The organism is Dactylosporangium roseum (assembly GCF_025264685.1).
GTDB lineage: Bacteria > Actinomycetota > Actinomycetes > Mycobacteriales > Micromonosporaceae > Dactylosporangium > Dactylosporangium roseum.
Genome location: NZ_CP073721.1, coordinates 1,874,363 through 1,930,758 on the forward strand (window position 1 = coordinate 1,874,363; position 56,396 = coordinate 1,930,758).

The following is a 56,396-nucleotide window of genomic DNA, read 5'->3' on the forward strand; positions in this document are numbered from 1 at the left end:
CGCGCGATTCAGTCGTGCGCGATCGAACCGTGGGTCTCCTCACCGGGGAGCTCGGGATCCACGCGCGGAACCGCGGAACGGGCCGGAGGCCGCCGGGTGCGGCGCCGGCCCACCCACGGCATACTCACCCGGTGCGCAGGGATTTCGTGGCACCGTTCGCGCTGTGGTCCGCTGCCACCGCCCCGGTCCTGCTGATCGGCGGCTGGACCGCCGCCGCGGCCCTGCAACCCACCGGCACCGGCGAGACCGGGCGGTACGACTCCCTCCACGACACGATCAGCGCTCTCGCCGGGCAGGGTGCCGCGTACCGCTGGGTGATGACGGTCGCGCTGCTCGGCGTCGGGCTCTGCCACTGCGTCACCGCCCGCGGCCTGCGCCCGCTCGCCACCGCGGCCCGGGTCATGCTGGGCGCCGGGGGCGTCGCCACGATGCTGGTCGCCGCGTTGCCCGTGCCGTCGACCGGCGAGTCGGGAGCCCACCAGACCGCCGCCACGTTCGCCTTCGCCTGCCTCGCCCTGTGGCCGGCGCTGTGGCGCCGTCCCGGCGGCGGCCCGGTCCAGCCGTCGGCGCCGGTCATGCTCGGCGGCGCGCTCCTGCTCGTCGTCCTCGTGTTCGGCTTCGCGATCGCGCTCGGCACCGGAACCCTGGTCGGCCTGGCCGAGCGCATCGCGTCCGGTGCCGAGGTCACCTGGCCGCTCGTCACCGTGCTCCTGCTGCGCCGCCACGCCGGCCAGCCCGCCGTCATTCCCTGACGGCGGCGCGTGTGTCCCGCACCGCCCGGCCCCGGCGATGACCCAGGGGCTAGGGTCGATCGGTGACGACCACCAGTTGGCGGCACCTGCCGCCACCCGCCCGGGCCATCGCGACCGCCGCCACCGCCGCCGTCGACGCGACCCGTGAGCGCGACAAGGACGCGTTCGAGGCGGCCGCCGAGCAACTCGGCGCGCTCGACGCGGAGCAGGTCGGCCTGGTCCTCGGCATAGTGGTCCGGAGTCTGCTGGAAGACCTCCACCCGGACGGCCTCGACGGTGACGACATCCGCGCCGCGCTCGAGCGGGCGGTCCGCTCCGCCGGCGAGTGGCAGGACGTCGACCCGCAGGTCATGGTCGTGCTGCTGGTCGGCGCGCTCGGCGTCCACGAGCAGGGTGACGACGATCAGCGCCCGTCGCCGTGGGCCCTGGCCAGGCACGCGCCGCTGCTCGTCGCGGAGCTGCTGGGCGCCCGCTCCTTCGCCACCTACCTCGGCAACGCCTTCACCGAGATCGAGCGCTCCCAGATCCACGACATCTAGGACGTCCGGCCCTAGCGCCTGAACCCCTCGCGGAACCGCCGGAAGAACCCGCCCTCCCGCGGCAACGGCGGACCGGCCGGCGGCGCCGCCGTCCGCTGCCGGGCGATCGGCCGGTCGTAGTCGGTCCGCGCGATCGCGTCGACGATCTGCGCCTCCGTGAAGTGTTCCGACCCCTCGATCATCGGCACGAAGCCGACCAGCATGCCGTCGCGCATCACCTGCGCCTCCAACCCCGCAGTGCCGTCGGTGTCCCACACCGCGACGCGGCCGTCGAACAGCGTCACCCGTACGCCGAACTGGGACAGCCCGGCCCTGGCCAGCTCCAGGTGGGCGGGCACGCCACGCTCGCGCAGCGCATCGACCACTCTGCGCGCCTCGTTCTCGTCCATGGGGGAAAGCTAGCTCGGATCCCTGTGAGCCGGCTGTCACCGCCCTGTCCGCAACCTACGCTCGGGATTGTGGCTCTCCGCGCCTGGCCGGTCGCTCGGCTGCTGTTGAGGTGGCCGATCGTGGTCCCGCTGGCGGCCACCGTGGTCCTCCTGGCGACGTGGGGCCGCAAGCCGCGCGGCATGGTGCTCACCCTCGTCGCCGTCGTGCTGGTCGCCGCGGTCGTGGCCGCCGTGCACCACGCGGAGGTGGTGGCGCACCGGGTCGGCGAGCCGTTCGGCACGCTGATCCTCGCGGTCGCGGTCACCGTGATCGAGGTCGGCCTGATCCTGATGCTCATGACGACGCCGGGCCGCCCGGCGGACACCCTCGCCCGCGACACGGTCTACTCCGCGTTCATGATCGTGTGCAACGGGGTGCTCGGCCTGTGTCTGCACGGCCGGGCCACCCTGCTCCAGGGCACCGTCCATCTGGTCATCTTCGGCGCGTTCGTCTTCCTGGCCTTCAGCCCTTGACAGGTCCGTGGCGAGGCTCGGGCGTTCGCGGCGCCGCCGCCCTCCCGGCGCGGACCCGCTCGGCTCGGGGGTCACCTCCGGGAAGCGAGACGGCGGGGCCGGCGCCGACCGGCGCCGGCCCCGCCGCGGGGAGGAGGCGAGTGCGCTACTTGGAAGGCTCGGGAAGATCGCAATTGATCTTGGGGTTGACTCCGACGTAGTTCAGCGGACCGGCGATGATCGTGACGACGATCGTTCCGGCCTTCGCGCAGTTGGTTTCTTCGCTGTTGAAGTATCCGCGCTGGCCGGCCGCGATGACCCCGATGATCAGCCAGATGACGAGGATGACCCCGCCGATCGAGGACCCTCTGCCCACAGCTTGCCTCCTTCGTCCGCTCGGTCTGCACTGCCCGGCCGGCCCCGGTTCGGCCGACATCGAATCGACGGTTGGATACCCCGGAGCCCGCAACGGGCAAACGTGGCACCCGCCTCCCGCTGACGTCACGGGACCGCCGACGGTGGCGAGTGACGCGGATCGCTTTTGCTGTCGGCTTGGCAGCAAAGGGGGAGTGCGGCGGGGCCCCGACCCCATACCGTTCCTGATCGTTACAGCACACCGAACACCCGAATGCGATTGGGGCACCACCGATATGAGCGACGAATACTCCGGCTTCACCGCGGACGTCGACGGCGACGGCGTCGAGGACCCGGCCGAGATCTACACCCTCGACGACGGCAGCAACGTGATCGTCGCCGACACCGACGGTGACGGCGAGGCCGACTACGCCGCGCTGGACTCCGACGGCGACGGCCGGTACGAGCTGGCCTACGACGCGAACACTGGCGAGACGATCGACCTGACGTCCGACGAACTCGCCGGCTACGGCGCCGACTACGACGGCTCCGGCGGCAACCTCGACGGCGACGTCGTGACCGCCGACCCCACCACGACCGGCGACAGCGGCTCCTACTACGACGCGGCCGCGGTCTCCGACATGTTGGCCATGCAGCACGAAACCTCGATGGCCGTCATCGACAACATCTAGGCCGGTATACATGATGCGCGGCATCCGGCGAGGGTGCCGCGCATCGCTGTCCGCACCGAGGGATCCGGCCACGTGTCATCGCTCAGCCCGCTGCTCGTCGTCGACCTCGTCGGCATCGCCGTCTTCGCCGCCTCCGGTGCGGTCGCCGGCGTGGCCAAGCGACTGGACCTCTTCGGCGTCATCTTCGTCGGCTTCACCGCGGCCCTCGGCGGCGGCATCCTCCGCGACCTCTTCGTCAACGTGCAGCCGTTCGCGTTCGTCGACTGGCGATATGCCGCGGTGGCGGTGGTCACGGCCGCCGCGACGTTCTGGCTCCACCCGGCGGTGAGCAAGCTGCGCCGGACCGTCCTCGTGCTCGACGCGGCCGGCCTGGGCCTGTTCGTGGTGACCGGCACGCTGAAGGCGCTCGACGCCGGCGTTCCGGCGTTCGGCGCCTGCATCATCGGCATGATTACCGGCATCGGTGGCGGCCTGGTCCGTGACCTGCTGACCGGCGAGATCCCGACGGTGCTGCGCCGTGAGATCTACGCGGTCGCGGGCCTGTGCGGCTGCGCCTCCGTCGCGACGCTCGACGCGCTGGAGGTCCAGCGACCGCTGAACATCACGCTGGCCGCCACGTTGACCTTCGTCCTGCGTATGGTCGCCATCCGGCGCAACTGGTCCGCCCCGACGGCCTCGTGACGGTCGCCGTCCGGGCGGACCCGCACGACCGAATCCCGGACGATCCTGACATGAGGTGGCAGGAATACGTGCCAGGATGCGGGCATGACTGGATTCGCTAGCCTCATCATGGTCAACATCGACTGCGCCGAACCGCCCGCCCTCGCCGCCTTCTACAGCGAGGTCCTCGGCTGGGACGTCACGCACAGCGAGGACGAATACGCGATGATCAGCGACGGTGGCACGTCGATCGGCTTCGGCCAGTTGCCCGGCTACACCGCGCCGACCTGGCCGGAGGGCCCGACGCCGAAGCAGTTCCACCTCGACTTCTACGTCGACGACCTGGCCGACGCCGAGGAGCGGGCGCTGAAGCTAGGCGCCACCAAGCCCGGCCACCAGCCCGGCGGCGACCGCTACGTCGTGTTGCTCGACCCGGCGGGCCACCCGTTCTGCGCCTGCCTGCGCGGCTGACGAACGCCACTTCAAGGCCGCGAAGCGCAGCCCGACGGGCCTGGTCACCCCGGACAAGACCGGCGATTCGGGCGCGGGCGCGCAGATATCGCCGCCGAGGTGTGCCGGTCGGCGCGCAATCCGCCGCCAGGCCGCTCGACCTCATGATCATGGGAAAGATGCGGCTGCCCCGCTAGCCACATCTTTCCCATGATCTGGAGCCGCACCCGGAACGCGCCGTCCCGGGTCCGGCGATGACGACCAGCAATGCCCCGAAGCGCCGCATCCGGCGATGGTAGTCCCGGGGTCCGGACCGGGCCCGGCGCGATCAATCCTGCGGCCGGCTCAGGCCGCGTTCCCGGTCGACGGCGCGGTTCCACGAACGCGCCGCTGCGCGATTCCGGCCTCACGCCGCCCGGCGTGACACGGGCCCGCACCGGCGTCAGACGGCGGGGCGGGCCACTACGTTTGGCGCATGACCACACGACCGCCGCTGGCCGAGCAGCTCGACATGCGACCGCACCCCGAGGGCGGCTGGTTCCGCGAGACGTGGCGCTCGCCGGTGAGGTTCTCGCCGGAGGGGTACGACGGCCCGCGCAGCGCGGCCACCGCGATCTATTTCCTGCTGCATCCGGGCGAGGAGTCCGCGTGGCACGTGGTGCGCTCCGACGAGCTGTGGTTCTGGCACTCCGGCGGCCCGCTGGAGCTGCGCCTCGGCGGCTCCGGCGACGTGCCCGGCGAGGGGCCGGCGGCGATTCTCGGCGCCGACGTGGCCGCCGGCCAGCGCCCGCAGGTGCTGATCCCCGCGGGCGTGTGGCAGGCGGCCACCCCGATCGGCACCGAGCCGGTGCTCGTGAGCTGCGTCGTCGCGCCCGGCTTCGACTTCGCCGACTTCCGGCTGGCCCACTAGCCCCCTCAGCCGTTGATCTTGCAGTTGTGGTGCCTAACAAACCGGGCATTCAGGGCGTGTCTCGGCACCACAACTGCAAGATCGGCGAGGGTTTTGGGGGCGGGGCGGTCGAGGGGTCAGTTGATGATCCGGCGGGCGTATCGAAAGTCGTAGATCGGCGAGACCTTGACCCCGCCGCGCTCGGTCGACGCGTGCACGATGCGCCCGCCGCCGATGTAGATCCCGACGTGCCCGCTCGACGGGAACACGAGGTCGCCCGGGCGCAGTTCGCCCCGGCCCACCGGTCTTCCCCGGCCGGCGAGCCCGCCCGTGGTGCGGGGCAGGCTGACGCCGATCCGCCGGTACGCGGCGACGACGAGCCCCGAGCAGTCGAACCGGTCCGGTCCGGCCGACCCGAAGGTGTACCCCTTGCCGACCTGTGCCATCGCGAACCCGACGACCGTCCCGTCCCCGCCACCGGCCGGCTGGACAGGCCGGGCCGTCGTGGTGCGGACGCGGAGCCGGTTCGCCGGCGCCGCGCCGCGCGGCTTCGACCTGGTCGCCTTGCGCCGCACGGTGCTCTTGCCCGCACCGCCCGTCCGCGGCGCGGCCGTGCGCTCGGTGACCTTGCGCTGCGGCCCCGGTGCCCGATCCGGAACCTGCGCGGCCGGCGGTGCCGGGTGCAGCCGTCGCTCGACGGGCCTGAGCTCGACGAGCCGGTCGGCCCGGGCCGGCTCCTGGGCTGCCCCGACGAACACGTACGGGGTCCGGGTGACGACAACGCCCGCGGCGGACGGGCTGTCGAGTGTCCCGGCGACGGCAGCGGCGCACGCGATGGTGCAGACGGTGGTCGCGGCCGCGAGATTGCGGCGCACGACATGACCGCGTAACGGATGTGTGGACAGTGGGACTCCCCGCTCGGCCCGGGGCTCACCTGCGCATTCCGGCCGGCCCGCACGAATGGTGAGGCGCGCCGCGCGACCGCCCGTCGAAGCACTCCACGGGCGACCTCCGGAAACCCGGGCAATGATGGTTGCCGAGTGCCAGATTTGCACATTTTCCCGACAGCAAAGGCATTTTCGGCAAACTGCCATTGGCGGGTGCGGCTTTCTGCGGTACCACCGGAAAAAGCGCCCGTCGATCAGGCCCGCGGTTCGGCCTCGGAGACGTCGGCGACGGTGGCCGTCAGCACCTCGATCGCGGCGTCGGCGACCACGGCGAGCGCGACGCCGTGCCGCCCGCCACCCAGCGTGATCTCCCGCCCCCGGAGCCGCTCGTCGGCGATGACCGGCCAGGCGGTCGTCGACCCGAACGGCGTGATCGTGCCCCGCTCGTAGCCGGTCGCCGCGTCCGGCATCGAGACCCGGTTGACCCCGAGGAGCGCCCGCAGCTTCGGCCAGGAGATGACCCGGTCGCCCGGCACCAACACGAACCGGAACGAGTCGTCCGTCAGCCGCACCACGATCGGGGCCGACCGCGACCGGATCCGGCCTGAAGCCCCTCCGTGTCCCGGCGGCGGTCAGGGGACCAGCGGGCGGACCTCCCGCGCGACGAAGCGCATGAAGTGCTCCGGGTCCGGGTCGTCCGCGGTCGGTTGCAGGACCACGGTGTCGGCCCCGGCCTCCGCCCAGCGGCGCACCGCGTCGGCGACGGTCCGCGCGTCACCGGCGACGGCCACGTCGGCCGGATCCACACCGCGCTCGGCGTAGCCCCACCGCACGTGCTCGGCCGCCACGCGCTCCGCGGCGCCGGGACCGGTCGCCGCGTGCAGGTAGACGACGACCGGGTGCGGGCCGGTCCGCCCCGCCGCCCGGCGCCCCTCGTCGATCAGGCGCCGTGCGGCCCGTACCGCCCCGATGTCCGTGCCGCCGGTCAGGATGGTCCCGTCGGAGACCTCACCCGACAGCCGCAGGGTCCGCGGGCCGGTGGCGCCGGTGAGCACCGCCGCGCCCGTGGTCGGCGGCCAGTCCAGCGCCACGCCGTCCAGCCGTACGTACCGCCCCTCGACGGTGACCCGCTCGCCGCGCAACAGGGCCCGCAGCGCCGACGCGTGCTCGCGCAGCAGCGTCAGCGGCGACTCCGCGCGGGCGCCGACCTGGCCCATCCAGCTCTGCACACCGTGGCCGACGCCGACGATCGCCCGGTCCGGGAACAGCCGGAACAGCGTGGCCAGCTCCATCGCGGTGACGGCCACGTTGCGCAGCGGCACCGGCAGCAGGCCGACCCCGACCCGCAGCCGCGACGACCACGCCAGCGCCGCGGCGGCGGTGGCGATTCCGCTCTCCAGGAAGCAGTCCTCCCACAGCCACAACTCCTCCAGCCCGGCCTCGTCGGCGGCCCGGACGACGGACCGCAGTCGTTCCGGCGGGAGCTGGGGCAGGAACACGGCGCCGAGAGTCGTCATGCCCGCCAGTCTGGCACGGTCGAGCATCGTCGGGAGCCGCCGTCGGCGGCTCCCGACCGCGCCTGTGCGTCCACGCGCACGACGGTGCGGATCGTCTCCGCAGTGCTCTGCGGACCGTCGCCTTCGATCGAGGAATGCTTATTCGTAGATGACCGCTCCGGCGGACCGTCAGCCGGCACCCGCGCCTTCGACCGATGCGATTCGGGCGCCGTGCGCACGCCGTCCCGGTGCGGTCCCGGTACGCCGGCCGTGGTACGGCAGCCGGCCGGATACCGCCGGGGGAGCAGGCCCGGTGTCGCCGCCGATCCGACGTGACGACGCCGCCGACGGCCGACGCTGGCGGCATGACAACAGTCCGCACCGCAACCGTCCCCGGCCGTCGGATCGATCGCGCCCGGCGGCATGAGCTGCGGCTGCTCGCCGCCAGCCGGCCCGGCTTCCCGGCACTGCTCACCCTCGGGCGGTTCGCCCGGCCGATGTGGCGGGTGCCAGGGCTCGGCTGGGTGGTCGCCGACCCCGGCACCATGCGCCGCGTCCTCGCCGACCGGGACCATTTCACGATCGTCGGCGAGGGTGTCGTCGGGCACCTCTGGGCGCGGGTGCTCGGCGACTGGGTGTACGACCTCTTCGACGGCCCCGGCCACCAGGCCCTGCGCGCGACGACCCGGGACCTGTTCACCGAGGAGCGGGCGGCGGCGCTCGTGGCCCGCGCCGCCGGGCCGCGGCTGCGGCGCTGCACCGCCGAGCTCGCCGCCGGCGCGACCGTCGACGTCGCCGAGCTGAGCCGCGAGGTGGTCGGCCGGGTCGTCGCCGACCTGCTCGGCCTGCCCGGCACCGGTCCGGACGCCGCGTACCGCGAGATCTTCGACGCCGGCCTCGCCCTGGCCGCGCTGGCGGCCCGCAGCACCGCCTCGCCGCACGTACCGCCGCGGACCGTCGCCGCCGGAAAGGCGATCGTCGCCCGGATGACCGCCCAGGTCGCGGCCGGGTGGCGCACCGCGCCCGGCGGCACGCTGCTCGGCCGGTGCCGCGAACTCGGGCTGGGCCTGCGCGAGACCGAGGGCCTGGCGGCGCTGCTGACCGTGGCGGGGACGCAGACCACGGCCTCGGCGATGGCCCGGACCGTGGCACTGCTGCACGACACCGGCGAGCAGGACCGGCTGCGCGCCGAGCCGGACCTGTTGCCCGTCGCGGTGCGCGAGGGCCTGCGGATCGCCTCCCCGATACCGGTGATCACCCGGTCGGTCACCACCGACGTGGAGGTCGCCGGTCGGCGGCTCCGGGTCGGCCACCGGGTGCTGCTGCTGACCGCCACGGCGAACCACGCGCGCGGCGGGTTCGACCTCGACAACCTGCCCTTCCCGGAGCTGCGCCACCTCTGGTTCGGCGCCGGTCGCCACTTCTGCCTCGGCGCCCCGGTCGGCCGTGCCGAGGTGTCCGCCCTGCTGGACGCCCTGCTGGCGACCGGTCGCCCGTGGCACGTCCGCCGGCGGCGGTACGGCCACCGCGTCCTCATCCCGGCCTACGCCAGTCTGCGCGTCGCCCTTGCCGGTCGCGCCCGAGATCATGTGGAACGGTGACCGCGACGTCTCGTCGAAGTCGGGACGTCGTTCGGCCCGGCCCCGTACCGACGGAGCTGCGCCGCGCGCGTGACCAGGTCTCGCGTCACTGCCGCGGCATCGCCGGCGACCAGCGCACCGGGGGAGCTCCGGCCGCCACCAGTGCCGCGTTGATCTGGCTGAACGGTCGGCTGCCGCGGAAGCCGGCCGGGTTCATCGGGCTGGGATGCCCGGCGCGCAGCACCACGTGTCGGTTGTTCGTCACCAGCGGCGCCTTCGCCTTCGCCGCCGCGCCCCACAGCACGAACACGACGCGGTCCGCCTTCGCGTTCAGCGCCCGGATCGTGGCGTCGGTGATGTTCTCCCAACCGCGTCCCTGATGCGAGTTCGGGGTGCCGGCGCGGACGGTCAGCACCGCGTTGAGCAGCATCACTCCCTGCCGGCACCATGCGGTCAGGTCACCCGACGGCGGCGGGTCCACCCCCAGGTCCTCGCGCATCTCCTCGTACACGTTGCGCAGCGACGGCGGGACCGGAACGCCCGGCGGCACGCTGAAGCTCAGTCCATGGGCCTGTCCCGGCCGGACGTATGGATCCTGGCCGAGGATGAGGACCCGGGTCGCCGCGAGCGGGGACAACCGGTAGGCGGCGTAGATGTCCTGCTTCCGCGGATACACCGTGGCGGACCGGTACTGCTCGACAACGAACGAGGACAGCGCCGCCACGACAGCGGGGTCGACGTACGGGGCGACCGCCTCGCGCCAGTCCTCGGGCAGGAAGTCCAGGAGATACACGGGCTTCGTCGATACGGGCATGGCCCGCAATCTATCGCCCGTCTACCGCCCATGGTCGGCCTGGCAGGCTACCAGCCGCGGGCGCGCCACTGCGGGATTGACGGGCGCTCCGCGCCGAGCGTCGAGTCCTTCCCGTGTCCCGGGTGGATCACCGTCGAGTCCGGCAGGCGGCCGAAGACCTTCTCCTCCAGGTCGTCCATCAAGGAGTTGAAGTCGGTCGGGTTCGTCGTCCGCCCGGGACCCCCGGGGAACAGGGCGTCGCCGGTGAAGAGGTGGCCGCCGTCCGGCTCGTGGTACAGCGCGATCGAGCCCGGCGTGTGCCCCACGAGATGGATCACCGACAGCCGGTACGGACCCACCGGCACCACGTCACCCTCGGCCAGGGTGTCCGTCACCACCGGGATCTCCGGGGCGTCCGCGGCGTGGGCCAGTGACGCGGCGCCCGTGGCCGACACGATCTCGGACAGGGCCTGCCAGTGATCGGCGTGCCGGTGCGTGGTGACCACCGCCGAGATGCCATCCGGGCCGATCAGCGACAGCAGCCGCGACGGCTCGTTCGCGGCGTCGATGAGCACGCCCTCGCCGGTCGATCGGCAGCGCAGCAGGTACGCGTTGTTGTCCATCGGCCCGACCGAGAGCTTCGTGATCGAAAGGTCCGACGTCATTTCCATGCCTCCAGGGACGGGAGTTCGCCGCTCAGCCCACCGGCTCAGACTATCTTTGCCGGACCCCTACGGCCGGGGGCAGGTCACCGACGGCCCAGTGCAGCTCGTCCTCCCAGTCGGCCACGCTCAGGTCGACGGTCTCGAACGAGAGCCGGGCGCCGATCGGCTTGCCGAGGTAGCCCGCGAAGAGGTCGTGGACGACGACGAGCCGCTGGCCGACCGCGGCGGCCGCCGGGTCCGGGCCCGCGGCGCGGCGGACCTCCAGCCTCCCGTAGACGCCCATGTCGGCGTCGGTGCCGCGATCCTCCATGATCACGTCGAGGATCTCGTCCTCGGCACCCACATGGAAGCCGTAGGAGGTGCCGCCGAACGTCAGCCAGAACCGCATCAGCGAGTCGTCCTGGCCGGGCGAGACGTGCCACTGGACGTCTGCCCGGTCGAGGCGGTGGCCGACGGCGCCGGCCAGCACATGCGAGGGGAGCACGCACCCGACCATAGTCGCGATATTCGGTTTCGCGGCAAGGACGCGCTGCCTACCGTGGATTTCCGAACGCTCGTACGGACAAGGAAGCAGATGACTATCGACCTGTCGGCTCTCGGCTGGGACGACACCTTCGCCGCGGCCTACGCGCGACACGACCTGCCCGGTCAGCGGCCGGCGCGGGTGAGCCGCGTGGACCGGGGCATCTGCACGGCGCTGGCAGCCGACGGTCCGGTGCGGGCGAGCCTGGCGGGCGGCCTGCTGGCCCGTGCCGCCCGGGACGCGGCGGCCCTGCCGTGCGCGGGGGACTGGCTGGTCGTGCGCGACTGGCCCGACGGCCGCCTGACGGCCGAGGCGGTCCTGCCCCGGCGCACCGCGATCGTCCGCGCGGTGGCCGGCGAGGAGTCGTTCGGCCAGTTGCTCGCCGCCAACGTCGACGCCGTGGCCGTGGTCGAGCCGGTCGACCCGTCGCCCGACCTGGGCCGTGTCGAGCGCCTGCTGGCCCTCGCCTGGGAGTCCGGTGCCAAACCACTGCTCGTGCTGACCAAGGCCGACCTCGCCGCCGATCCGCTCGCGCTGGCGGAGCAGATGCCGGGGCGGGAGTCCGGGGTGGAGGTCCACGCCGTGAGCGCCCGCACCGGGATGGGCCTCGACGCCTTGCGCCCGCTCGTCGTGCCCGGCCGCACGCTCGGCCTGCTGGGTCAGTCCGGCGCCGGGAAGTCGAGCCTGGTCAACGCTCTCGCCGGCGCGCCGGTGATGCACACGCAGACGCTGCGCGCCGACGGTCGAGGGCGGCATACGACCACATATCGGGCGCTGATTCCCATGCCGGGCGGCGGCGCGGTGCTCGACACGCCCGGCATCCGGCTCGTCGGCATGTTCGACACGGCCGGCGGGCTCGATCGGGCGTTCGCCGATGTGACCGAGCTCGCGGCGCTCTGCCGGTTCCAGGACTGCAACCACGCGGGCGAGCCGGGCTGCGCGGTCCGGGAGGCGGTCGAGGACGGCACGCTGAGCCCGCGACGCTTCGCCCATTGGCGGAAACTGCAGAAAGAGCAGATGCTTGCATCGGTACGGCGAATGAAGCGCGAAAGCCGCGAACGTCGCCGGTCGGCCCGGCCCTAGGTGTGGCGCCCGGCGAGAGTCCCTCGTCCGGGCGCGGAAAAATGTCATACCCCCTGGCTAGAGTTGTCGGCTGGCACCGTGACGGTGTTCGAACCGGACAAATCACTGCCAAGGGGAAGCATGTCCGACCGCTTGATCATCCGTGGCGCACGCGAGCACAACCTTCGCGACGTCAGTCTTGACCTGCCGCGCGACGCGATGATCGTGTTCACCGGTCTGTCCGGCTCCGGCAAGTCGAGCCTGGCGTTCGACACGATCTTCGCGGAGGGGCAGCGGCGTTACGTCGAGTCGCTGTCCTCCTACGCGCGACAGTTCCTCGGCCAGATGGACAAGCCCGACGTCGACTTCATCGAGGGCCTGTCCCCGGCGGTCTCCATCGACCAGAAGTCGACCTCGCGCAACCCGCGATCGACGGTCGGCACCATCACCGAGGTGTACGACTATCTCCGACTGCTCTACGCGCGCGTCGGTGAGCCGCACTGCCCGGTCTGTGGTGAGGCGATCACCAAGCAGACCCCGCAGCAGATCGTCGACCGGGTCCTCGCCATGGCCGAGGGCACCCGGTTCCAGGTGCTCGCGCCGGTCGTCCGCGGGCGCAAGGGGGAGTACGTCGACCTGTTCAGCGAGCTGCAGTCCAAGGGCTACGCGCGCGCCCGGATCGACGGCGTCGTCCACCCGTTGACCGACCCGCCGAAGCTCAAGAAGCAGGAGAAGCACACGATCGAGGTGGTCGTCGACCGGCTCGCCGTGAAGCCCAGCGCCAAGCAGCGGCTCACCGACTCCGTCGAGACCGCCCTCAAGCTCGCCGCCGGCATCGTCATCCTGGAGTTCGTCGACCTGCCCGAGGACGACGAGCACCGCGAGCGGCTGTTCTCCGAGCACCTGGCCTGCCCCAACGAGCACCCGCTGTCGATCGAGGACCTCGAGCCGCGCTCGTTCTCCTTCAACGCGCCCTACGGCGCCTGCCCCGACTGCACCGGCATCGGCACCAAGAAGGAGGTCGACCCGGAGCTGATCGTCCCCGACCCGGAGCGCACGCTGCGTGAGGGAGCGATCGCGCCGTGGGCATCGGGCCACACGCTCGACTACTTCCTCCGCCTGCTCGAGGCGCTCGGCGACGACGAGGGGTTCAACCTCGACACCCCGTGGCGCGCGATCTCCTCCCGCGGGCAGAAGGCGATCCTCCACGGCTCCGAGGACCAGGTCCACGTCCGGTACCGCAACAAGTACGGCCGCGAGCGCTCCTACTACACCGGCTTCGAGGGCGTGGTGCAGTGGATCGAGCGGCGCCACGCCGACACGGAGAGCGACTGGTCCCGGGACAAGTACGAGGGGTACATGCGCGACGTGCCGTGCGCCACGTGCGGCGGCAGCCGGCTCAAGCCGGAGATCCTCGCGGTCACGATCGCCGGGCACAGCATCGCCGACATCTGCGCCCTGTCCGTCGGCGACTGCGCCGAGCTGCTCGGCGCGATGACCCTCACCGACCGGCAGAAGATGATCGCCGAGCGGGTGCTCAAGGAGATCAACGCCCGGCTGCGCTTCCTCGTCGACGTCGGCCTCGACTACCTCTCGCTCGACCGCGCCGCCGGCACCCTGTCCGGTGGCGAGGCGCAGCGCATCCGCCTCGCCACGCAGATCGGCTCCGGCCTGGTCGGCGTGCTCTACGTGCTCGACGAGCCGAGCATCGGCCTGCACCAGCGGGACAACCATCGGCTGATCGAGACGCTCACCAGGCTCAAGCGCCTGGGCAACACGCTCATCGTGGTCGAGCACGACGAGGACACCATCCGCACCGCGGACTGGATCGTCGACATCGGGCCGGGCGCGGGCGAGCACGGCGGCCGGGTCGTGCACAGCGGGCCGTACGAGGAGCTCCTGCAGGCCGAGGAGTCGGTCACCGGCGCCTACCTCGCGGGCCGCAAGAGCATCCCGACGCCGCAGATCCGCCGGCCCCGCACGCCCGGCCGCGAGCTGGTCGTCATCGGCGCCCGCGAGCACAACCTGCGCAACCTGACCGTGTCCTTCCCGCTCGGCCAGTTCGTAGCGGTCACCGGCGTGTCCGGCTCCGGCAAGTCGACGCTGGTCAACGACATCCTTCATGCGGTGCTGGCGAACACCGTCAACGGCGCGCGCCTCGTCCCCGGCCGGCACACCCGGATCTCCGGGCTCGACAACGTCGACAAGGTCGTCGGCGTCGACCAGTCGCCCATCGGGCGCACGCCGCGGTCCAACCCGGCCACCTACACGGGTGTGTTCGACAACATCCGCAAGCTGTTCGCGGAGACGACCGAGGCGAAGGTCCGCGGCTACGGTCCCGGCAGGTTCTCGTTCAACGTCAAGGGCGGCCGCTGCGAGGCGTGCGCCGGCGACGGCACGATCAAGATCGAGATGAACTTCCTGCCCGACGTCTACGTGCCGTGCGAGGTCTGCAAGGGCGCGCGGTACAACCGGGAGACGCTCGAGGTGCACTACAAGGGCCGGACGATCGCCGAGATCCTCGACATGCCGATCGAGGAGGCCGCGTCGTTCTTCGAGGCGATCCCGGCGATCCACCGTCACCTGAAGACCCTCAACGACGTCGGCCTCGGTTACGTCCGGCTCGGCCAGCCGGCCCCGACGCTCTCCGGCGGCGAGGCCCAGCGCGTGAAGCTTGCGTCGGAGCTGCAGAAGCGCTCGACGGGCCGCACGGTCTACGTGCTCGACGAGCCGACGACCGGCCTGCACTTCGAGGACATCCGCAAGTTGCTGCTGGTCCTGCAGAGCCTGGTCGACAAGGGCAACACGGTGATCGTCATCGAGCACAACCTCGACGTGATCAAGGCCGCCGACTGGGTCATCGACATGGGCCCGGAGGGCGGTCACAAGGGCGGCTCGGTCGTCGCCGCCGGCACGCCGGAAGAGGTGGCCGAGCTGGAGGAGAGCCACACGGGTAAGTTCCTGCGCCCGGTCCTCGGCCTGGCAGGCCCGGCGACCGGCGCCGACCCGTCCGCCCGTGACCGAGCCGCCAAGGCCAACGGCGCCGCCAAGCCGAACGGTGCGAGCAAAGCACCGGTCGCGTCTCGCGCCAACGGCACGGGCGCGGCCCCGAAGAAGGCGGCCGCCACCCGAGCGACGACCGCCGCCAAAGGCTCCGCCGACAAGCCCACCACCTCCGAAGCCGCACCGAAGACACCGTCGAGATCCACGACCACGAAGTCGGCCGCCACCAAGTCGACGGCCCGCAAGGCCCCGGCGAAGAAGGCCACAACAAAGGGCTGACCCGCCCGCGCGCGACGGCCGCGCTGGTTGACCTTGGAAGATTGTGGTCGCCATGGCAGCCGCAACCTTCCAAGGTCAACTTCGGGCTCCATGCGCGGGACGCCACGGCCGTGGCGGGAGTGCGCTGCTACCGTGGGCCGCTGGCGAGGCCGACCCTGGAGGAACACGTGCCTGTCGAGGACGTCTTCAACCCGTGCGCCGCTCGGCGGACGCTTCTGCTCGGTGCCGGGGCGCTGGGTGTCACCGTGCTCGCCGGATGCGGCGGTGACGAGCCTGCCGCGCCCGTCGCGAACGGTGGTGCGAGCAGTGCGCCGGCGCCGGCCGGTACCTCTGCCGCGGCGAATCCCTTCGACAACACCGGCGCCGCCACCGAGCCGGGTGCGGCCGCCCCGCCCGCCGGGGCGCTCGTGGCGGTGCGGGAGGTGCCGGTCGGCGGCGGCCTCATCGTCAAGGACACCGTGCTCGTCGTGCAGCCGAAGCAGGGCACGATCAAGGCGTTCAGGGCGCTCTGCCCGCACCAGGGCGTCATCGTCGAGCCGCCCAGCGCCGGCAACCCGATCATCATGTGCCCCGGGCACAACTCGCAGTTCAAGGCCGCCGACGGCAGCCTCGTGCGCGGGCCGGCCACGCGTGGGCTCAGCGCCGTGCCGGTGAAGGTCCAGGCGGGATACGTGGTCGAGGTCTGAGGTCCGCCACGGCGAGTGACGAAAGATCACGCGTGGATAACGGATTTCCAGACTTTGTTGAGCATTGAACCGTACCGTCCATGGTCGACGTGTTTCCTGGCGTAGCCAGCGGGCCAACGATCATTGGAGGAGCTTGTGAGTGACACGACCCGCCGTGCGGTGCTCGCCGGAGCGGCCGGCGTCACGGCCGTGACGGTTCTCGCCGCGTGTGGAGACGATGCCGGCGACACCGGGAGCACCGGCAGCGGCAACACCGGTAGTACCGGCGGTGCCGCGGCCGGAGGCCCCCTGGCGAGCAAGGCCGACATCCCCGTGGGGGGAGGGAAGATCTTCACGGACGGCGGTGGCGTGGTCGTCACCCAGCCGGCCTCCGGCCAGTTCAAGGCCTTCAGTGCGATCTGCACGCATAAGCAGTGCGTGGTGTCGGAAGTGAAGGACGGCAGCATCCACTGCAAGTGTCACGGCAGCGCGTTCTCCGCCGCCGACGGCTCGGTGACCAACGGCCCGGCGACCAAGGGCCTGCCCGAGAAGCAGTTGAAGGTCGACGGCGACAACATCTCCCTGGCCTGAGGCAACGTGCGAGGGCCGGCCGAGAGGGGGCGGTCGGCCCGGCCCGGCGCGGATTTTCGTCGTACCCCCCGGATAGGCTCGAAACGTGCCTGACCCGTCCACCTACCGTCCCGCGCCGGGGACCATCCCCGACACCCCCGGGGTCTACCGTTTCTACGATCCGTCCGGCCGGGTCATCTATGTGGGCAAGGCGAAGAGCCTGCGGCAGCGGCTCAGCTCCTATTTCGCCGACGTGTGGACGCTGCACTCGCGCACGCAGCAGATGGTCACCACCGCGTCCCGGGTCGACTGGGTCACCGTCGGCACCGAGGTCGAGGCGCTCCAGCTCGAGTTCAACTGGATCAAGGCCTACGATCCGCGGTTCAACGTCCGCTACCGTGACGACAAGAGTTATCCCTATCTGGCGGTGACGCTCGACGAGGCGTATCCGCGACTCCAGGTGATGCGCGGGGCGAAGCGCAAGGGCGTGCGCTATTTCGGTCCCTACGCGCACGCGTGGGCCATCCGCGAGACGCTGGACCTGCTGCTGCGCGTGTTCCCGGCGCGCACCTGCTCGTCGGGGGTGTTCAAGCGGGCCGGTCAGATCGGCCGCCCCTGCCTGCTGGGCTACATCGGCAAGTGTTCCGCGCCGTGCGTCGACCGGGTCAGCGAGGCCGAGCACCGGCAGATCGTCGAGGACTTCTGCGACTTCATGGCCGGCAAGACCGACACCATGGTCAAGAAGCTGGAGCGGGAGATGTATGCCGCCTCCGACGAGCTCGACTTCGAGCGTGCCGCCCGGATCCGCGACGACCTGGGCGCACTGCGGCGGGCCGTGGAGAAGCAGGCCGTGGTGCTCGGTGACGGCACCGACGCCGACGTGGTGGCGTTCGCCGACGATCCGCTCGAGGCGGCGGTGCAGGTGTTCCACGTGCGTGGCGGGCGGGTCCGCGGCCAGCGCGGCTGGATCGTGGAGAAGACCGAGGACCTGTCCGCGGGCGACCTGGTGCACCACTTCTGCAGCCAGATCTACGGCAGCGAGGCCGGTGCCGAGGCCGCCGACCTGCCGAAGGAGCTGCTGGTCCCGGAGTTGCCCGCCGACGTCGACGCGCTCACCGACTGGTTGTCCAAGCTGCGCGGCAGCCGGGTCACGATCCGCGTCCCGCAGCGCGGGGACAAGAAGGCCCTTGCCGAGACGGTCGCGCGCAACGCCCAGCAGTCGTTGCAGCAGCACAAGCTGCGCCGGGCCGGTGATCTGAGCACCCGCAGCAAGGCGTTGGAGGAGGTCGCGGAGGCGCTCGGCATGCAGACCGCGCCGCTGCGCATCGAGTGTTACGACGTATCCCAGATTCAGGGCACCGACGTCGTCGCCAGCATGGTCGTGTTCGAGGACGGACTGGCTCGAAAGAGTGAATACCGGCGGTTCGCGATCAACGGCGCGACCGACGACGTGTCGGCGATCTCCGAGGTGCTGCGCCGGCGGTTCGCGCGGTATCTCGACTCGAAGGTCGAGCTCGACGAGCTGTCCGGCGAGGAGGACGTGTCCCGGCCGGGCATCGACCCGACCACCGGCCGGCCGCGCAAGTTCGCCTACCCGCCGCAGTTGGTCGTCGTCGACGGCGGCCAGCCGCAGGTCAACGTCGCCGCGCAGGTGCTGCTCGACCTCGGCGTCGACGACATCGCGATCTGCGGCCTCGCCAAGCGGCTCGAAGAGGTGTGGCTGCCCGACGACGACTTCCCGGTGATCCTTCCGCGCGCCTCCGAGGGGTTGTATCTGCTGCAGCGCGTCCGTGACGAGGCGCACCGCTTCGCGATCACGTATCACCGGCAGAAGCGGTCGAAGCGCATGACGGCGTCCACGTTGGACGCTGTTCCGGGACTCGGCGAGATCCGTCGCAAGGCGCTGCTGCGCCACTTCGGTTCACTCAAAAGGCTGAAGGCGGCGAGTGTCGAGGAGGTCGCGGAGGTCCACGGCATCGGCCGCCGGACCGCCGAGTCGATCCTCAGGACGCTGAACGGCGAGGCCGCGCCGCCGGAGCCGGGCGCGAAGGGTGAAGCTGCGCAAACCGACCGAGCGGCCAGGCCCGCGGGCGGCACGACATAAACTCATGCACGTGGTGAGCGAAGAGGGTGCGCCGGTCGCGCCCGACCGGACGACGACCGACCTGGTCATCGTGACGGGCGTGTCCGGCGGCGGGCGCAGCACGGTGGCCCGCGCCCTGGAGAACGTCGGGTATTACGTCGTCGACAACCTGCCGCAGGCGCTGCTGCTCGACATGGCCGAGCTGGCCTATGCGGCACGCGGCGCCGCCCGGCGCACGGCGATGGTCCTCGACGTGCGCAGCCATGCGTTCTCGACCGACCTGCCGGGTGCCGTCAAGGCGCTGCGCGAGCGGGGCTTCAACCCGCGGATGGTCTTCGTCGACGCCGACGACGAGGTGCTGATCCGCCGGTTCGAGAGCGTGCGCCGCTCCCACCCGTTGCAGGGTGCCGGCCGTCTCTCCGACGGCATCGCCGCCGAGCGCAAGCTCCTCCAGGAGGCGCGCGAGCAGGCCGACGTGCTCATCGACACGAGCCATCTCAACGTCAACCAGTTGCGCGGCCGCATCGAGGAGATGTTCGGCGAGGAGGACACCACCCAGATCCGGGTCACGGTGCTCTCGTTCGGGTTCAAGTATGGGTTGCCCCCCGACGCCGACTTCGTCCTGGACGCGAGGTTCCTTCCGAATCCGTACTGGGTGCCCGAGCTGCGGGAGCACACCGGCAAGGAGACCGAGGTCAGCCGATACGTGCTGGGCCAGCGCGGCGCGGTGACCTTCGTCGAGACCTACGCGCGGCTGATCAACGCCACCGCGCCGGGCTTCGAGCGCGAGGGCAAGCGATACCTCACCATCGCCGTCGGCTGCACCGGCGGCAAGCACCGCAGCGTCGCGATCGCCGAGGAACTGGCCCGCCGGCTGCGCGAGATGCGTCTGGCGGCGTCGCCCCAGCACCGCGACCTGGGGCGCGAATGACCGACGAGGCACCGGCAGCACCGCAGGCCCAGACCCCGCCACGCACGGTGACGGGCGAGCCCGTCACCGTGCCCACCGAAGCCGCCGCACCGCCGGCCGCGGCGGCCGGCGGCCCAGGCACCTCCGGGCCGGGTGTGGCCACGGCCACGGAGCCCGGCGACGTGCGCACCGCCGGACCGGACGGGACGGCCTCGCCGATCGCCACGCAACGGCTGGGCAACGCCACCGAGCTGGGCGCCGAGGCGTCCGCCGCCGCGAGCCGGTCGCTCATCGGGCGGGCGGACGGCGCTCCCGTGCGGGTCGTCGCCTTCGGGGGCGGGCACGGGCTCTCCGTGACGCTCCGCGCCCTCCGCGGCATCCAGCGGGAACGGCCCCTCGACATCACCGCGGTCGTCACCGTGGCCGACGACGGCGGCTCCAGCGGTCGCCTCCGGGCCACCCGCGACATCCTGCCCCCGGGCGACCTGCGCCAGGCCCTCGCCGCGCTCGCCGACGAGGCCGCCCTGGCCGAGCTGTTCCAGCACCGGTTCGACGGCGACGACGACATCGCCGGGCATCCGGTCGGCAATCTTGTCCTCTGCGCGCTGATGGAGCTGGCCCAGGACCCGGTCTCCGCCCTCGACCGGGCCGCCGCCATGCTGCGCTGCCACGGGCGGGTCCTGCCGATGTCACGCCAGCCGCTGCATATCGAGGCCGATCTGTCGGAGGGTGGTGAGGTCGTCACCGTGCGTGGCCAGCACCAGGTCGCGATCTCCACCAAGACCATCGACCGGGTCCGGCTCACGCCCGCCGCGCCGGCGGCCTGCGCCGAGGCGGTGCACGCGACGCTGCGGGCCGACTGGCTGCTGTTCGGCCCCGGCTCCTGGTTCACCAGTGTGATCCCGCACCTGCTCGTGCCGGCGTTGGCCGACGCGATCCGGGAGAGCGCCGCAAAACGCCTGGTCACGCTCAACCTGGCGGCCGACAGCGAGACCGCCGGGCTCACGCTTCCAGAGCACCTGGCCGCGTTGCGTCGTTACCTACCCGGGTTACAGGTCGATGTAGTTCTTGCTGACGGGAAAGCCGTAGGCGACCCCGAACCGGTCCATCGTGCGGCAGAATCGCTTGGTGCACGTCTGGTAGTGGCGCCGGTGGCCGTCGTGGATGGATCTCCACAGCACGATCCGCAGGCGCTCGCGGCAGCTCTGGAGCCGCTGATCCGTAAGGAATTCGAAAACCGCGAGGTGACGACAGAATGGCGATGACCGCTGCGGTCAAGGACGAGCTCAGCCGGGTTGACGTGGCAAAACCCTGCTGCCGGCGCGCCGAGATGGCCGCGCTGCTCCGGTTCGCCGGCGGACTGCACATCGTCTCGGGCCGGGTGGTCGTCGAGGCCGAGCTCGACACCAACGCCGCGGCCCGCCGGCTCAGGCGGGAAGTGTCAGAGGTCTACGGGTACCAGAGCGAGATCCACGTCCTCGCGTCCGGCGGCCTGCGCAAGGCCAGCCACTTCATCGTCCGCGTGGTCAAGGACGGCGAGGCCCTCGCCCGGCAGACCGGCCTCCTCGACGTCCGGGGCCGCCCGGTCCGGGGGCTCCCGCCGCACGTCGTCTCCGCCAACATGTGCTGTGCCGTCGCCGCCTGGCGAGGTGCCTTCCTCGCTCACGGCTCCCTGACCGAGCCCGGCCGAAGCTGCGCCCTGGAGATCACCTGCCCCGGCCCGGAGGCCGCGCTCGCGCTGGTCGGCGCCGCCCGCCGCATCGGGATCACCGCCAAGGCCCGCGAGGTCCGCGGCGTCGACCGGGTCGTGGTCAAGGACGGCGACGCGATCGCCGCGCTGCTCACCCGCATCGGCGCCCACCAGAGCGTCCTCACCTGGGAGGAGCGCCGCGTCCGCCGCGAGGTCCGGGCCACCGCCAACCGGCTGGCCAACTTCGACGACGCCAACCTGCGCCGCTCCGCCCGCGCGGCGGTCGCCGCCGCCGCCCGGGTGGCCCGGGCCATGGAGATCCTCGCCGACACCGCCCCCGATCACCTCTTCAGCGCCGGCACGCTGCGGCTGGAGCACCGGCAGGCGTCGCTGGAGGAGCTCGGCGCGCTCGCCGACCCGCCGCTGACCAAGGACGCGATCGCCGGCCGGATCCGCCGTCTGCTCGCGCTCGCCGACAAGCGGGCCCGCGACCTCGGCATTCCGGACACCGAGTCGGCGGTCACCCCCGAAATGCTCGTAGGCTGAAACGTGGCCTCCGACACCCCGCCGGGATCGTGACCAGTCCGAGACGATAGGGTTTGAGAGTTCGGCGATGAGGCCGACTCGGGTCGCTCCTCGCTGTTCGATCGCCGCCGCGACACGCGGCCGGGCCCAGGCGTCACAAGCAGGGTCCGGACCGGCGGGACCAGGGTGGGCGAACCAATAACACTCATCTGGCGCCCGGCATCGGCAAAGGCCGGGACGCGACAAGGCGAGGAGATGTGTCGAAGTGACCATCCGGGTTGGCATCAACGGCTTCGGCCGGATCGGCCGCAACTTCTTCCGTGCGGCCTTGGCCAAGGGCGCTGACATCGAGGTCGTCGGCGTGAACGACCTCACCGACAACGCCACGCTGGCACACCTGTTGAAGTACGACAGCATCCTCGGCCGCCTGCCGTACGAGGTGAAGGCGACCTCCGACGAGATCACCCTCAACGGCAAGACGTTCAAGGCGCTGGCCGAGCGCGACCCGTCGAAGCTGCCGTGGGGCGACCTCGGCGCCGACGTCGTGATCGAGTCGACCGGCATCTTCACCGACGCCGAGAAGGCCAAGGTTCACGTCGAGTCGGGTGCGAAGAAGGTCATCATCTCGGCGCCGGCCAAGAACGAGGACATCACCGTCGTTCTGGGCGTCAACGGGGACAAGTACGACGCGGCGAAGCACACGATCATCTCGAACGCGTCCTGCACCACCAACTGCCTCGCGCCGATGGCCAAGGTCATCAACGACACCTTCGGCATCGAGCAGGGTCTGATGACCACGATTCACGCGTACACCCAGGACCAGAACCTCCAGGACGGCCCGCACAAGGACCTGCGTCGCGCCCGCGCCGCCGCCCTCAACGTCGTGCCGACCTCGACCGGTGCGGCCAAGGCCATCGGCCTGGTCCTGCCGGAGCTGAAGGGCAAGCTCGACGGCTTCGCGATGCGTGTGCCGATCCCGACCGGCTCGGCCACCGACCTGACGGTCAACCTGTCCCGTGAGGCCACCGCCGACGAGATCAACGCCGCGGTCAAGGCCGCCGCGGACGGGCCGCTCAAGGGCATCCTCACCTACACCGAGGACCCGATCGTCTCGACCGACATCGTGACCGACCCGGCGTCGTGCATCTTCGACGCGGGCCTGACCAAGGTCATCGGCAAGCAGGCCAAGGTCGTCGGGTGGTACGACAACGAGTGGGGCTACTCGAACCGCCTCGTCGACCTCGTCACCCTGGTCGGCACCGGCCTGTGAAGACGCTCGACGACCTCCTAAGGTCAAGCGCCGCGGGCCGGCGCGTGCTCCTGCGCGCCGACCTCAACGTCCCGCTCGACGGAGACAAGATCACCGACGACGGGCGTATCCGGGCGGTCCTGCCGACCCTCAACGCGCTGCGTGAGGGCGGTGCCCGGGTCGTCGTGGTGTCGCACCTGGGCCGCCCGAAGGGTGCGCCCGACCCGAAGTACAGCCTGCGGCCGGTCGCCGGTCGCCTCTCGGAGCTGCTGGGGGCTCCGGTCGCGTTCGCCACCGACACGGTCGGCGAGTCGGCGGGGGCGACCGTGGCCGGGCTCGGCGACGGTGCCGTGGCGCTGCTGGAAAACCTGCGGTTCAACAAGGGCGAGACCAGCAAGGACGAGGCCGAGCGCGCCGCGTTCGCCGCGCAGCTCGCGGAGTTCGCCGACGTCTACGTCGATGACGCCTTCGGCGCCGTGCACCGCAAGCACGCCAGCGTCTACGACGTGGCCCGCCTGCTCCCGCACTACAGCGGCTGGCTCGTGCGGCGCGAGCTCGAGGTGCTCTCGAAGCTGACGGGCGACCCGGATCGGCCCTATGTCGTCGTGCTCGGCGGCTCCAAGGTCTCCGACAAGCTGGCCGTCATCGAGGCCCTGCTGCCGAAGGTCGACAAGCTGCTCATCGGCGGCGGCATGTGCTTCACGTTCCTCAAGGCCCAGGGGCACGAGGTCGGCAAGAGCCTCCTGCAGGACGAGATGATCGACACCTGCAAGGCCCTGCTGGAGCAGGCCGGCGACAAGATCGTCCTTCCGGTCGACGTGGTCACCGCGCCCGAGTTCAGCGCCGAGGCACCCACCGAAACGGTTGAAATCGGGCAAATCGGAGCCGGGGGCATGGGCCTCGACATCGGTCCCGAGTCCGTTGCGCTCTTCACCCGGGTCCTGGAGCCGGCGAAGACCGTCTTCTGGAACGGGCCGATGGGCGTCTTCGAGCTGGCGCCCTTCGCGGCGGGCACCCGTGGCGTCGCCGAGGCGATCACCAAGGTCGACGGCTTCACCGTCGTCGGCGGCGGCGACTCGGCGGCGGCGGTCCGCGCGCTCGGCATCCCCGAGGACGGCTTCAGTCACATCTCCACGGGCGGCGGCGCCTCCCTGGAGTTCCTCGAGGGCAAAGAGCTGCCCGGCATTCTGGCGCTGGAGGCCTGAGTCATGACCACTCCGGAGACCGGTCGCCGTCCGCTCATGGCCGGCAACTGGAAGATGAACCTCAACCACCTCGAAGCGATCGCGCTGGTCCAGAAGCTGGCCTTCAGCCTCACGGAGCAGCAGCTCAACGACGTCGAGGTGGTCGTGCTGCCGCCGTTCGTCGACATCCGCAGCGTCCAGACGCTGGTGGACGGCGACAAGCTGCTCATCGGCTACGGTGCGCAGGACCTGTCGCCCCACCCGTCGGGGGCGTATACGGGTGACATCTCGGGCGGGATGCTGGCCAAGCTCGGCTGCCAGTACGTCGTGGTCGGTCATTCGGAGCGCCGCCAGTACCACCGCGAGGACGACGCTCTCGTCAACGCCAAGGTGAAGGCCGCGCTCGCCAACGGCATCGCGCCGATCCTGTGCGTCGGCGAGGGGCTCGAGGTGCGCGAGGCCGGCGAGCACGTGGGCTACACGCTCGCGCAGCTCGACGCCGGTCTGGAGAAGGTCAAGACCGACGAGGTCGAGAAGATCGTCATCGCGTACGAGCCGGTCTGGGCGATCGGCACCGGCAAGGTGGCGACCCCGCAGGACGCGCAGGAGGTCATCGGCGCGATCCGCACGCGGCTGGCCGAGAAGTACACCGGCGGCACCGCCGACCGGATCCGCATCCTCTACGGCGGCTCGGTCAAGCACGACAACGTCGCGGCGATCATCGAGCAGCCCGACATCGACGGCGCGCTCGTCGGCGGCGCCAGCATCGACGCCGAGGGTTTCGTCCGGATTTGCCGCTTGGGTAAGTAGGCAACACATCACCGAACGTCGCGCGGTCCGCATGGGCCGCGCGACGTTTTGCGGTGCCAGCCACCCCGCATTCCGTCCGACCTGAACGCCGCCTAAAGTGACGTGGTCCCGCCACGAGCGGGTGACGTTAGGACGAGCATGCTGTTCTCCACGCGCCGTCGTGCCACCGTGGGGGTTCTCGTGAGTCTGGCGCTGCTGGCGACCGCCGGGTGCAGCGACGCGGACGCGACGAACCAGCCGCAACCGCCGAAGACCGGCGGCACCCTGCACGTCATCGTGAGTGCCAAGCCGGCCCATCTCGACCCTCAGCGCATCGCCACGGCGACCGACGCGAACGTCAGCCGCCTGCTCAGCCGCACGCTCACCACGTTCAAGTCCGAGCCGGGCGCGGCGGCCAGCGAGATCGTCGGCGACCTCGCGACCGACGCCGGCCGGCCGAGCGAGGGCAACAGAGTCTGGGACTTCCGGCTCAAGGAAGGCCTCCGCTGGGAGGACGGCACGCCGATCACGTGCGAGGACGTGAAATACGGCGTCGAGCGCAGCTTCTCCAGCGCCTTCTCCGTCGCCCAGCCGTATGCGAAGACCTACCTGGCCAGCACCGAGAACTACGCGGGACCGTTCGTCGACGGCAACAACGACGGCAAGGGTCTGGCCTCTGTCCAGTGCGCCGACAAGCGGAACATCAAGTTCCGGTTGTCCCAGCCGGTCGGCGACTTCGGCTACACCGTCGCCATGTCGGTGTTCGCGCCCGTGCCGGTCAAGCAGGACACGAAGAACGACTACGACCGCAAGCCGTTCTCGAACGGCCCGTACAAGCTGCAGGAGAACACGGACCAGCGGTTGGTCTTCGTGCGTAACCAGTATTGGGACCGCAAGACCGACAGCGTTCGCAAGGCGTACCCGGAAAAGATCGTGATCGAGGCCAACGGCGACCTGCCGACCGTCACCTCGAACCTGATCCAGAGCGAGGGCGACTTCGCCGACTCGATCGACCTGGACAAGAACGTCGCGCCCAGCTTCGTGCAGCAGGTCGTCAACGACCCTGACCTGTCGGCGCGGGCGGTCCAGGGCAGCTACGGCGGCATCCGATACCTGGCGATCAACTCCAAGCGGATCCCCGACCTCGACTGCCGCCGCGCCCTGGTCTACGCGTTCGACAAGCGCAAGTTCCGCGCGGCGGCCGGCGGCTCGGTCTTCGGCGACTACGCCAACACGATGATCGCCCCGCAACTCAAGGCCCACAAGGACTTCGACCTGTACGACAGCGCCAACAACGTCGAGGGCAAGCCTGACGTGGCCGTCAAGCTGATGGAGGGGCGGCGCAACAGCGGCAAGCCGTGCGCGACCACACTGACGCTGTCGATCCCGGAGCAGAAGGACATCCGGCGCCTCGCCGCCACGATGGTCGAGAGCTACCAGCGGATCGGCATCCAGTTGAAGGTCAACGGCATCGACCCGGAGAGCTACTTCGACGTCATCGGCAACCCGGCCAACCAGAACGACCTGCTGTGGGCGGGCTGGATCCCGGACTGGGCCAACGGCTCCGCGGTCATCCCGCCGCTGTTCGACGGCCGGCTCATCCCGACCAAGGCCGACGCCACCAACAACCAGAACTACTCGTTGCTCAACGACCGCCAGATCAACGACGCGATCGCCGCGGCGCTGGAGGAGTCGATGCCCGATCGGCAGTACCGGCTGTGGGGCGAGCTGGACGAGAAGATCCAGCAGCAGGCCGTGACCATCCCGATCATCTACATGAAGGCGCTGCGCATGGCGGGCACCAACGTGCGGGGCGGCTTCATCCACCCGCAGTTCGGCCAGCCCGACCTGTGCGCACTCGGTCTCGCCTAGTAAGCTGGCTCAGCCTGAGCATTCCGCCCATCGAGAGGACGACCGCGCCATGACGGCGTTCGCTTACACCCTCATCGTGTTGCTGATCATCACGAGCGTTTTGCTCACCATGCTCGTGCTCCTGCACCGCGGCAAGGGCGGCGGCCTGTCGAGCATGTTCGGCGGTGGCGTCTCCTCCAGCCTCGCCGGCTCCTCCGTCGCCGAGAAGAACCTGGACCGATACACCGTTCTGGTCGGTATCATCTGGTTCGCCTGCATTGTTGGCCTTGGGCTCTGGCTGAAAATCGTCGAGAACAGTGGTGCCTGAGCACCCGCAGGAGTTCTAGACTCAGGCGCGCGGTTCCGTTCCGGGGCCGCGCGCAGGTGTTTCGCCCACACTCCTGCACTCCGCACGACGTCGCACCCTCCGACGAACAGGAGCGAGCAGCCGTGGCAACTGGCAACGCCATCCGCGGAACCCGAGTCGGCTCCGGCCCCGTGCGCTGGACCGAGCGCGGTGAACAGGCCCCGCGCCGCAGCGTCACCTACTGGTGCGCCAACGGCCACGAGACGACCCCGGCCTTCGCCGCCGAGATCACACCCCCCACGACCTGGGACTGCCCGCGTTGCGGCCTCCCGGCGGGTCAGGACGAGCAGGCCCCTCCGGAGCGCCCGCGCGCGGAGCCGTACAAGACCCACCTGGCCTATGTGAAGGAGCGCCGCACCGACGCCGACGGCGAGGCCATCCTCCAGGAGGCCTTGGCGCGTCTTCACCAGCGGCGAAGCTCGTCTTTTTGAGGACTCGGGTCTTTTTTGAGGACTCGGGTCCGTGCAACGCGCGACCGTCGCTCCCGCCAGACACCGGTCGGGCCTTGACGGCCCTCCCTGCCATCGCCGTCGTGCCAAGAGCCGGTCGCAGGGTGTCGACGTGGAAGGGCTCGCCGGGCCGCGGAGTCTTGTGGCGGCCCGGGCGACCACAGGACTCCACACCGAGCGGAGTCGAGCCCAACAGCCCATGATCACGGAGTCGCTCGGCCCGGAGCTCGTCGCCTCGGGGCCGGCGGCGACCATGAGCGACAGGCACCACCCGCCCGGTCTGGCCTGGTCTGGCTATGTGCAGCCGGGACGGCCGCCCCCAGCGTGGAAACGATCGAGGTCCGTCGCCGGGAGCATGATGCGCCGCAGCGCGCGCCGGGGGCCGTGAGTCAGACGAGGCTGCGGAACGTCGGGGGGAGTTCGTGGGCCGCTGCGGTGTCGAGCAGCCACAGTGTCAGCTCCTGGCCGTGGACGCCCGCCGCCGGGATCTGACGCGGGCCGGCGTCGGCGAGGGCCAGGCCCACCGCGCTCGCCTTGCCGGCGCCCGACGCTATCAGCCACACCTCGTCGGCCGTGTTGATCGCCGGCAGGGTGAGCGTGACGCGCACGGGCGGGGGCTTGGGGCTGCCCCGGACCGCCGAGACCGGGCGGGTCTCGTAGGTGACCGGGTGCTCGGGGAAGACCGATGCCACGTGGCCGTCCTCGCCGACACCCAGCAGGACCACGTCGAAGTGGGGCAGCTCGGCGTGGCCGGGCTTGGCGGCCTCGGCCAGTTCGGCGGCGTAGCGCGCGGCCGCGGCCTCGGCGTCGTCACCGTCCGGTCCGTCGGCGGCGGGCATCGGATGTACCCGCGAAGGGTTCAACGGCAGCGCGTCGAGGAACGCCTCCCGGGCCTGGGTCTCGTTGCGCTCCGGGTCGCCGGAGGGCAGGAACCGCTCGTCGCCCCACCAGAAGTCGACCCGCGACCAGTCGACCGCGTCGCGGGCCGGGCTCTCGCGCAGCGCCTGGTAGATCTGAGCAGCGATCCGGCCGCCGGTGAGGACCACCGTCGCCTCGCCGCGCTCCGCCTGGGCATCCGTCAGCCGGACGATCAGACGCGCGGCGGCGGCCTCGGCGAGGAGCTTCGGCTCGGTGTGGACGACGACCTTGGACTGGGTCATGAAGACAGCGACTCCTGCAACGACGGGGACTGGACCTCCGGGCGCTCGGCGAGCGCCGGGTCCTTCCAGATGTGCACCCGCGGGGCCAGCCGCTCGTCCAGCTTCCGCTTGCCGGTCGCGGCGGCCAGGGCGGCCGCGTACGGCTGGTCGGGGTCGAGGCGGCGCAGCTCCTCGGCGAGTTCCTCACCGAGCGGCCGGCGGCTCAGCGGCAGGGTGCGGTCCGGTTGGCCGGTGCGCGTCAGCGCGGCGACGCCGGCGTTGAGGTCGCGCACGAGGTTCATCGTGCTGCCGTCGTCGAGCTCGAGGTTGACCGCCTCCATGATCTTGCCGCTGCCCGGGTGGCGGGTCGGGTGGACGCCGAGGCGCGCCTCCAGCCAGCCGCCGAGCAGCGGGGCCGTCGGGTCGTGGTCCGGCGCGATGATGTTCACCGCCCGCACTCCTGTCCGGTTGGCGTCGAAAGCACCGGCCAGCAGGGTGCGCCACGGTGTGATCCGCGACCAGGCCAGGTCGGTGTCGCCGGGCACGTAGTCGTCGGCCCGGACCCGCAGCGCCGCGACCGGGTCCATGGCCTGCGCGACGTCGGTGATGCGGCGGTCGGCGACCACGCCCAGCGGGTCGTAGGCGATCCGCTCCGGCGGGGCGCACTGCCACCAGGTCACCACCGGCACGTCCGGGGCGAGCAGCGGCATGATCACCGACTCGGCGTGCAGCGCCAGCCGGCCCTGCATGCGCATCACGACCGCCTCGCACGGACCGAGCCGCCCGCCGACGACGATCTCGGCGTCGAGCCGGGAGCGCTGCTGGGTGACGTCGGCGCGCACGACGATGAGCAGCCGGCACGGGTGCTGCGCGGCGGCGATGGTGGCCGCGGCCTCCGCTTCACGTACCTGGCGCTCGTCGACGACGGCGATCAGTGTCAGCGCCAGGCCGCTGGTCAGCCCGCCGGCGCTGCGCCGCTCGTTGGCGAGCGCCTTGACGACCTCGATGCCGGTGGTGTCCCAAAGTCCGATCATGAAACGCAACCCCTCTTAAGCCCGGCGCCAGGCGCGGCCCTCGCGGGCCAGCATCTCGTCCGCGGCCCGCGGACCCCATTCGCCCGCCCGGTACGGCTCGGGCGTCGAACCCGCCCACGCCGCCTCCAGCGGATCCACCACGTTCCAGCTTGCCTCGACCTCGGCCGAGTCCGGGAACAGCGTCTTGTCGCCGACGAGCACGTCGAGGATCAGCCGCTCGTACGCCTCGGGGCTCGCGTCGGTGAACGCCTCGCCGTACTGGAAGTCCATCGCGATGTCGCGGACCTCCATCGTCGTGCCGGGCACCTTGGAGCCGAACTTGAGCATCACGCCCTCGTCGGGCTGGACCCGGATGACGAGCTGGTTGTGCCCGAGCATCTCGACGTCGGCCGGGTGGAACGGCAGGTGCGGTGCCTTCTTGAACAACACGGCGAGCTCGGTGACCCGCCGGGGGAGGCGCTTGCCGGCCCGGATGTAGAACGGCACCCCGGCCCAGCGGCGGTTCTGGATGCCGAGCCGCACCGCCACGTAGGTCTCCGTCTTGGAGTCCGGCGGGACGTCCTTCTCCTCCAGGTAGCCGGGGACGCGCTCGCCGGCCACCCAGCCGGTGAGGTATTGCCCGCGGACCGTGTGCGCGAAGACGTCGTTCGGCACCGTGATCGCGTTGAGCACCTTCAGCTTCTCGGTGCGGATGGCGTTGGCGTCGAACGCGATCGGCTCCTCCATCGCCACGAGGGCGAGGAGCTGCAGCAGGTGATTCTGCAGTACGTCACGTGCCGTCCCCACCGTGTCGTAGAACCCGGCCCGGCTGCCGATGCCGACGTCCTCCGCCATGGTGATCTGCACGTGGTCGACGTAGTTGGAGTTCCACACCGGCTCGAACAGGTTGTTGGCGAAGCGCAGGGCCAGGATGTTCTGGACCGTCTCCTTGCCGAGGTAGTGGTCGATGCGGAACACGTCCTGCGCGGTGAACGCGTCATCGACCAGGTCGTTGAGCTGGCGGGCGGAGGTGAGGTCGTAGCCGAACGGCTTCTCCACCACCACCCGGCGCCAGCCGCCGGACTTCGCGTTGTCCGACATGCCGGTGCGTTCCAGTTGTTTGAGCACCACCGGGAACGCCGACGGCGGGATCGACAGGTAGAAGGCGGCGTTGCCCGGGATTCCGGCCTCCTCGTGCAGGTCGTCGAGCGACTGCGCGAGATGGTCGAAGGCCGCGTCGTCCTCGAACGAGCCGCCGACGAACTTGATGTTCGCGGCCAGCCGCGACCAGACCTCTTCGCGCCAGGTGGTGCGGGCGCCGGACTGGGCGGCCTTGCGGGCCAGCTCCTCGAAGTCGCCGTCGCCCCAGTCGCGCCGGGCGAAGCCGAGCACGGCGAAACTGGGCGGCAGCAGGCCCCGGTTGGCCAGGTCGTACACCGCCGGGATGAGCTTCTTCCGAGCAAGGTCACCGGTGACACCGAAGATGACCAGCGCGCACGGCTCGGGGATCCGAGGCAGTCGCCGGTCCTGCGGGTCCCGCAGCGGATTGGTCATCAGTCTCACCCTCCGAGGGCGGCCAACAGTTGTTCGATACCGGTTGCCCGGTCGGTCAGGTGCAGGCGCAGCACGGGACGGCCGCCGGCCTGCAGCGCCTGCCGGTCGCCGGCCGCCTGGGCAGCCTGCAGCTCGCCGAACGTGTACGGCCGGCCGGGCACCGGGAGGTCGTCGGTCACCGCGCCGGTGATCTGCAGGAACGATCCGGTCGCCGGGCCGCCCTTGTGCAGCCGCCCGGTCGAGTGCAGATATCTCGGTCCCCAGCCGAAGGTGACGGCACGCGCCACCCGGGCCGCGAGCGCGTCCCGCACCCCGGCCGCGGCCGCGTCACCGACCCGGTCCAGGTAGGCGGTCGCCGCCAGGTATCCCAACGGCGGGACGCCGCGGGCCAGCTCGTCGACCGCCGCGACGAGCGTCGTCGCCGACGTGTTGCCGTAGACCTCCACGGCGCCGTCGGCGAACACCGGCGTCTCGTGGGGGAGTCCGGCGTCGAGGACCAGGCGGGTCGGTTCCGCGTCGGGACGCGCGGACGGATCGGCGCCCAGGAGGTGCCCGGCGATCGCCGCCGCACGCTCCCACACCACGAACTGGGCGCCGAGCGGGCCGTTGACGGCCAGGTCCGGTGCGATGCCACCGCCCGGCATCACCCCGGCGGCGAGTGCGCCACCGGTGGTCACGCTGAGCACGTCGGGACCCTCGTGCCCCCACGACGACGGGTTCTCCAGCACGACCGGCAGCAGGCCGCGGCCCGATCCCGCGGTGGCGGAGGCCACGATGTGCTCGATCCAGTCGGAGAGTCCGTCGAGGCCGGTGCCGTCGGAGGCGAGCGCCAGCTTGTCCCGGCCGGCGAGCGCGCCGGTGGCCAGCGCGGCACCCAGCATGAGCGCCGGGTCGGTGAAGTCGGCGGCGGACGGCTCCGGCGCCGGGGGCGCGATCGAGAAGCCGGCCGCGAAGTGCGGCGCCGGCCGCGGGAACGCCTCGTCGAGCAGCGTGTCGACGCGCACGCCGGCCAGGCCGCTGGGCACCAGCCCGAACGCGGAGAACGCCGAGTGCGCGGACGAGGCGAGGAACAGGTGCGAGCCCGTCTCGCGGGCCGTCGTGGCCAGCGGCGAGCCGGGCTCGGTCACGTAGACGAAGCGCCGGCCCACATCCTGCAGGCCGGCGTCTTCGAAGGCTTGCCGGTAGGCCCGGCGGTGGCTGTCGGTCTCCACCGTCGAGCCGGACCGGCTGGCCACCACCACCACGCTCCGGGCGAGCCGGTCGTCGAGCGCCGCTCGGACCTGGTGCGGGTCGCTGCTGTCCAGCACGGTGAGCTCGACCCCCAGCGTGCGGCTGATCACCTCGGCGGCCAATGACGACTCGCCCATGCCGCAGAGCACCACGTGGTCGAGGCCGCGGGAGAGGAACTCGGCGCGCAGGGCGGTGATCCGCGCGACCAGGTCGTGATCGTCGGAGCGAGCCGGGGGGAGAGCAGCCGGGTCGAGGCGGGTGCGGGCGTCGATCGACCCCGGGACGGAGGCGGCACCGAACACCGTCAGTCCGGCCGCGGTCACCGCGTCGTCGAGCAGATCAGACACCCGCACCTCCTCGGTAACAGTGCAATTCTGATGCGGTGAACGGCTATTTCGCAGCCGCTTCCAGGGCGGTGCGCACCGTCGCCAGCATTTCCTTTCCGCTGGCGGTGAACTTCTCGACGCCCTCCCGCTCGAGCACCTCCACGACGTCGTCGTAGTCGATGCCGACCGCGGCGAGCGCGTCCATCACCTGCCGCGCCTCCGCGTAGGAGCCGGTGATCGCGTCGAGCCGCACCTCACCGTGGTCGGCGAACGCGTGGATCACCGACTCCGGCATGGTGTTGACGGTGCCGGGCGCGACGAGCTCCTCGACGTAGATCACGTCCCGGTACTCCGGGTTCTTCGTCGAGGTCGACGCCCACAACGGCCGCTGCGGCTTGGCGCCCGCGTTCGCGAGGGCCTGCCAGCGCTCGCTGGAGAACAGCTCCTCGTAGCGCTTGTAGGCCAGCTTCGCGTTGGCGATCGCCGCCTTGCCCTTGAGCGCCTTCGCCTCGGGGGTGCCGATCTTGTCGAGCCGCTTGTCGTACTCGGTGTCCACGCGGGACACGAAGAACGACGCGACCGACTCGATCTTGGACAGGTCGTGCCCGTTGGCCTTGGCCTGCTCCAGGCCGGCGAAGAATGCGTTCATCACGGCCTCGTACCGCTCCAGGGAGAAGATCAGCGTGACGTTGACGCTGATGCCCTCGGCGAGCACGGCCGTGATCGCCGGCAGGCCCTCCTTGGTGGCGGGGATCTTGATGAAGAGGTTCCCCCGGTCGACGAGCCACCACAGGGCCTTGGCCTCCGCGACGGTGCGCTCGGTGTCGTTGGCCAGGGTGGGGTCGACCTCGATCGAGACCCGGCCGTCAAGGCCCTTGGTCGCCTCGACCGCGGGCTTCATGACGTCGCACGCCCAGCGGACGTCGTAGGTCATCAGGAAGCGCGACGCCTCGCGGACGTCGCAGTCGCGCAGGGCCAGGTCGTTGACGTCCACCGCGTAGTCCTCGGCCGCGGACAGGGCCTTGGCGAAGATGGTGGGGTTGCTGGTGACGCCCATGACGTGCTGCTCACGCCGCAGCTTGTCGAGGTTTCCGGTGGTCAGCCGCTGCCTGGAGAGGTCGTCGAGCCAGATTGCCACGCCGGCGCGGGCGAGTTCGGCCAGCCGATCGGTAGTCATCGCTGTCTCCTATGATTTCCTAGTTGCCCGTCGTGCTGCCGGTGATCTCGCCGACCTTGACGAGCGATGCGTGGGCAGCCGCGACCACATTGTCGACCGTGAACCCGAACTGCTCGAACAGCACCGTGTGGGGGGCGCTGGCGCCGTAGTGCTCGATACTGACCGCCTCGCCGCATTCGCCGAGGTACCACTGCCAGGACATCGCGATCCCGGCCTCGACGCTGACCTTGGCCACCCGGCAGCCGGTCGGCAGCACATGCTGGCGGTACGCCAGGTCCTGCTCGAAGAACCACTCCACGCACGGCATGGAGACCACGCGCGTCGGCCGGCCCTCCTCCTCGAGCTTCTTCTGCGCCCCGATGGCCAACTGGACCTCGGAGCCGGTGGCCACGATGATCACCTGGGGCTGTCCGTTGGACGCGTCCTTGAGGATGTAGCCGCCCTTGCTGACGTTGTCCGCCGAGGCGTACTCCGTGCGGTCGAGGACCGGCAGGTTCTGCCGGGTCAGCGCCAGCGCCACCGGCTGGTCCCGCCGCTCCAGCGCCGCCTTCCACGCCTGCGCCGTCTCGTTGGCGTCGGCGGGGCGGACCACGGCGAGACCGGGGATCGCGCGCAGGGCCGTCAGGTGCTCGATCGGCTGGTGGGTCGGGCCGTCCTCGCCGAGGCCGATCGAGTCGTGCGTCCACACGTAGACGACGGGCAGCTTCATCAGCGCGGCGAGCCGCACCGACGGGCGCATGTAGTCGGAGAAGACCAGGAACGTGCCGCCGTACGGCCGGGTCGGCCCGTGCAGCTTGATGCCGTTGAGGATCGCGCCCATGCCGTGCTCGCGGATGCCGAAGTGCAGCGTCCGGCCGTACTCGTTGCCGGGGAACGCCTTCGTGGCGTGCTCGGACGGCAGGAAGGAGGGCTCGCCCTCCATCGTCGTGTTGTTGCTCTCGGCCAGGTCGGCGGAGCCGCCCCACAGCTCCGGCAGGACCGGCGCGAGCGCGGTGAGGGTGTCGCCGGACGCCTTGCGGGTCGCGATGCCCTTCTCGCTCGGCGGGAACTCCGGCAGCGCCTTCTCCCAGCCGGCCGGCAGGTGCCCGGAGTAGAGCCGGTCCAGCAGCGCGACGCGATCGGCGTTGTTCTGCCGCCAGGCCTGGTACTTCTTCTCCCACTCCTCGCGCCCGGCGCGGCCGCGCTCGATGGCGGCGCGGGTGTGCGTGAGGACCTCGCCGGCGACCTCGAACGACTGCTGGGGGTCGAAGCCGAGGATCTGCTTGGTGGCCGCGACCTCCTCGGCGCCGAGCGCCGAGCCGTGGATCTTGCCGGTGTTCTGCTTCTTCGGGGCGGGCCAGCCGATGATCGTGCGCAGCGCGATGAACGACGGGCGGGACGTCTCGGCCCGGGCGGCCAGCAGCGCCGCGTGCAGCGCCTCGACGTCCTCGCGGTAGACACCGTCGCCGGCGTCGTGCCCCTTGCGCCAGTCGACGGTCTGCACGTGGAAGCCGTAGGCCTCGTAACGCGCCGCCACGTCCTCGCTCTTGGCGACCCGGGTGTCGTCCTCGATCGAGATCTCGTTGTCGTCGTAGATGACGACGAGGTTGCCCAGCTTCTGGTGGCCGGCGAGCGCGCTGACCTCGTGGCTGATGCCCTCTTCGATGTCGCCGTCGGAGCAGATCACGTAGACGTAGTGGTCGAAGGGGCTCTCGCCGAACGGCGGCTCCGGGTCGAAAAGGCCGCGCTCCCGGCGGGCGGCCATCGCCATGCCCACCGCGTTGCCGATGCCCTGGCCGAGCGGCCCGGTCGTGGTTTCGACACCCGCCGTGTGGCCGTGCTCCGGGTGACCGGGGGTGAGCGAGCCCCACTGCCGCAGCGACCGCAGATCGTCGAGGCTCAGCCCGTAGCCGGCGAGGTAGAGCTGGATATACAGGGTCAGGCTCGAGTGGCCGGCGGAGAGCACGAACCGGTCGCGACCGATCCAGTCCGGATCGGTGGGGTCGTGCCTCATGACCTTCTGGAACAACAGATACGCCGCAGGGGCCAGGCTCATGGCCGTCCCCGGATGGCCGTTGTTCGATTTCTCGACGGCGTCCATCGCCAGGACCCGGACCGTGTCGACCGCCCGCCGGTCGACGTCGGACCAGGAAAGCTCGGGACCCTTGCCCTCTTCAACGCTCACGACGGTGCTGCTCCTGTCGAACGGCGAGGTTGCGTATTTCCTCGAAGGGTTATCAGGTCGACCCTACCCACGATCGGGTACTGCCACGCGCGGTCGACCATGTTTCGGACATCGGCGACACTGCCTGCGGCAACGGTAATCGATGGCCACACGCCCCAGCAGCGGCGCGCGTCTGCACGGATCCCCCGAAGCCGGTAGGAACCTTGATCGGTTCTGCTGTGCGCGAAATCGATCGGCCACCCGGCGGGCCGGGACCGGGCGGGTCCGCCGGCGGTGCTTCGCCGGCGCTCAGCCGGGGGTCAAGGTCTGGCCTGCGCACTTGCTGCTCTAGGATGCGAGGGCCTGCCGATCTTCGGTCAGGCGCCTCGCCAGGATTCCTTGTCACACGCCGGAAGGTGGCTATCCAGCGTGACGCAGCTCGTCGACCGTGGTTCGGTCCCCCAGAGCGCGTCCGAGGCGGTCCGTCCCACGTCGGCAGGTGCCCTGGCCAGGGCACAGCAGGCGCAGGCGGCCGGTCGGCGCGCGAGTCTCTCCGCGGTTGTGAAGGCGTATGTCTCGCTCACCAAGCCGCGCATCATCGAGCTGCTGCTCGTCACCACCGTCCCGGCGATGCTGCTGGCGGACCAGGGTCTGCCGTCGCTGTGGCTGATCCTGGTCGTCCTCGTGGGCGGCACGCTCGCGGCCGGCGCGGCCAACGCGCTGAACTGTTACATCGACCGCGACATCGACCAGGTGATGCGGCGCACGTCGCGCCGGCCCCTGGCGACGCACACCGTGTCGCCGCGCGCCGCCCTCGTGTTCGGTCTCACACTGGCCGTGTTGTCCACCGTGTTGATGGCGCTGTTCACCAACGCGCTCGCCACGCTGCTGACGGTCGGTGCGATCGCCTACTACGACCTCGTCTACACGTTGTGGCTGAAGCGCACGACGCCCGCCAACACCGTGTGGGGCGGCGCCTGCGGCGCGGCACCGGTGCTGATCGGCTGGGCCGCGGTCACCGGCGGGCTGTCCTGGCCGGCCTGGGTCATGTTCGCCGTGGTCTTCCTCTGGCAGCCGCCGCACTTCTACGCCCTGGCCATCAAGTTCAAGGACGACTACGCCAGGGCCGGCATCCCGATGCTGCCGGTCGTGGCGAGCATGCGGCGGGTCGGCCTCGAGACGGTCGTCTACAGTTGGCTCACCGTGCTCGCCTCGGTGGTGCTGTGGCCGCTCGGCATGACCCCGGTCTACGGCGTCGTCGCCGTGCTCGTCGGCGTGCTGCTGCTGCGCGAGGCGCACAAGCTGCACGGCCGGGCCCGGCGGGGCGAGGCGCTCAAGCCGATGCGGCTGTTCCACTGGTCCGTGACGTATCTGACGCTGCTGTTCGTGGCGATCGCGGTCGACGCGCTCATCCAGTGACCGAGCCTGTCCGGGGGTCTGCGAAGGTCCCGGAAGGGCTTCCGGCTAGGCCGGAAAAAGCTGCCGGAAATCCTGTCCTAAGCGAAAGTTAAGCCGGAAACGCCCGAATTTCTTTGGTGCATTCGTTCCGTGCTGACGGACGTGAGACATCTCTCGCCGAATGCACGGTACGGGCGAGCCGATTATCCCGATTTAGCGGGACATCGCCGGTCGAAATGCCTCGCGGCCAGGCTAAACCTGTCCGTAACCACGATCACAACCTGCCCGTGGACCACCCACACGTGTGCTTCCGCCCCTTTATCGTGGCCGTCATGGCAGATGGTTCCGATACGACGATGACCCTGAGCCGCCCGGTGCCGGGCAGCCTGATCACCGGCATCAAGTCCTTCGCGGAGGACCACGGCGGCGCCAAGGCGGTCATCGAGTACGTCGGCCGGCGCGGTGCCCGCATCGTGCTCGTCGGGGAGGACGGCGTCTGGGGCGACCAGTTCGCCGAGGGCACGGACATCGCGCGTTCCGCCTGTGCGCAAGCCGGGGTCAAGATCGAAAACTCCTGGGAGCGTGAGCTCCTCGAGCAGATGCGGCCGAGCAACGACCTGTGGCGCTCGATGGGGCGGCGAACCCTCTCCCGCTAGGGTGCGTATCCTCGCTCAGTGCGTGCCGATCTTTCCAACACCTCCGCGACCCGGGCCGCCGCCCGGGTCGCTCTCGTTACCTGCGGCGAACTGCCCGGCCTCGACCCCGACGACCAGCCGCTGATCCCCGCGCTGGCCGCCCGTGGCGTCGCCGCGGAGCCGGTCGCGTGGGACACGCAGGTCGACTGGTCCGCCTTCGACCTGGCCGTCGTCCGCAGCACCTGGGACTACGCCAAGCGCCGCGACGAGTTCGTCGCCTGGGTCGACCGGGTGCCACGCCTGGCCAACCCCGGTGACGTCATCGCCTGGAACACCGACAAACGCTATCTGCGCGAACTGGCGGACAAGGGCATCCCGATCGTGCCGACCGCCTGGGTCGAGCCCGGCGACGCCTGGAAGCCCGGCGCTGACGGCGAGATCGTGGTCAAGCCCGCCGTCAGCGCGGGCAGCGTCGACACCGGTCGCTACGACCTGGCGACCCAGGGGCGACTCGCGGCCGAGCACGTGACGCGGCTCCAGCGGTCCGGCCGGACCGTGATGGTCCAGCCCTACCTCGCCGACGTCGACACCGCCGGGGAGACGGCGCTGCTCTACTTCGACGGTGAGTTCAGCCACGCCATCCGCAAGGGCGCCATGCTCACCGGGCCCGACGAGGGCGTCGAAAGCCTGTACCAGGTCGAGGAGATCACGCCGCGGATCCCCTCGGCGGCGGAGCTCGCGCTCGGCGCACGTGTGCTCGAGGCGCTGCCGGTGCCGGCCCGCGATCTGCTGTACGCCCGGATCGACCTCCTGCCGGCGCCCGGCGGCCCGGTGGTCATCGAGGTCGAACTGACCGAGCCCTCGCTGTTCCTCGGCACCGCCGACGGCGCGCTCGACCGGCTCGTCGCGGCGATCGGACAGCGGCTGTCGTGAACATCTTCGAAGCGATCCTGCTCGGCGCCGTCGAAGGGCTCACCGAGTTCCTGCCGATCTCCAGCACCGGCCACCTGACGATCCTGGAGAAGCTCCTCGGCTACACGATCAACGATCCCGACGTGACCGCGTTCACCGCGATCATCCAGAGCGGCGCCGTTCTCGCCACCACGATCTACCTGCGCCGGGACATCGCCCGGATCGTGCCCGCGTTCCTGCGCGGCCTGTTCAGCAAGGCGCGCCGCGACCGGGACTACCGGTTCGGCTGGATGGTGATCATCGGCTCCATCCCGATCGCGATCGTCGGCCTGCTCTTCAAGGACCAGATCGAGACCACGCTGCGCAGCCTGTGGTTCGTCGGCAGCGCGCTCATCCTCTGGTCCGGCGTCATGTGGTTCGCCGACCGCGCCGCCACCCAGCAGCGCCACGAGCAGGACGTCACCTGGAAAGACACGTTGATCATCGGTACCGCGCAGGCGCTCGCCCTGATCCCCGGCATCTCCCGGTCGGGCGCCACGATGTCCGCGGGCCTGCTGCGCGACTTCGACCGTGTCACGGTGACCCGGCTCTCGTTCTTCCTGTCCATCCCGGCCCTGCTGGCGGCCACCGTGCTCCAGGTCGCCGACGAGTACGACAACATCAGCACCGGCGTCGGCTGGCCGGCCACCATCACCGCGACGGTGGTCAGCGGTATCGTCGGCTATCTGGCGGTCGCCTGGCTGCTGAAGTTCGTCGCGCGGCACACGTATACCGTCTTCATCTGGTACCGCGTGATCCTCGGCACGATCGTCCTGCTGCTCGTCGGCACCGGGGCCATCGAGGCCACCTGATCCTCAGGAAGACGCGGGCCGTGCCGATGAACGGAGCGTGAAGCGGCGCATCGGCACGGCCTTCGTGATCGCGGCCGCGGTCCTGGCCGGGGTCGCCGGCTGCGGAGTGCTGCCCGGTCTCGGCGGCTCCCCGGGCTCCTCGGGGCCGTCCGGAAGCCTCGGCAGCGGCAAGGTGCTCGACCTGCCGCAGAGGACGGTCTACTCCAAGGGCGACACCGTCGACCCGTCCGCCGGCATCACGACCGGCCCACCGGTCCGCGGCCCGATCGCGTCCATCTCCCCGTTGCCGACCGTCACGCCGGCCCGCCCGACGCCGAGCCTCAGCCCCACCGAGTGCACCGGCATGCTCCGCCAGGGCGTCATCAACGGCCTGGACGTGACGCCGGGCACCACGTCGGCGACGGTGACCTGGTGGAACATCGGCGACCCGGCCATCACCGAGTATCGTCTGACGGCCGTGTCGCAGGAGCTCTACCGAGGCGTGCAGCCCGGCTGGACCTGGCAGTCGGTGCCGCCCGGCAAGGGCTGCACGCGGGTGTCGGCCACGGTGACTGGCCTGTCCTCCCAGGTGCCGTACGTCTTCGTGCTGCACGCGTTGCTGAAGAAATACGAGACGCTGCCGCCGATCGCGCCCGAGGTGGCCCGCAGCGAGTCCGTCCGCATGCTCTAGCCGATACTCTAGGCTCGCGGCATGGTCTGGCTTCCCGCACCGCACGGCACCGCCGCCCCGGTGGTGGCCGAGGAGCCGCTGCTGACGTACTACGACGACAGGACCGGTGAACGCACCGAACTGTCCGCCACCGACCTCGGTGGCTGGGCCGCCCGCGCCGCGGGCCTGCTGCACGAGGGCTGCGGCCTCGGCGCCGGTTCCCGCGCGGCGGTGCTCCTGCCGCCGCACTGGCTGACCGCCGCGGCACTGCTGGGTGCCTGGTCGATCGGCGTGGAGGTGTCGTTCCAGCTCTGGTCGACGGCCGGCCTGCCGCAGTTGGGCCTCGGCGCGGGCGGCCCGTTCGACGTCAGTTTCGTGGCGCGGGAGCGGGTCGGCTCGTGGCTGGAGGACATTCCGGAGGCCACGCACCGGTTCGTCCTGGGCGAGGCGGAGGGCTATCGTTCGCTGGAGCCGGCGCTCCTCGAGCATTCCTCGTCCCTCCCGCCGTATGCACGGGTCCGCCGGACGGACGCCGCAAGCGTGGACGGCACGACGTACGGTGAATGGGGCAGCCTGGCACAGGCCCTGGCGTCGGAGATCGACCTCCACCCGGGTGACCGGCTCCTGATCGACGCGGCCGAGCATGAGCACCCGGTGAAGTGGCTCCTGGCCCCGCTGTCCACAGGTGCGACGGTGGTGCTGTGCGCCAATCTGGACCGCTCGTTGCTGGACGGCCGGGTCGCGGAGGAGTCGGTGACGAGAGTCCTCTGACAGACTCGCGCCCGCCTCCCGGCTGGGCGGGTTTCGTGCTTCCAGCCTGACCGGCGGATTTCGCCCGGCGGGTTCGGGCTTTCCGGCGGGTTTGGCCTGGTGGGCGGGTTGGTTCGACCTGGGCGCAGTGCCGATAGCTGGCTCGACGGTCGGCCACTGCGGGCGCCCGACCGTGATGGCGTCGGAGATCGCGGCGACGACCCGCGCAAATTACAGGAAGTCCGTGAAACCCGGGCGGAAACGGTCGTCCGGTTTGCCGAATGTCGTGAACACCAGGCCGCCACGTGACTCCACGCCTGGCAGGTGCTCGATCATTCGGTCGTGTTCAACAACACAGGACAATGCCTGCGTCAGATCAGATTCGAGCTGGTGGACCGCCTCTTCGAGGTCCTCCTCCCGCCGTGACCAGTCGATCTCGGCCTCACGGAGCTGCCGACCGGCCAGCTTTCCGATCACCTCCGGATCGGTGACCGCAACCTCCAGGCGGCAGTAGATCTGCATGATGAGCGGTTCCGTGTGCTCCATTGCAGCAGAGTTGCACACGGTGGATCGGTCGCCCTAGGGAGTGCAGACGAATTTACAACCTGGCAACGAAATCAAGGTCAGGGGGACTTCCTTTTCCGCCTGCCGAGTTGCACACTGCGAGCTTCGAGCGAGAACAGGTCGCCACGGCGCCCCAGCCAGTCCGGGCCGGCCGGGTCGAGCAACCGCTCCCACGTCCGCAGGTCGTCCGCGGTCCTGTGCCGCGTCGAGGCGGATCTCCAGGCCCGGCTCGCCGACGCCCAGATCCCACGGCAGGTGGCGGGGCCTGAACCCGCCCTCGGCGAGGGCCAGGGTGCCGCCCGGCCGCAGCAGCGCCACCAGCCGCTCGATCGTCCGCTGCTGGTCACCGGCGTGGTGCACGGCCGCCGACGACCAGACCAGGTCCGCCTCGGGCAGCGCCGACAGGTCGCCGTCGAGGTCGACCACCGCGAACTCGGCGCGCACGCCCGCCGCCTCGGTGACCGCCCGCGCCGCGTCCAGCACCGCGCGGTTGTGGTCGGCGGCGACGACCGTCGCGTCCGGACCCATCCGGCGGGCGAGCGCCACCGTCATTCCGGCGCCGCCGCAGCCCACGTCGATCGCCACCCGGTCGGTGTCGCGCACCAGTTCGGCGGCCACGGCCGCATACCACTCCGCGTCGTCGACGGCGGCGGACGCCAGGCGTCCGGCGGCCACGGCCGCATACCACTCCGCGTCGTCGACGGCGGCGGACGCCAGGCGTCCGGCGGCCTCGTCCCAGTCCAGTGTGTAGCCCACGGCATTACGGTACGTGGCATGGCATCGTTCATCCGCAACGTCGCGTTCGACAGCCCCGACCCGTTCGCGCTCGCCGAGTTCTGGAGCGGCGTGGTCGGTCACCCGGTCCACCCCGAGTGCGCACCCGGTGACGAGGAGGTCGTCATCGAGCCGCCGGGCGGGCCGCGCCTGTTCTTCCAGGCGGTCCCCGAGCCCAAGGTGGTCAAGAACCGGGTGCACGTGTGCCTCCAGCCCGCCGAGGGCGGCCGCGACGCCGAGGTCGATCGGCTTTTGGGGCTCGGCGCCACGCTCGCCGCCGACCGCCGCCGGCCGGACGGCACCGGCTGGGTGGTGCTCCACGACCCGCACGGCAACGAGTTCTGCGTGACCGGCAGAGGGTGACGGTGTTGCGGTGCGGCACGGCCCGCAGCATCGGATCCGTGCCTTCGACACTGCCGGCGCCGGTGCGCTCGACACCGCCTACGCCCTCGACGGCATCGGCGTGTTGTGCGCGGCGGCGACCGTACAGTGGTCGCGTGTTGCTGGAGACCGACCGGCTCATCCTGCGCCGGTTCCGCGCGGGTGACGCTCCCGTCCTCGCCGCCTACCGCTCCGACCCGGACGTCGCCCGCTACCAGTCGTGGGACGCGCCGTTCTCGCTCGGCGACGCCATCGCCTTCGTCGCCGAGGCGGCGCGTCTCGATCCCGGGCGGGAGGGCTGGTTCCAGTACGCCGTGGAGGCCAGGGAGACCGGTGAGCTGGTCGGCGACGTCGGGGTCAACCGCGGCGACGGCGGCCGGCAGGCGGAGCTGGGGTTCACGCTCGCCCCGGAGCACCAGGGCCGCGGCTACGCCACCGAGGCGGTCCGCCGGATCGTCGACTTCCTGCTGGTCGAGGAGGGCCTGCACCGGGTGCGCGCCACGCTCGACGCGCGCAACGAGCGCTCCGCGCGGCTGCTGGAGCGGCTGGGCTTCCGCCGTGAAGGGCTGTGCGTGCAGGCCGGCCGGTGGAAGGGCGAGTGGACGGACGACCTGCTCTACGCGGTGCTCGCGAGCGAGTGGTCGCGGTCCTCGGAGCGCTGACCGGCCCGGCGCGGGGTGAGCGACAGCAGCAGGCTCAGCGTCGACGTCCAGACCAGGCAGGCGCCGAGCATGTGCAGGATGACCACCGGCCAGGGGAGACCGGTGAAATACTGCACGAAGCCGACCACACCCTGCGCGAGCTCGACGACCACGAGCGTGGCGGCCGCCCTGGTCACCCGCAGCGGGGCGCTCAGCGCCCGCAGCCCCAGCCACAGCGCCACCGACAGCCCGACGAGCACGAACACCGCGTCGCCGTGCAACTGTGACATGGCCGCCGGGTCGAAGCCCGTGCGGCTGGCCCGCGTGTCGCCCGAGTGCGGGCCGCTGCCGGTCACGATCGTGCCGAGCACCAGCACGGCGGCGCTCACCAGGGTGATCAGCGCGCCGCCGGTGCGGATCGCCTTGGGCGCCGTCCAGTTCGGCGGGATCTCCTTCGTGCGGTACCAGAACAGGTACGCGATGGCGATCAGCACCATGGACGCCAGGAAGTGCGTCGCGACGATCCACGGGTTGAGCGCCATGTGGACGGTGACGCCGCCGATGACCCCCTGCATGCCGATGCCCAGCAGCACCCAGACCGCGCCGGTGAGGATCCCGGGCACCTGGTGCCGCTGCCGCCAGGCCGCGAGCACCGCGACGGCGGCGATGAACCCGATCAGGAAGGTCAGCGTCCGGTTGCCGAACTCGATGACGCCGTGGAAGCCCATCTCGCGCGTCGTGACGTAGGAGTCGTCGGTGCAGCGCGGCCAGGTCGGGCAGCCCAGCCCGGACCCGGTGAGCCGCACCAGACCGCCTGTGACGACGATGCCGATGTTGGCGACCAGGGTGGCCAGGGCCGTCCGCCGCAGCGTGGCCCTGCTGTCGAGCAGCCGGAACAGGAAGCGCAGCACGCGCTGATACTACGCGAGCCTACATATCGGTTCCCGGCCCGGCCCGCACCCCCTCCGCCGCGTTGATCTTGCAGTTGTGGTGTCTTGACACTCCCAGAATGTCGGGTTTGTCAGGCACCACAATTGCAAGATCAACGCAACCGAGGGGTGGTTAGGGTTGCCTTCCGTGGGTTGGATCACCCGGACGGCGGTTTGCCGGGGGTCGGTGATTTACGTAACGTTGGTGTTGTGAAAAACGCCGACGTGACACGACCCGCTGTCGCCGACGCGTGCCCGCCGTCCGTCATGATCGACGTCAGGACCCGCGACCGGGTCACCGAGCTGCTGCTCCAGCAGGGCTCCGCCACCGCCACGGAGCTGGGGCTGGCGCTCGGCCTGAGCCCCGCCGGCGTCCGCCGGCACCTCGACGCGATGCTCGCCGAAGGGCTCGTCGAGTCCCGTGAGCGGCCCGACCGCGGCAGGCGTGGCAGGGGCCGGCCGGCCCGCGTGTTCACGCTGACCGACGCCGCCCGCGAGGCCCTGCCGCACACCTATGACGGGCTCGCCACCGCGGCCCTGCGCTGGATCGCCGACCACGGCGGCCAGGAAGAGGTCGCCGCGTTCGCGGCGGCCCAGGTCGAGAGCCTGGAGGAGCGTTGCCGCGCGGCCATGGCCGAGGCCGGCGACGACCCGCTCGCCCGCGCCGAGGCGCTGGCGAAGGCGTTGACCGCGGAGGGCTACGCGGCCGGCGCCTCCACGATCGCCACCGGCGGTCAGCTATGCCAGCACCACTGCCCGGTGGCGCACGTCGCCGCCGAGTTCTCGCAGCTCTGCGAGGCCGAGACCCAGGTGATCTCCCGCCTGGTCGGCACGCACGTCCAGCGACTCGCGACCATCGCCAACGGCGATGGCGTGTGCACGACCCACATTCCGGCACCGGTGCATCCCGGCGCCCGTCCCGATAGGCAAAGGAACGTGAGATGACGACTGCCGATCAGCTTGCCGGCCTCGGCCGGTACGAGTACGGCTGGGCCGATTCCGACACCGCCGGAGCCTCGGCGCGCCGGGGTCTCGACGAGGACGTCGTGCGCGACATCTCCGCGAAGAAGAACGAGCCTGAGTGGATGCTCGACCTGCGGCTCAAGGGACTGCGGCTGTTCGGCCGCAAGCCGATGCCCGCCTGGGGCGCGGACCTGTCGCAGATCGACTTCGACAACATCAAATACTTCGTCCGGTCGACGGAGAAGCAGGCGGCGAGCTGGGACGAGCTGCCCGATGACATCAAGAACACGTACGACAAGCTGGGCATCCCCGAGGCCGAGAAGCAGCGGCTGATCGCGGGTGTCGCCGCGCAGTACGAGTCCGAGGTCGTCTACCACAAGATCCGTGAGGACCTCGAGGAGCAGGGCGTCGTCTTCCTGGACACCGACACCGCGCTCAAGGAGCACGAGGAGCTCTTCAAGGAGTACTTCGGCACGGTGATCCCGGTGGGCGACAACAAGTTCGCCTCGCTCAACACGTCCGTCTGGTCTGGCGGCAGCTTCATCTACGTGCCGAAGGGCGTGCACGTGGAGATCCCGCTCCAGGCGTATTTCCGGATCAACACCGAGAACATGGGCCAGTTCGAGCGGACGCTGATCATCGTCGACGAGGGTGCCTACGTGCACTACGTCGAGGGCTGCACCGCGCCGATCTACTCGTCCGACTCGCTGCACTCCGCGGTCGTCGAGATCATCGTGAAGAAGAACGCCCGCTGCCGGTACACCACCATCCAGAACTGGTCGACCAACGTCTACAACCTGGTCACCAAGCGCGCCGTCTGCCACGAGGGCGGGACCATGGAGTGGATCGACGGCAACCTCGGCTCCAAGGTCACGATGAAGTACCCGGCCGTCTACATGACCGGCGAGCACGCCAAGGGCGAGGTCCTGAGCGTCGCCATGGCCGGTGAGGGCCAGCACCAGGACGCGGGCGCCAAGATGGTGCACGCCGCGCCGCACACCTCCTCGACGATCGTGTCGAAGTCGATCGCCCGGGGGGGCGGCCGCACCTCGTACCGCGGCCTCGTCCAGGTCCTCGAAGGCTCGCACCACTCGAAGTCCACGGTCAAGTGCGACGCGCTGCTGGTGGACACCGTCTCTCGCTCGGACACCTACCCCTACGTCGACATCCGCGAGGACGACGTGGCGATGGGGCACGAGGCGACGGTCTCGAAGATCAGCGACGACCAACTGTTCTACCTGATGTCGCGCGGCCTCACCGAGGACGAGGCGATGGCGATGATCGTGCGCGGCTTCATCGAGCCGATCGCCAAGGAACTGCCCATGGAGTATGCGTTGGAGCTCAACCGGCTCATCGAGCTGCAGATGGAGGGCGCTGTCGGATGAGCGCCCCCGTCCTGGTCCCCCCGAAGACCCGCGCCCAGCAGGTCCGCTCGTTCGACGTCGCCGACTTCACGGCGCTCACCGGCCGCGAGGAGGAGTGGCGGTTCACGCCGCTCAAGCGCCTGCGGGGCCTGGCGACGGCGACGGCCGGCCCCGGCGCGAGCCCGCCGAAGGCCGAGGCCGCCGAGCTGCCGGCTGGGGTCACCGTGTCGACCGTCGACCGCGGCGACCCGCGCGTCGGCTCGGCGCTGACCCCGTTCGACCGGATCAGCGCCCTCGCGGCCGGCTCGGCGACCGAGGCCCTGGTCGTCTCCGTCGCGCGTGACGCGGTGGTCGAGGCCCCGGCCGTGATCCGGCTGGTGGGCTCGACGACCGAGGTCGCCTACGGCCACACCGTGGTGGAGGTCGGGCAGCTCGCCGAGGCGACCGTCGTGCTGGAGCAGGTCGGCTCGGTCACGCTGGCCGACAACGTCGAGGTCGTCGTCGGTGACGCCGCCAAGCTGACGCTGGTCACCGTCACCGACTGGGCCGCCGACGCGGTGCAGGCGCAGCACCTCCGCTTCCGGTTGGGTCGCGACGCCCGGGTCACCCACGTGCAGGTGACGCTCGGCGGTGACCTGGTCCGGCAGTACACCAGCGTCGACTACACCGGCCGCGGCGGCGAGATCGACGCGTTCGGCCTCTACTTCGCCGACGCGGGCCAGCACATGGAGCACCGGCTGCTCGTCGACCACTCGGTCCCGGACTGCCGCAGCTATGTCGCCTACCGCGGCGCGCTGCAGGGCGACGACGCGCACACGGTCTGGGTCGGCGACGTGCTCATCCGGGCCGAGGCGACCGGCACCGACACGTACGAGATCAACCGCAACCTGGTCCTGACCGACGGGGCGCGCGCCGACTCGGTGCCCAACCTGGAGATCGAGACCGGCGAGGTCGCCGGGGCCGGCCACGCCAGCGCCACCGGCCGCTTCGACGACGAGCAGCTCTTCTACCTGATGTCCCGGGGCATCCCGGACGACCAGGCCCGCAAGCTGGTCGTGCGCGGCTTCTTCGCGGAGCTGCTGCACAAGATCCCGGTCGAGGAGCTGCGCGATCGTCTGGGCGCGGCCATCGAGGCACGACTCGAAGCGGCCGGTGCATGATGATCCGGGTGTGTTCGGCCACTGACGTGGCCAAGGGCGAGGCCGTGCGGGTCACCGTCGACGGGACCGACGTCGCGCTCGTGCACGCCGACGACGACCACTTCTACGCCGTCTACGACGAGTGTTCGCACGCCGCCGTGCCGCTGTCGGAGGGCGAGATCGAGGGCTGCACCCTCGAGTGCTGGCTGCACGGCTCGCGCTTCGACCTGCGCACCGGCGAGCCCACCGGCCTGCCGGCCACCGAGCCGGTCCCGGTCTACCCCGTCGAGGTCCGCGACGGCGACGTCTACATCGACCTGAACCCGAGCAACGGAGTTACCAAGTGAGCGAGCTTTCGATCCGCAACCTACAGGTCTCGGTCAAGCTGCCCGACGGCGAGCTGAAGCCGATCCTGGCCGGGGTGGATTTGACGGTACGCGCGGGCGAGACCCACGCCATCATGGGCCCCAACGGCTCGGGCAAGTCGACGCTCGCGTACTCCATCGCCGGCCACCCCCGCTACGAGGTCACCGGCGGTTCCGTCACCCTCGACGGCCAGGACGTCCTCGCCATGACCGTCGACGAGCGCGCCCGCGCCGGGCTGTTCCTCGCCATGCAGTACCCGGTCGAGGTCCCCGGCGTGTCCGTGGCCAACTTCCTGCGCACCGCCAAGACCGCCATCGACGGTCAGGCCCCGAAGCTGCGCACCTGGGCCGGTGAGCTGCGCGGCGCCATGGAGAAGCTCCAGATGGACCCGGCCTTCGCACAGCGCAACGTCAACGAGGGCTTCTCCGGCGGCGAGAAGAAGCGCCACGAGATCATGCAGTTGGAGCTGCTCAAGCCGAAGATCGCGGTGCTCGACGAGACCGACTCGGGCCTCGACATCGACGCGCTGCGCATCGTCAGCGAGGGCGTCAACCGGGTCCGGGAGAACGGCGACACCGGCCTGCTGCTGATCACCCACTACACGCGCATCCTCCGGTACATCAAGCCCGAGTTCGTCCACGTCTTCGTCGGCGGCCGGATCGTCGAGGAAGGCGGCCCGGAACTGGCCGAGCAGCTCGAGGCCCAGGGTTACGAGCGCTACCTGGCCGGTGCGGGTCCGGCCTCCGTCGCATAGGGGACCGGATACATGAACGCACTCGACGTGGAGTCGATCCGCAAGGACTTTCCGATCCTCGACCGGCAGATCAACGGCAACCCGCTGGTCTACCTGGACTCGGGGAACACCTCGCAGAAACCGCGCCAGGTGATCGACGCGGTGCGTGAGCACTACGAACGGCACAACGCCAACGTCGCCCGTTCGGTGCACACCCTCGGGACGGAGTCCACCGAGGCGTTCGAGGGCGCGCGCGAGAAGGTCGCCGCGTTCGTCGGCGCTCCGGCGGCGGCCGAGATCGTGTTCACCAAGAACTCCACCGAGGCGATCAACCTGGTCGCCCACGCGTTCACGCCGGCCTCCGACGACCCGCGCTTCCGGCTCGGGCCCGGCGACGAGATCGTCGTGACCGAGATGGAGCACCACTCGAACATCGTGCCCTGGCAGCTCCTCGCGCAGCGGACCGGCGCGACGCTCAAGTGGTTCGGCATGACCGACGAGGGCCGTCTCGACCTGTCCCGGATCGACGAGCTGATCACCGAGCGCACCAAGCTGGTGTCGTTCGTGCACTACTCCAACATCCTGGGCACGATCAACCCGGTCGGCGTCCTCGTGGCCAAGGCCCGGCAGGTCGGGGCGCTGGTGCTGCTCGACGGCTCGCAGTCGGTGCCGCACCTGCCGGTCGACGTGGCCGCGCTGGGTGCCGACTTCGTCGCGTTCACCGGCCACAAGATGCTCGGCCCGACCGGCATCGGCGCGCTGTGGGGCCGCTTCGAGCTGCTCGACGCGATGCCGCCGTTTCTGGGCGGCGGCTCGATGATCGAGACGGTGTCGATGACCGGCACGACGTTCATGCCGCCACCGGCGCGGTTCGAGGCCGGCACGCCGCCGATCGCGCAGGCGGTCGGCCTGGGCGCGGCCGTCGACTACCTCACCGCGGTCGGGATGCCGGCCATCGAGGCGTACGAGAAGACGGTCACCGCCTACGCGCTGGACGCCCTGCGGTCGGTGCCCGGGGTGCGCGTCATCGGGCCGGAGTCCACCGTGGACCGGGGTGCCACGATCTCGTTCACCGTCGAGGGCGTGCACCCGCACGACGTGGGGCAGATCCTCGACGACGAGGGCGTGCAGGTCCGCGTCGGGCACCACTGCGCGCGGCCGACCTGTGTGCGCTTCGGCGTGCCGGCGACCACCCGGGCGTCGTTCTACCTCTACACGACCACCGACGAGATCGACGCGCTCGTCCGGGGCGTCGAACGGGTGCGGAAGGTCTTCGCCTGATGAAGCTCGACCAGCTATACCAGGAGATCATCCTGGATCACTACAAGCACCCGCACGGCCGGGGACTGCGCGAGCCGTTCGACGCGGAGGCGCACCACGTCAACCCGACGTGCGGCGACGAGGTCACGCTCCGCGTCGCGCTCAAGGGCGACGTGGTGTCGGACATCTCGTACGAGGGGATGGGCTGCTCGATCAGCCAGGCCTCCGCGAGTGTGCTGTACGACCTGCTCAAGGGCGTGACGGTGACCGACTCCCTGCACCGGCACACGGCGTTCGCCGAGCTGATGGGCGGGCGTGGGCAGGTCGAGCCGGATGAGACAGTGTTGGAGGACGCGGTGGCGTTCGCCGGCGTCGCGAAGTACCCAGCGCGCGTCAAGTGCGCCCTCCTGCCGTGGATGGCGTACAAGGACGCGGTCAGCCGGGCGGGATTTGTTGAGGAGAAGCCATGACCGCGGCGCTCGCCGACATCGAAGAGGCGATGAAGGACGTCGTCGACCCGGAGCTCGGGATCAACGTCGTCGACCTGGGCCTCGTGTACGGCATCCACGTCGACGAGGAGAACGTCGCGACGCTGGACATGACGCTCACGTCCGCGGCCTGCCCGCTGACGGACGTCATCGAGGACCAGGCCCGCCAGGCACTGTGCACCGGTCCGGGCGGCGGCCTGGTCTCCGACATCCGCATCAACTGGGTCTGGCTCCCGCCGTGGGGCCCGGACAAGATCACCGACGAAGGCCGCGACCAGCTCCGCGCCCTCGGCTTCAACGTCTGACCCCCTCCCCATTTCCGCGTCGATCTTGCAGTTGTGGTGCCTGACAAACCCGGACATCGCGGGAGTGTCGCGGCACCACAACTGCAAGATCGACGCGGAAAGGGGTTACGGGAGGATCAGGAGGATTGCCAGTACGGCGATCACGGCGCTGGACGACAGGGCCGTCCAGAGGCGGCCTCCCGGGCTGGTCAGCACCTTGCCGAGCAGTGTGCCGCCGCCGGCGATCAGTAGCTGCCAGCTCGCCGAGGCCACGAACGCCGACGTCACCCAGGCCGCTTCCGCCGACGCCGAGAGGCCGTCGTCCGCGCGGCGGCCCAGGACCAGTGCGCCGAAGTAGACGATCGTCGCCGGGTTGAGCAGGGTCAGGCCCAGCAGCGCGAAGTACGCACCCAGAGGACGGCTCATCCGGCCGTCCTCCTTCCGGGCGGTAGCGGCCGCGCCGCGCCGTCGCAGGGCGTCCGTCGCCGTCTTCGCGGCCAGCGCGAGCAGGACCACGGCGGCCGTCCACCGCAGCGGGCCGGAGATCGGCTCGATCAGTCCGGCCAGGGCGGCGTCACCGAGGACGGCCACCACCGCGTACAGGCCGTCGGCCGTGGCCACGCCCAGCGCGGCGGCGACGCCGACTCTCCAGGAGGTGCGGGCGGCCAGGGCCGCGATCAGGGCGCCGATCGCGCCGACCGGCATGGCGACCCCGTATCCGGCGAGGAGGCCCGAGACCACCACCTCGCCGAGGCCGGGCGTCACGACCGCTGCTTGCGGCTCGCCTCCGTCAGGGAGCGCTGCTGTCGGCGGGCGCCTTCCCCCGCGGGGACGACGGCACGGCAACGACATCTGACGCTCGACATGGCGCCGAGTCTCGCCCACGGGAGGTACCGGATCCACCGGTTTTCCGCCCGGAATCGGGGGAGGGCCGGTGCGTGGATCTGCGGTCGTGGGCAAGCGGAGCCCGTCGTGCGGATGCCGGCCGCCGCGGACCGTTCGACCTCATGATCATGGGAAAGATATGGCTATCGGGCCAGCCGCATCTTTCCCATGATCTTGGGGTCGAGCGGCCTGTCGGCGGATTGGGTTAGAAACGCGTGCCGGCCGGCACGCCTCCGCGGCGACACCTCGCGAGGCCCGCGCCCGAATTGTCGGGTTTGTTGGGGTTTACCGGGGGTTGTTGGGCTCGACTTCGCGGCCTTGCTTCTCGAGGTGCTTCGTTGCCTCGCGGACCGACAGGGCGCTGAGCTCGGGGTGCGCGGCGACGAACTCGCGCACGGCCCGCGGATCCGTCCGGGCGTATTCGCGCAGGGCCCAGCCGATGCCCTTACGGATGAAGAAGTCCCGTTCGCCGGCCCACCGCGCGCAGTAGCCGAAGAGCCGGTCGGCCGCGGTCCGCTCCTTGTACCGCAGTTGGTGCAGCAGCGCGGTGCGGGCCAGCCACAGCTCGCTCCCGGCGGCCCAGGCGTCCATCGTGGACACGAGTGCCGGGTGGCCGGCGACCATCACCCCGACGACGTTCGACGCCAGGATGTCGACGGTGTCCCACCACGACTTCGTGGTGATGAGCGTCCGCACCGCCGGGAGCGCGGCCGGGGTGAGCGCGGCGGCGTACCGGCGCAGGTAGTCGCAGGCGAAGTACTGGTACTCGCGCTCCGGTAGCGCCCAGCAGCCGAGCGCGACCTCGGTGAGGTCGCGCTCGGCCGGTCCGGGTCGGCCCTTGAGTACCTGCCGGGTCAGCTCCCGGCGGGGTGCGCTGGTGATGCCGAGGAACTCGAAACGGTCCCGCATGTAGGCGCGCATCGGCGCCGCCTTCTCGGGGTCGGCGGCGCCGGCGTAGACCTCCCGCAGGTGTTGCAGGAGCGTCACAGGTTGCTCGTGTTGAACGTGTCGCACTGGCGCGGGTCCCCGGTGTTGTAGCCCTGGAGGAACCACCGCTTGCGCTGTGCCGACGTGCCGTGGGTGAACGCGTCCGGGTTCACCCGGCCGCCGGACCGCTTCTGGATGGTGTCGTCGCCGATGGCCTCGGCGGCCTGGATCGCCTCGGCGATGTCGGACTCGGTGATCGACTTGAACAGGGCGTCACCCTGCGGGTCCTTGGTCTCCGTCGCGTGGTTCGCCCAGGTGCCGGCGTAGCAGTCGGCCTGGAGCTCCAGCCGCACCGACGCCGAGTCGGACCCCTGCTGGGCACCCTGCTGCGCCCGCGCATTGGTACCGAGCAGGTTCTGCACGTGGTGACCATACTCGTGGGCGATCACGTACGGCGCGGCGAACTCGCCGGAGGCGCCGAAGCGGTTGGACAGTTCGTTGTAGAAGGTGAGGTCGATGTACACCTGGCGGTCCGCGGGGCAGTAGAAGGGCCCGACGCCGGAGTCGGCCTGCCCGCAGCCGGTGTTCACCGCCCCGCTGAAGAAGTTGGTCTTCGCCTGCTCGTACTGCTTGCCGAACGCCGCCGGAAGCTCGCTCTTCCAGTACGCCTGCACCGAATTGATGTAGAGGACGTTGCGGCAGTCGGCGTTCTTGAACCGGTTCGGGTTGCTCTTGTCGCACTGCTTGTTGATGTTGGTGTTGTCGGCCTGGTCGTCACCGCCACCCAGCAGCCCGCGGCCGAACAGCCCGCCACCGCCGCAGATGACGACGGCCAGGATGATGATCGTGATGATCAGGCCGCCCTTGCCGCCGCCGATCGGGATGGGGATGCCGCCGAGGCCGCCGCCTCCGCCGAACCCACCGCCGCCCGAGCCCCGCCGGTCGTTGACCTGGCTGGTGTCGAGATCGGCATCGTCGTTGAACTCCATCGCACACCTCGGGGTTGTGTGTATCGACCGGCGTCTGCCTCGATCGGTACCCGATGATCTTGTGGCGTAATCGTGTGGCGGCCGGACCGGGGCCGCACGGTAGAATATCGCCGTGATCACGCAGAGGGAGTGACCCCCGGTTCGACACCAGGAGTCTGCCCATCTTCCCCTCTGTCCGAGAGTGAGTCCTCTGTGATCACGGCCACCGGTCTTGAGCTGCGTGCGGGTGCGCGCATCCTGCTCAGCGACATCAACCTCCGCGTCCAGCCCGGCGACCGCATCGGCCTCGTCGGCCGAAATGGGGCCGGCAAGACCACCACCCTCAAGGTGCTCGCCGGTGAGGGCACCCCGCACTCCGGTCAGGTCGAGCGGCGGGGCCCCGTCGGCTACCTGCCTCAGGACCCGCGCACGGGTGACCTGGAGGTGACCGCGCGTGACCGGGTGCTGTCCGCCCGCGGCCTCGACACGATCTACGCCGAGATGAAGGCCCTGGAGGCGAAGCTCGGCGACGACGAGCGCCTCATCCGCCGCTACGGCCAGCTCGAGGACCGTTTCGCCGGTCTCGGGGGTTACGCGGCCGAGTCCGAGGCCGCCCGCATCTGCGCCAACCTCGGCCTCCCCGACCGCGTGCTCGCCCAGACCATCGGCACGCTCTCCGGCGGCCAGCGCCGCCGCATCGAGCTGGCCCGCATCCTCTTCCGCGACGCGAGCGCCACCGGCGGCGGCATCCTGCTGCTCGACGAGCCGACCAACCACCTCGACGCCGACTCGATCACCTGGCTGCGCGGGTTCCTGTCCCAGCACAAGGGCGGTCTCGTGGTCATCTCCCACGACGTCGACCTGCTCGACGCGATCGTCAACAAGGTGTGGTATCTCGACGCCAACCGTGCCACCGTCGACTTCTACAACGTCGGCTGGAAGCTGTACCAGCAGCAGCGCGATACGGACGAGAAGCGTCGCCGGCGGGAGCGGGCCAACGCCGAGAAGAAGGCGGGCGCCCTCCTGGCGCAGGCCGACAAGATGCGGGCCAAGGCCACCAAGACCGTCGCCGCGCAGAACATGGCCCGTCGCGCCGAGCGCATGCTCGACGGCCTCGAAGAGGTCCGCGTCGCCGACAGGGTCGCCAAGGTGCGGTTCCCCGAGCCGAAGTCCTGCGGCAAGACCCCGCTGACGGCGCGGGGGCTTTCCAAGTCGTACGGGTCGCTCGAGATCTTCATGGACGTCGACGTCGCCGTCGACCGCGGCTCCCGGGTGGCGATCCTGGGCCTCAACGGTGCCGGCAAGACGACGCTCCTGCGCATGCTCGCCGGCGAGCTCACCCCGGACACCGGCGAGGTCGTCCCGGGCCATGGGTTGCAGTTGGGGTACTACGCACAGGAGCACGAGCAGCTCGACGTCGACCGGACGATCCTCGAGCTGATGCGCTCGGCGGCACCGGACCAGAACGACACCGACCTGCGCAAGATCCTCGGCGCGTTCCTGTTCACCGGCGACGACGTCGACAAGCCCGCGGGCGTGCTGTCCGGCGGCGAGAAGACCCGGCTGGCCCTGGCCACGCTGGTCTGCTCGGGCGCCAACGTGCTGCTGCTCGACGAGCCGACCAACAACCTCGACCCGGTGAGCCGGGAGCAGGTGCTCGACGCGATCGCGCGGTATCCCGGGGCGATCGTCCTCGTCACGCACGACCCGGGCGCCGTGGCGGCCCTCAAGCCGGATCGGGCGATCCTGCTGCCCGACGGCGTCGAGGACGCCTGGAGCGACGACCTGCTGGAGCTCGTCGAGTTGGCCTGATCACCATGGCGTGACCAGGGTGGCCTCGACGAGAATCGCGAGAACGGCGCCCACGCCGACCAGCAGCGGCGGCGTGGGCGGCAGCTCTCCGGCGGGCTTCTCCGCCGCCACCGCGGCGACCGTGAGCCAGGGGAAGAACGGCAGCCAAGCGTGCTCGACGCCGCCCCGGGCCAGCCCGGCCGCGATCGAGAAGACCACCGCGGCACCGGCGCCGACCAGAAACGGCCACGCCGCCGTGTTGCGTACCTTCCGCGCGCTGGCGTAGAGCGCCGGGCCGGTCGCGAGGAGCAGGACGACCACGCTG

At 70.8% G+C, this 56,396-nt stretch carries 58 protein-coding genes and 2 pseudogenes (1 of these 60 cut by a window edge); 39 read left to right on the forward strand and 21 right to left on the reverse strand.

The window, feature by feature from the left end; translation table 11 throughout:
* The first annotated feature begins 131 nt into the window (after window positions 1-131).
* Together Drose_RS09435 and Drose_RS09440 are read left to right on the forward strand one after the other, a co-directional pair.
* Window positions 132-752 carry a DUF998 domain-containing protein gene (locus Drose_RS09435; protein WP_260727791.1) on the forward strand — a complete coding sequence of 207 codons (621 nt, stop codon included), beginning with the start codon at window positions 132-134 and terminating at the stop codon, window positions 750-752.
* A gap of 62 nt (window positions 753-814) precedes the next feature.
* Window positions 815-1,291: a hypothetical protein gene (locus Drose_RS09440; RefSeq protein ID WP_260727792.1), complete on the forward strand. Its 477-nt coding sequence runs from the start codon at window positions 815-817 to the stop codon at window positions 1,289-1,291.
* Between the two features lie 11 nt (window positions 1,292-1,302).
* On the opposite strand, the gene Drose_RS09445 is transcribed toward Drose_RS09440, so the two are convergent.
* Complete coding sequence (locus Drose_RS09445; protein WP_260727793.1) at window positions 1,303-1,680, reverse strand: hypothetical protein; 378 nt, start codon at window positions 1,678-1,680, stop codon at window positions 1,303-1,305.
* Window positions 1,681-1,749: 69 nt separating this feature from the next.
* Between Drose_RS09445 and Drose_RS09450 the strand changes: the two genes are divergently transcribed.
* Entirely contained in the window at window positions 1,750-2,193 is a 444-nt protein-coding gene (locus Drose_RS09450) for a hypothetical protein (protein WP_313900009.1), read from the forward strand.
* Window positions 2,194-2,338: 145 nt separating this feature from the next.
* On the opposite strand, the gene Drose_RS09455 is transcribed toward Drose_RS09450, so the two are convergent.
* A complete protein-coding gene (locus Drose_RS09455) occupies window positions 2,339-2,548 on the reverse strand; it encodes a hypothetical protein (RefSeq protein ID WP_260727794.1) in 210 nt (69 codons plus the stop codon).
* A gap of 274 nt (window positions 2,549-2,822) precedes the next feature.
* Between Drose_RS09455 and Drose_RS09460 the strand changes: the two genes are divergently transcribed.
* From Drose_RS09460 to Drose_RS09475, 4 genes are all read left to right on the forward strand, one after another.
* Window positions 2,823-3,218, forward strand: coding sequence for a hypothetical protein (locus Drose_RS09460; RefSeq protein ID WP_260727795.1), 396 nt, complete (start codon window positions 2,823-2,825; stop codon window positions 3,216-3,218).
* 72 nt (window positions 3,219-3,290) lie between these two features.
* On the forward strand, window positions 3,291-3,899 hold the full coding sequence (locus Drose_RS09465; RefSeq protein ID WP_260727796.1) for a trimeric intracellular cation channel family protein: 609 nt from the start codon (window positions 3,291-3,293) through the stop codon (window positions 3,897-3,899).
* Window positions 3,900-3,983: 84 nt separating this feature from the next.
* The gene (locus Drose_RS09470) at window positions 3,984-4,349 is read left to right on the forward strand and encodes a VOC family protein (protein WP_260727797.1); all 366 of its coding nucleotides are present in this window, start codon (window positions 3,984-3,986) and stop codon (window positions 4,347-4,349) included.
* A 454-nt stretch (window positions 4,350-4,803) separates the two neighbouring features.
* Window positions 4,804-5,238, forward strand: a complete 435-nt coding sequence (locus Drose_RS09475) for a cupin domain-containing protein (protein WP_260727798.1) — start codon at window positions 4,804-4,806, stop codon at window positions 5,236-5,238.
* Between the two features lie 116 nt (window positions 5,239-5,354).
* Here the strand turns inward: Drose_RS09475 and Drose_RS09480 are convergent, their stop codons facing one another.
* The 3 genes and pseudogenes from Drose_RS09480 to Drose_RS09490 form a co-directional block, all read right to left on the reverse strand.
* Window positions 5,355-6,092, reverse strand: coding sequence for a C40 family peptidase (locus Drose_RS09480; protein WP_260727799.1), 738 nt, complete (start codon window positions 6,090-6,092; stop codon window positions 5,355-5,357).
* 266 nt (window positions 6,093-6,358) lie between these two features.
* Window positions 6,359-6,682: pseudogene (locus Drose_RS09485) on the reverse strand (aminoacyl-tRNA deacylase); the annotation flags it as partial.
* Between the two features lie 54 nt (window positions 6,683-6,736).
* A complete protein-coding gene (locus Drose_RS09490) occupies window positions 6,737-7,621 on the reverse strand; it encodes an LLM class flavin-dependent oxidoreductase (protein ID WP_260727800.1) in 885 nt (294 codons plus the stop codon).
* A gap of 344 nt (window positions 7,622-7,965) precedes the next feature.
* Between Drose_RS09490 and Drose_RS09495 the strand changes: the two genes are divergently transcribed.
* Window positions 7,966-9,201, forward strand: coding sequence for a cytochrome P450 (locus Drose_RS09495; RefSeq protein ID WP_260727801.1), 1,236 nt, complete (start codon window positions 7,966-7,968; stop codon window positions 9,199-9,201).
* 85 nt (window positions 9,202-9,286) lie between these two features.
* On the opposite strand, the gene Drose_RS09500 is transcribed toward Drose_RS09495, so the two are convergent.
* Genes Drose_RS09500 through Drose_RS09510 form a run of 3 tightly spaced genes read right to left on the reverse strand, consistent with a single transcriptional unit; the run spans window position 9,287 to window position 11,122 of the window.
* Complete coding sequence (locus Drose_RS09500) at window positions 9,287-9,994, reverse strand: uracil-DNA glycosylase (RefSeq protein WP_260727802.1); 708 nt, start codon at window positions 9,992-9,994, stop codon at window positions 9,287-9,289.
* Between the two features lie 47 nt (window positions 9,995-10,041).
* Window positions 10,042-10,644, reverse strand: a complete 603-nt coding sequence (locus Drose_RS09505; protein WP_390891357.1) for an MBL fold metallo-hydrolase — start codon at window positions 10,642-10,644, stop codon at window positions 10,042-10,044.
* A gap of 43 nt (window positions 10,645-10,687) precedes the next feature.
* Window positions 10,688-11,122, reverse strand: a complete 435-nt coding sequence (locus tag Drose_RS09510; RefSeq protein ID WP_260727804.1) for a hypothetical protein — start codon at window positions 11,120-11,122, stop codon at window positions 10,688-10,690.
* 90 nt (window positions 11,123-11,212) lie between these two features.
* Between Drose_RS09510 and rsgA the strand changes: the two genes are divergently transcribed.
* From rsgA to Drose_RS09580, 14 genes and pseudogenes are all read left to right on the forward strand, one after another.
* Window positions 11,213-12,244, forward strand: a complete 1,032-nt coding sequence (gene rsgA, locus Drose_RS09515) for a ribosome small subunit-dependent GTPase A (protein WP_260727805.1) — start codon at window positions 11,213-11,215, stop codon at window positions 12,242-12,244.
* A gap of 120 nt (window positions 12,245-12,364) precedes the next feature.
* Window positions 12,365-15,310: pseudogene (gene uvrA / locus Drose_RS09520) on the forward strand (excinuclease ABC subunit UvrA); the annotation flags it as partial.
* 362 nt (window positions 15,311-15,672) lie between these two features.
* Entirely contained in the window at window positions 15,673-16,191 is a 519-nt protein-coding gene (locus tag Drose_RS09525) for a Rieske (2Fe-2S) protein (RefSeq protein ID WP_260727806.1), read from the forward strand.
* A 135-nt stretch (window positions 16,192-16,326) separates the two neighbouring features.
* The gene (locus tag Drose_RS09530) at window positions 16,327-16,761 is read left to right on the forward strand and encodes a Rieske (2Fe-2S) protein (protein ID WP_260727807.1); all 435 of its coding nucleotides are present in this window, start codon (window positions 16,327-16,329) and stop codon (window positions 16,759-16,761) included.
* 85 nt (window positions 16,762-16,846) lie between these two features.
* Window positions 16,847-18,844, forward strand: coding sequence for an excinuclease ABC subunit UvrC (gene uvrC, locus Drose_RS09535; protein ID WP_260727808.1), 1,998 nt, complete (start codon window positions 16,847-16,849; stop codon window positions 18,842-18,844).
* 10 nt (window positions 18,845-18,854) lie between these two features.
* Complete coding sequence (gene rapZ / locus Drose_RS09540; protein WP_260727809.1) at window positions 18,855-19,754, forward strand: RNase adapter RapZ; 900 nt, start codon at window positions 18,855-18,857, stop codon at window positions 19,752-19,754.
* A gap of 269 nt (window positions 19,755-20,023) precedes the next feature.
* On the forward strand, window positions 20,024-20,998 hold the full coding sequence (locus Drose_RS09545; protein WP_390891428.1) for a gluconeogenesis factor YvcK family protein: 975 nt from the start codon (window positions 20,024-20,026) through the stop codon (window positions 20,996-20,998).
* Window positions 20,989-21,969 carry a DNA-binding protein WhiA gene (gene whiA, locus Drose_RS09550; RefSeq protein ID WP_260727810.1) on the forward strand — a complete coding sequence of 327 codons (981 nt, stop codon included), beginning with the start codon at window positions 20,989-20,991 and terminating at the stop codon, window positions 21,967-21,969. The genes Drose_RS09545 and whiA overlap by 10 nt, the downstream gene beginning before the upstream one ends.
* A gap of 244 nt (window positions 21,970-22,213) precedes the next feature.
* On the forward strand, window positions 22,214-23,218 hold the full coding sequence (gene gap / locus Drose_RS09555; protein WP_260727811.1) for a type I glyceraldehyde-3-phosphate dehydrogenase: 1,005 nt from the start codon (window positions 22,214-22,216) through the stop codon (window positions 23,216-23,218).
* Window positions 23,215-24,402 (forward strand): phosphoglycerate kinase, encoded by a 1,188-nt coding sequence (locus Drose_RS09560; protein WP_260727812.1) that lies wholly within the window; start codon window positions 23,215-23,217, stop codon window positions 24,400-24,402. The genes gap and Drose_RS09560 overlap by 4 nt, the downstream gene beginning before the upstream one ends.
* 3 nt (window positions 24,403-24,405) lie before the next feature.
* Complete coding sequence (gene tpiA / locus Drose_RS09565; protein ID WP_260727813.1) at window positions 24,406-25,191, forward strand: triose-phosphate isomerase; 786 nt, start codon at window positions 24,406-24,408, stop codon at window positions 25,189-25,191.
* A 138-nt stretch (window positions 25,192-25,329) separates the two neighbouring features.
* Window positions 25,330-27,042 carry an ABC transporter substrate-binding protein gene (locus tag Drose_RS09570; protein WP_260727814.1) on the forward strand — a complete coding sequence of 571 codons (1,713 nt, stop codon included), beginning with the start codon at window positions 25,330-25,332 and terminating at the stop codon, window positions 27,040-27,042.
* Window positions 27,043-27,091: 49 nt separating this feature from the next.
* Window positions 27,092-27,349 carry a preprotein translocase subunit SecG gene (secG, locus tag Drose_RS09575; protein WP_260727815.1) on the forward strand — a complete coding sequence of 86 codons (258 nt, stop codon included), beginning with the start codon at window positions 27,092-27,094 and terminating at the stop codon, window positions 27,347-27,349.
* A 122-nt stretch (window positions 27,350-27,471) separates the two neighbouring features.
* Window positions 27,472-27,819 (forward strand): RNA polymerase-binding protein RbpA, encoded by a 348-nt coding sequence (locus tag Drose_RS09580; RefSeq protein ID WP_260727816.1) that lies wholly within the window; start codon window positions 27,472-27,474, stop codon window positions 27,817-27,819.
* 407 nt (window positions 27,820-28,226) lie between these two features.
* On the opposite strand, the gene pgl is transcribed toward Drose_RS09580, so the two are convergent.
* The 6 genes from pgl to tkt are packed head-to-tail and all read right to left on the reverse strand — an operon-like array spanning window position 28,227 to window position 36,356.
* Window positions 28,227-28,997, reverse strand: a complete 771-nt coding sequence (gene pgl / locus Drose_RS09585; RefSeq protein ID WP_260727817.1) for a 6-phosphogluconolactonase — start codon at window positions 28,995-28,997, stop codon at window positions 28,227-28,229.
* Window positions 28,994-30,010, reverse strand: coding sequence for a glucose-6-phosphate dehydrogenase assembly protein OpcA (locus tag Drose_RS09590; RefSeq protein WP_260727818.1), 1,017 nt, complete (start codon window positions 30,008-30,010; stop codon window positions 28,994-28,996). The genes pgl and Drose_RS09590 overlap by 4 nt, the downstream gene beginning before the upstream one ends.
* A 15-nt stretch (window positions 30,011-30,025) precedes the next feature.
* The gene (gene zwf / locus Drose_RS09595) at window positions 30,026-31,543 is read right to left on the reverse strand and encodes a glucose-6-phosphate dehydrogenase (RefSeq protein ID WP_260727819.1); all 1,518 of its coding nucleotides are present in this window, start codon (window positions 31,541-31,543) and stop codon (window positions 30,026-30,028) included.
* Between the two features lie 5 nt (window positions 31,544-31,548).
* Window positions 31,549-33,126 (reverse strand): glucose-6-phosphate isomerase, encoded by a 1,578-nt coding sequence (locus tag Drose_RS09600; protein WP_390891360.1) that lies wholly within the window; start codon window positions 33,124-33,126, stop codon window positions 31,549-31,551.
* A 37-nt stretch (window positions 33,127-33,163) separates the two neighbouring features.
* Window positions 33,164-34,276 carry a transaldolase gene (tal, locus tag Drose_RS09605; RefSeq protein WP_260727821.1) on the reverse strand — a complete coding sequence of 371 codons (1,113 nt, stop codon included), beginning with the start codon at window positions 34,274-34,276 and terminating at the stop codon, window positions 33,164-33,166.
* 19 nt (window positions 34,277-34,295) lie between these two features.
* Window positions 34,296-36,356, reverse strand: coding sequence for a transketolase (gene tkt, locus Drose_RS09610; RefSeq protein ID WP_260729673.1), 2,061 nt, complete (start codon window positions 36,354-36,356; stop codon window positions 34,296-34,298).
* A gap of 567 nt (window positions 36,357-36,923) precedes the next feature.
* Here tkt and Drose_RS09615 point away from each other — a divergent pair.
* The 6 genes from Drose_RS09615 (at window position 36,924) to Drose_RS09640 (ending at window position 41,635) form a co-directional block, all read left to right on the forward strand.
* Window positions 36,924-37,838, forward strand: coding sequence for a heme o synthase (locus tag Drose_RS09615; RefSeq protein ID WP_260729674.1), 915 nt, complete (start codon window positions 36,924-36,926; stop codon window positions 37,836-37,838).
* Window positions 37,839-38,149: 311 nt separating this feature from the next.
* A complete protein-coding gene (locus Drose_RS09620; RefSeq protein ID WP_260727822.1) occupies window positions 38,150-38,473 on the forward strand; it encodes a hypothetical protein in 324 nt (107 codons plus the stop codon).
* Window positions 38,474-38,491: 18 nt separating this feature from the next.
* Window positions 38,492-39,385 carry an ATP-grasp domain-containing protein gene (locus Drose_RS09625; RefSeq protein WP_260727823.1) on the forward strand — a complete coding sequence of 298 codons (894 nt, stop codon included), beginning with the start codon at window positions 38,492-38,494 and terminating at the stop codon, window positions 39,383-39,385.
* Entirely contained in the window at window positions 39,382-40,215 is an 834-nt protein-coding gene (locus tag Drose_RS09630; protein WP_260727824.1) for an undecaprenyl-diphosphate phosphatase, read from the forward strand. The genes Drose_RS09625 and Drose_RS09630 overlap by 4 nt, the downstream gene beginning before the upstream one ends.
* Before the next feature lie 37 nt (window positions 40,216-40,252).
* Window positions 40,253-40,885 carry a hypothetical protein gene (locus Drose_RS09635; protein ID WP_260727825.1) on the forward strand — a complete coding sequence of 211 codons (633 nt, stop codon included), beginning with the start codon at window positions 40,253-40,255 and terminating at the stop codon, window positions 40,883-40,885.
* 21 nt (window positions 40,886-40,906) lie between these two features.
* Window positions 40,907-41,635, forward strand: a complete 729-nt coding sequence (locus Drose_RS09640; RefSeq protein ID WP_260727826.1) for a TIGR03089 family protein — start codon at window positions 40,907-40,909, stop codon at window positions 41,633-41,635.
* Between the two features lie 210 nt (window positions 41,636-41,845).
* Here Drose_RS09640 and Drose_RS09645 read toward each other — a convergent pair whose 3' ends face one another.
* The gene (locus Drose_RS09645; protein ID WP_260727827.1) at window positions 41,846-42,160 is read right to left on the reverse strand and encodes a hypothetical protein; all 315 of its coding nucleotides are present in this window, start codon (window positions 42,158-42,160) and stop codon (window positions 41,846-41,848) included.
* Between the two features lie 33 nt (window positions 42,161-42,193).
* Window positions 42,194-42,934, reverse strand: coding sequence for a class I SAM-dependent methyltransferase (locus Drose_RS09650; RefSeq protein ID WP_260727828.1), 741 nt, complete (start codon window positions 42,932-42,934; stop codon window positions 42,194-42,196).
* 18 nt (window positions 42,935-42,952) lie between these two features.
* Between Drose_RS09650 and Drose_RS09655 the strand changes: the two genes are divergently transcribed.
* Complete coding sequence (locus tag Drose_RS09655; protein ID WP_260727829.1) at window positions 42,953-43,315, forward strand: VOC family protein; 363 nt, start codon at window positions 42,953-42,955, stop codon at window positions 43,313-43,315.
* Window positions 43,316-43,449: 134 nt separating this feature from the next.
* Window positions 43,450-43,995: a GNAT family N-acetyltransferase gene (locus Drose_RS09660; RefSeq protein ID WP_260727830.1), complete on the forward strand. Its 546-nt coding sequence runs from the start codon at window positions 43,450-43,452 to the stop codon at window positions 43,993-43,995.
* Here the strand turns inward: Drose_RS09660 and Drose_RS09665 are convergent.
* A complete protein-coding gene (locus Drose_RS09665; protein ID WP_390891429.1) occupies window positions 43,950-44,882 on the reverse strand; it encodes a COX15/CtaA family protein in 933 nt (310 codons plus the stop codon). The two genes, Drose_RS09660 and Drose_RS09665, sit on opposite strands and share 46 nt — an antisense overlap.
* 288 nt (window positions 44,883-45,170) lie before the next feature.
* Between Drose_RS09665 and Drose_RS09670 the strand changes: the two genes are divergently transcribed.
* The 8 genes from Drose_RS09670 to Drose_RS09705 are packed head-to-tail and all read left to right on the forward strand — an operon-like array spanning window position 45,171 to window position 51,521.
* Window positions 45,171-45,848, forward strand: a complete 678-nt coding sequence (locus Drose_RS09670) for a helix-turn-helix transcriptional regulator (RefSeq protein ID WP_260729675.1) — start codon at window positions 45,171-45,173, stop codon at window positions 45,846-45,848.
* Entirely contained in the window at window positions 45,845-47,251 is a 1,407-nt protein-coding gene (gene sufB, locus Drose_RS09675; RefSeq protein WP_260727832.1) for a Fe-S cluster assembly protein SufB, read from the forward strand. Before Drose_RS09670 ends, sufB begins: the two co-directional genes overlap by 4 nt.
* Window positions 47,248-48,390, forward strand: coding sequence for a Fe-S cluster assembly protein SufD (gene sufD, locus Drose_RS09680; RefSeq protein WP_260727833.1), 1,143 nt, complete (start codon window positions 47,248-47,250; stop codon window positions 48,388-48,390). The genes sufB and sufD overlap by 4 nt, the downstream gene beginning before the upstream one ends.
* Complete coding sequence (locus tag Drose_RS09685) at window positions 48,390-48,716, forward strand: bifunctional 3-phenylpropionate/cinnamic acid dioxygenase ferredoxin subunit (protein WP_260729676.1); 327 nt, start codon at window positions 48,390-48,392, stop codon at window positions 48,714-48,716. The genes sufD and Drose_RS09685 overlap by 1 nt, the downstream gene beginning before the upstream one ends.
* Window positions 48,713-49,489, forward strand: a complete 777-nt coding sequence (gene sufC, locus Drose_RS09690; RefSeq protein ID WP_260727834.1) for a Fe-S cluster assembly ATPase SufC — start codon at window positions 48,713-48,715, stop codon at window positions 49,487-49,489. Before Drose_RS09685 ends, sufC begins: the two co-directional genes overlap by 4 nt.
* Before the next feature lie 12 nt (window positions 49,490-49,501).
* Complete coding sequence (locus Drose_RS09695; RefSeq protein WP_260727835.1) at window positions 49,502-50,749, forward strand: cysteine desulfurase; 1,248 nt, start codon at window positions 49,502-49,504, stop codon at window positions 50,747-50,749.
* Window positions 50,749-51,198 (forward strand): Fe-S cluster assembly sulfur transfer protein SufU, encoded by a 450-nt coding sequence (sufU, locus tag Drose_RS09700; RefSeq protein WP_260727836.1) that lies wholly within the window; start codon window positions 50,749-50,751, stop codon window positions 51,196-51,198. The genes Drose_RS09695 and sufU overlap by 1 nt, the downstream gene beginning before the upstream one ends.
* The gene (locus Drose_RS09705; RefSeq protein ID WP_260727837.1) at window positions 51,195-51,521 is read left to right on the forward strand and encodes a metal-sulfur cluster assembly factor; all 327 of its coding nucleotides are present in this window, start codon (window positions 51,195-51,197) and stop codon (window positions 51,519-51,521) included. Before sufU ends, Drose_RS09705 begins: the two co-directional genes overlap by 4 nt.
* 105 nt (window positions 51,522-51,626) lie before the next feature.
* On the opposite strand, the gene Drose_RS09710 is transcribed toward Drose_RS09705, so the two are convergent.
* From Drose_RS09710 to ypfJ, 3 genes are all read right to left on the reverse strand, one after another.
* Window positions 51,627-52,205 (reverse strand): LysE family transporter, encoded by a 579-nt coding sequence (locus Drose_RS09710; RefSeq protein WP_260729677.1) that lies wholly within the window; start codon window positions 52,203-52,205, stop codon window positions 51,627-51,629.
* Window positions 52,206-52,670: 465 nt separating this feature from the next.
* A complete protein-coding gene (locus tag Drose_RS09715; protein ID WP_260727838.1) occupies window positions 52,671-53,372 on the reverse strand; it encodes a DNA alkylation repair protein in 702 nt (233 codons plus the stop codon).
* The gene (gene ypfJ, locus Drose_RS09720) at window positions 53,369-54,301 is read right to left on the reverse strand and encodes a KPN_02809 family neutral zinc metallopeptidase (protein WP_260727839.1); all 933 of its coding nucleotides are present in this window, start codon (window positions 54,299-54,301) and stop codon (window positions 53,369-53,371) included. Before ypfJ ends, Drose_RS09715 begins: the two co-directional genes overlap by 4 nt.
* A 192-nt stretch (window positions 54,302-54,493) precedes the next feature.
* Between ypfJ and Drose_RS09725 the strand changes: the two genes are divergently transcribed.
* Window positions 54,494-56,092, forward strand: coding sequence for an ABC-F family ATP-binding cassette domain-containing protein (locus Drose_RS09725; RefSeq protein ID WP_260727840.1), 1,599 nt, complete (start codon window positions 54,494-54,496; stop codon window positions 56,090-56,092).
* Here Drose_RS09725 and Drose_RS09730 read toward each other — a convergent pair whose 3' ends face one another.
* On the reverse strand, window positions 56,093-56,396 hold the 3' portion of the coding sequence (locus tag Drose_RS09730) for a hypothetical protein (protein ID WP_260727841.1). It continues 452 nt past the right edge of the window; the window shows 304 of its 756 coding nt (coding positions 453-756); its start codon lies beyond the right edge, outside the window; its stop codon occupies window positions 56,093-56,095.

What these genes read in the sequence shown, in the direction of transcription:
- Drose_RS09495 (WP_260727801.1), top strand. Translation starts at nt 7,966, where the DNA reads ATGACAACAGTCCGCACCGCAACCGTCCCCGGCCGTCGGATCGATCGC.
- Drose_RS09640 (WP_260727826.1), top strand. Translation starts at nt 40,907, where the DNA reads ATGGTCTGGCTTCCCGCACCGCACGGCACCGCCGCCCCGGTGGTGGCC.
- Drose_RS09445 (WP_260727793.1), bottom strand. Translation starts at nt 1,680, where the DNA reads ATGGACGAGAACGAGGCGCGCAGAGTGGTCGATGCGCTGCGCGAGCGT.
- Drose_RS09710 (WP_260729677.1), bottom strand. Translation starts at nt 52,205, where the DNA reads ATGCCGGTCGGCGCGATCGGCGCCCTGATCGCGGCCCTGGCCGCCCGC.
- Drose_RS09645 (WP_260727827.1), bottom strand. Translation starts at nt 42,160, where the DNA reads ATGGAGCACACGGAACCGCTCATCATGCAGATCTACTGCCGCCTGGAG.
- sufB (WP_260727832.1), top strand. Translation starts at nt 45,845, where the DNA reads ATGACGACTGCCGATCAGCTTGCCGGCCTCGGCCGGTACGAGTACGGC.
- zwf (WP_260727819.1), bottom strand. Translation starts at nt 31,543, where the DNA reads ATGACCAATCCGCTGCGGGACCCGCAGGACCGGCGACTGCCTCGGATC.
- Drose_RS09490 (WP_260727800.1), bottom strand. Translation starts at nt 7,621, where the DNA reads ATGACGACTCTCGGCGCCGTGTTCCTGCCCCAGCTCCCGCCGGAACGA.
- tal (WP_260727821.1), bottom strand. Translation starts at nt 34,276, where the DNA reads ATGACTACCGATCGGCTGGCCGAACTCGCCCGCGCCGGCGTGGCAATC.
- Drose_RS09475 (WP_260727798.1), top strand. Translation starts at nt 4,804, where the DNA reads ATGACCACACGACCGCCGCTGGCCGAGCAGCTCGACATGCGACCGCAC.
- Drose_RS09705 (WP_260727837.1), top strand. Translation starts at nt 51,195, where the DNA reads ATGACCGCGGCGCTCGCCGACATCGAAGAGGCGATGAAGGACGTCGTC.
- Drose_RS09620 (WP_260727822.1), top strand. Translation starts at nt 38,150, where the DNA reads ATGGCAGATGGTTCCGATACGACGATGACCCTGAGCCGCCCGGTGCCG.
- Drose_RS09460 (WP_260727795.1), top strand. Translation starts at nt 2,823, where the DNA reads ATGAGCGACGAATACTCCGGCTTCACCGCGGACGTCGACGGCGACGGC.
- whiA (WP_260727810.1), top strand. Translation starts at nt 20,989, where the DNA reads ATGGCGATGACCGCTGCGGTCAAGGACGAGCTCAGCCGGGTTGACGTG.
- tkt (WP_260729673.1), bottom strand. Translation starts at nt 36,356, where the DNA reads ATGGACGCCGTCGAGAAATCGAACAACGGCCATCCGGGGACGGCCATG.
- Drose_RS09670 (WP_260729675.1), top strand. Translation starts at nt 45,171, where the DNA reads ATGATCGACGTCAGGACCCGCGACCGGGTCACCGAGCTGCTGCTCCAG.
- pgl (WP_260727817.1), bottom strand. Translation starts at nt 28,997, where the DNA reads ATGACCCAGTCCAAGGTCGTCGTCCACACCGAGCCGAAGCTCCTCGCC.
- Drose_RS09470 (WP_260727797.1), top strand. Translation starts at nt 3,984, where the DNA reads ATGACTGGATTCGCTAGCCTCATCATGGTCAACATCGACTGCGCCGAA.
- sufU (WP_260727836.1), top strand. Translation starts at nt 50,749, where the DNA reads ATGAAGCTCGACCAGCTATACCAGGAGATCATCCTGGATCACTACAAG.
- Drose_RS09505 (WP_390891357.1), bottom strand. Translation starts at nt 10,644, where the DNA reads ATGGAAATGACGTCGGACCTTTCGATCACGAAGCTCTCGGTCGGGCCG.
- Drose_RS09695 (WP_260727835.1), top strand. Translation starts at nt 49,502, where the DNA reads ATGAACGCACTCGACGTGGAGTCGATCCGCAAGGACTTTCCGATCCTC.
- sufD (WP_260727833.1), top strand. Translation starts at nt 47,248, where the DNA reads ATGAGCGCCCCCGTCCTGGTCCCCCCGAAGACCCGCGCCCAGCAGGTC.
- ypfJ (WP_260727839.1), bottom strand. Translation starts at nt 54,301, where the DNA reads ATGGAGTTCAACGACGATGCCGATCTCGACACCAGCCAGGTCAACGAC.
- secG (WP_260727815.1), top strand. Translation starts at nt 27,092, where the DNA reads ATGACGGCGTTCGCTTACACCCTCATCGTGTTGCTGATCATCACGAGC.
- rsgA (WP_260727805.1), top strand. Translation starts at nt 11,213, where the DNA reads ATGACTATCGACCTGTCGGCTCTCGGCTGGGACGACACCTTCGCCGCG.
- Drose_RS09655 (WP_260727829.1), top strand. Translation starts at nt 42,953, where the DNA reads ATGGCATCGTTCATCCGCAACGTCGCGTTCGACAGCCCCGACCCGTTC.
- Drose_RS09590 (WP_260727818.1), bottom strand. Translation starts at nt 30,010, where the DNA reads ATGATCGGACTTTGGGACACCACCGGCATCGAGGTCGTCAAGGCGCTC.
- Drose_RS09500 (WP_260727802.1), bottom strand. Translation starts at nt 9,994, where the DNA reads ATGCCCGTATCGACGAAGCCCGTGTATCTCCTGGACTTCCTGCCCGAG.
- Drose_RS09685 (WP_260729676.1), top strand. Translation starts at nt 48,390, where the DNA reads ATGATCCGGGTGTGTTCGGCCACTGACGTGGCCAAGGGCGAGGCCGTG.
- Drose_RS09570 (WP_260727814.1), top strand. Translation starts at nt 25,330, where the DNA reads ATGCTGTTCTCCACGCGCCGTCGTGCCACCGTGGGGGTTCTCGTGAGT.
- tpiA (WP_260727813.1), top strand. Translation starts at nt 24,406, where the DNA reads ATGACCACTCCGGAGACCGGTCGCCGTCCGCTCATGGCCGGCAACTGG.